This window comes from Mycobacterium sp. Dal123C01, assembly GCF_052566995.1.
Map to the genome: position 1 here is coordinate 5704516 of NZ_CP199580.1, position 55375 is coordinate 5759890.

The 55375-nt window shown below is 65.3% G+C and carries 58 protein-coding genes and 1 pseudogene (2 of these 59 running past the window's edge); 24 read left to right on the forward strand and 35 right to left on the reverse strand.

Features of this window, described 5'->3' with window-relative positions:
- Both ACTXG5_RS26660 and whiB1 read left to right on the forward strand, forming a co-directional pair.
- On the forward strand, positions 1-781 hold the 3' portion of the coding sequence (locus ACTXG5_RS26660; RefSeq protein WP_445161634.1) for a diacylglycerol/lipid kinase family protein. It extends 185 nt beyond the left edge of the window; 781 of the gene's 966 nt are visible here — the last part of the coding sequence; its start codon lies off the left edge, out of view; the stop codon is at positions 779-781.
- A gap of 285 nt (positions 782-1066) precedes the next feature.
- Positions 1067-1321, forward strand: coding sequence for a transcriptional regulator WhiB1 (gene whiB1, locus ACTXG5_RS26665; RefSeq protein ID WP_067205475.1), 255 nt, complete (start codon positions 1067-1069; stop codon positions 1319-1321).
- Positions 1322-1382: 61 nt separating this feature from the next.
- Here the strand turns inward: whiB1 and ACTXG5_RS26670 are convergent, their stop codons facing one another.
- Together ACTXG5_RS26670 and ACTXG5_RS26675 are read right to left on the reverse strand one after the other, a co-directional pair.
- Positions 1383-2885 carry a sensor histidine kinase gene (locus ACTXG5_RS26670; protein ID WP_445161635.1) on the reverse strand — a complete coding sequence of 501 codons (1503 nt, stop codon included), beginning with the start codon at positions 2883-2885 and terminating at the stop codon, positions 1383-1385.
- A 49-nt stretch (positions 2886-2934) separates the two neighbouring features.
- On the reverse strand, positions 2935-3150 hold the full coding sequence (locus ACTXG5_RS26675) for a biotin/lipoyl-binding carrier protein (protein WP_445164611.1): 216 nt from the start codon (positions 3148-3150) through the stop codon (positions 2935-2937).
- A 214-nt stretch (positions 3151-3364) separates the two neighbouring features.
- Between ACTXG5_RS26675 and ACTXG5_RS26680 the strand changes: the two genes are divergently transcribed.
- Positions 3365-3439: a 50S ribosomal protein bL37 gene (locus tag ACTXG5_RS26680; RefSeq protein ID WP_108637559.1), complete on the forward strand. Its 75-nt coding sequence runs from the start codon at positions 3365-3367 to the stop codon at positions 3437-3439.
- A gap of 31 nt (positions 3440-3470) precedes the next feature.
- On the opposite strand, the gene rsrA is transcribed toward ACTXG5_RS26680, so the two are convergent.
- Complete coding sequence (gene rsrA, locus ACTXG5_RS26685; protein WP_445161636.1) at positions 3471-3767, reverse strand: mycothiol system anti-sigma-R factor; 297 nt, start codon at positions 3765-3767, stop codon at positions 3471-3473.
- On the reverse strand, positions 3764-4426 hold the full coding sequence (locus tag ACTXG5_RS26690; RefSeq protein ID WP_445164612.1) for a sigma-70 family RNA polymerase sigma factor: 663 nt from the start codon (positions 4424-4426) through the stop codon (positions 3764-3766). Before ACTXG5_RS26690 ends, rsrA begins: the two co-directional genes overlap by 4 nt.
- A 305-nt stretch (positions 4427-4731) precedes the next feature.
- Between ACTXG5_RS26690 and ACTXG5_RS26695 the strand changes: the two genes are divergently transcribed.
- Together ACTXG5_RS26695 and ACTXG5_RS26700 are read left to right on the forward strand one after the other, a co-directional pair.
- The gene (locus tag ACTXG5_RS26695; RefSeq protein ID WP_445161637.1) at positions 4732-5580 is read left to right on the forward strand and encodes an SDR family oxidoreductase; all 849 of its coding nucleotides are present in this window, start codon (positions 4732-4734) and stop codon (positions 5578-5580) included.
- Between the two features lies 1 nt (position 5581).
- Complete coding sequence (locus ACTXG5_RS26700) at positions 5582-6070, forward strand: YbaK/EbsC family protein (protein WP_445161638.1); 489 nt, start codon at positions 5582-5584, stop codon at positions 6068-6070.
- Between the two features lie 6 nt (positions 6071-6076).
- Here ACTXG5_RS26700 and ACTXG5_RS26705 read toward each other — a convergent pair whose 3' ends face one another.
- The 4 genes from ACTXG5_RS26705 to ACTXG5_RS26720 are packed head-to-tail and all read right to left on the reverse strand — an operon-like array spanning position 6077 to position 11320.
- Positions 6077-7258 (reverse strand): acyl-CoA dehydrogenase family protein, encoded by a 1182-nt coding sequence (locus ACTXG5_RS26705; protein ID WP_445161639.1) that lies wholly within the window; start codon positions 7256-7258, stop codon positions 6077-6079.
- On the reverse strand, positions 7255-8091 hold the full coding sequence (phaZ, locus tag ACTXG5_RS26710) for a poly(3-hydroxyalkanoate) depolymerase (RefSeq protein WP_445161640.1): 837 nt from the start codon (positions 8089-8091) through the stop codon (positions 7255-7257). The genes ACTXG5_RS26705 and phaZ overlap by 4 nt, the downstream gene beginning before the upstream one ends.
- Before the next feature lie 5 nt (positions 8092-8096).
- Positions 8097-9806, reverse strand: a complete 1710-nt coding sequence (locus ACTXG5_RS26715) for a PHA/PHB synthase family protein (protein WP_445161641.1) — start codon at positions 9804-9806, stop codon at positions 8097-8099.
- A 2-nt stretch (positions 9807-9808) separates the two neighbouring features.
- Positions 9809-11320: a long-chain-fatty-acid--CoA ligase gene (locus tag ACTXG5_RS26720; protein ID WP_445161642.1), complete on the reverse strand. Its 1512-nt coding sequence runs from the start codon at positions 11318-11320 to the stop codon at positions 9809-9811.
- Between the two features lie 142 nt (positions 11321-11462).
- Between ACTXG5_RS26720 and ACTXG5_RS26725 the strand changes: the two genes are divergently transcribed.
- Positions 11463-12686: a PucR family transcriptional regulator gene (locus ACTXG5_RS26725; RefSeq protein ID WP_445161643.1), complete on the forward strand. Its 1224-nt coding sequence runs from the start codon at positions 11463-11465 to the stop codon at positions 12684-12686.
- Positions 12687-12688: 2 nt separating this feature from the next.
- On the opposite strand, the gene ACTXG5_RS26730 is transcribed toward ACTXG5_RS26725, so the two are convergent.
- The 3 genes from ACTXG5_RS26730 to ACTXG5_RS26740 form a co-directional block, all read right to left on the reverse strand.
- Entirely contained in the window at positions 12689-13579 is an 891-nt protein-coding gene (locus tag ACTXG5_RS26730) for a cyclopropane mycolic acid synthase family methyltransferase (protein WP_445161644.1), read from the reverse strand.
- Between the two features lie 359 nt (positions 13580-13938).
- Positions 13939-14514: an HdeD family acid-resistance protein gene (locus tag ACTXG5_RS26735; protein ID WP_445161645.1), complete on the reverse strand. Its 576-nt coding sequence runs from the start codon at positions 14512-14514 to the stop codon at positions 13939-13941.
- Positions 14515-14976: 462 nt separating this feature from the next.
- Positions 14977-16254 (reverse strand): helix-turn-helix domain-containing protein, encoded by a 1278-nt coding sequence (locus ACTXG5_RS26740; RefSeq protein ID WP_445161646.1) that lies wholly within the window; start codon positions 16252-16254, stop codon positions 14977-14979.
- Between the two features lie 183 nt (positions 16255-16437).
- Here ACTXG5_RS26740 and ACTXG5_RS26745 point away from each other — a divergent pair, with 183 nt between their 5' ends.
- Both ACTXG5_RS26745 and ACTXG5_RS26750 read left to right on the forward strand, forming a co-directional pair.
- Complete coding sequence (locus ACTXG5_RS26745; RefSeq protein ID WP_445161647.1) at positions 16438-18243, forward strand: DUF3556 domain-containing protein; 1806 nt, start codon at positions 16438-16440, stop codon at positions 18241-18243.
- Positions 18240-19661, forward strand: coding sequence for a phytoene desaturase family protein (locus tag ACTXG5_RS26750; protein ID WP_445161648.1), 1422 nt, complete (start codon positions 18240-18242; stop codon positions 19659-19661). Before ACTXG5_RS26745 ends, ACTXG5_RS26750 begins: the two co-directional genes overlap by 4 nt.
- On the opposite strand, the gene ACTXG5_RS26755 is transcribed toward ACTXG5_RS26750, so the two are convergent.
- From ACTXG5_RS26755 to ACTXG5_RS26770, 4 genes are read right to left on the reverse strand one after another with little or no spacing between them, the layout of a single operon-like run.
- Complete coding sequence (locus tag ACTXG5_RS26755; protein ID WP_445161649.1) at positions 19658-20668, reverse strand: zinc-dependent alcohol dehydrogenase; 1011 nt, start codon at positions 20666-20668, stop codon at positions 19658-19660. The genes ACTXG5_RS26750 and ACTXG5_RS26755 overlap by 4 nt on opposite strands.
- Entirely contained in the window at positions 20665-21849 is a 1185-nt protein-coding gene (locus tag ACTXG5_RS26760) for a sulfotransferase family protein (protein ID WP_445161650.1), read from the reverse strand. The genes ACTXG5_RS26755 and ACTXG5_RS26760 overlap by 4 nt, the downstream gene beginning before the upstream one ends.
- A gap of 3 nt (positions 21850-21852) precedes the next feature.
- Complete coding sequence (locus ACTXG5_RS26765) at positions 21853-22602, reverse strand: SDR family NAD(P)-dependent oxidoreductase (protein ID WP_445161651.1); 750 nt, start codon at positions 22600-22602, stop codon at positions 21853-21855.
- Complete coding sequence (locus ACTXG5_RS26770; protein ID WP_445161652.1) at positions 22599-23855, reverse strand: alkyl sulfatase dimerization domain-containing protein; 1257 nt, start codon at positions 23853-23855, stop codon at positions 22599-22601. The genes ACTXG5_RS26765 and ACTXG5_RS26770 overlap by 4 nt, the downstream gene beginning before the upstream one ends.
- Positions 23856-23918: 63 nt before the next feature.
- Here ACTXG5_RS26770 and ACTXG5_RS26775 point away from each other — a divergent pair, with 63 nt between their 5' ends.
- The 3 genes from ACTXG5_RS26775 to ACTXG5_RS26785 all read left to right on the forward strand — a co-directional run bounded on the left by ACTXG5_RS26775 (position 23919) and on the right by ACTXG5_RS26785 (position 25638).
- Positions 23919-24689, forward strand: coding sequence for an SDR family NAD(P)-dependent oxidoreductase (locus ACTXG5_RS26775; RefSeq protein WP_445161653.1), 771 nt, complete (start codon positions 23919-23921; stop codon positions 24687-24689).
- Positions 24690-24692: 3 nt separating this feature from the next.
- Positions 24693-25310, forward strand: a complete 618-nt coding sequence (locus tag ACTXG5_RS26780) for a TetR/AcrR family transcriptional regulator (RefSeq protein WP_445161654.1) — start codon at positions 24693-24695, stop codon at positions 25308-25310.
- A gap of 91 nt (positions 25311-25401) precedes the next feature.
- The gene (locus ACTXG5_RS26785) at positions 25402-25638 is read left to right on the forward strand and encodes a hypothetical protein (RefSeq protein WP_445161655.1); all 237 of its coding nucleotides are present in this window, start codon (positions 25402-25404) and stop codon (positions 25636-25638) included.
- Here ACTXG5_RS26785 and ACTXG5_RS26790 read toward each other — a convergent pair.
- Positions 25635-26501: a 3-hydroxyacyl-CoA dehydrogenase family protein gene (locus ACTXG5_RS26790; protein WP_445161656.1), complete on the reverse strand. Its 867-nt coding sequence runs from the start codon at positions 26499-26501 to the stop codon at positions 25635-25637. The genes ACTXG5_RS26785 and ACTXG5_RS26790 overlap by 4 nt on opposite strands.
- 249 nt (positions 26502-26750) lie before the next feature.
- On the opposite strand from ACTXG5_RS26790, the gene ACTXG5_RS26795 reads away from it, so the two are divergent.
- Entirely contained in the window at positions 26751-28124 is a 1374-nt protein-coding gene (locus tag ACTXG5_RS26795) for an HNH endonuclease signature motif containing protein (RefSeq protein WP_445161657.1), read from the forward strand.
- Positions 28125-28127: 3 nt separating this feature from the next.
- On the opposite strand, the gene ACTXG5_RS26800 is transcribed toward ACTXG5_RS26795, so the two are convergent.
- The gene (locus ACTXG5_RS26800) at positions 28128-28892 is read right to left on the reverse strand and encodes an SOS response-associated peptidase (RefSeq protein WP_445161658.1); all 765 of its coding nucleotides are present in this window, start codon (positions 28890-28892) and stop codon (positions 28128-28130) included.
- A 54-nt stretch (positions 28893-28946) separates the two neighbouring features.
- Between ACTXG5_RS26800 and aroA the strand changes: the two genes are divergently transcribed.
- Positions 28947-30245, forward strand: coding sequence for a 3-phosphoshikimate 1-carboxyvinyltransferase (gene aroA / locus ACTXG5_RS26805; protein ID WP_445161659.1), 1299 nt, complete (start codon positions 28947-28949; stop codon positions 30243-30245).
- Positions 30242-31234 carry a ribosome small subunit-dependent GTPase A gene (rsgA, locus tag ACTXG5_RS26810; RefSeq protein ID WP_445161660.1) on the forward strand — a complete coding sequence of 331 codons (993 nt, stop codon included), beginning with the start codon at positions 30242-30244 and terminating at the stop codon, positions 31232-31234. Before aroA ends, rsgA begins: the two co-directional genes overlap by 4 nt.
- Here rsgA and ACTXG5_RS26815 read toward each other — a convergent pair.
- Complete coding sequence (locus ACTXG5_RS26815) at positions 31221-31694, reverse strand: winged helix-turn-helix transcriptional regulator (protein WP_445161661.1); 474 nt, start codon at positions 31692-31694, stop codon at positions 31221-31223. The two genes, rsgA and ACTXG5_RS26815, sit on opposite strands and share 14 nt — an antisense overlap.
- Positions 31695-31782: 88 nt before the next feature.
- Between ACTXG5_RS26815 and ACTXG5_RS26820 the strand changes: the two genes are divergently transcribed.
- Genes ACTXG5_RS26820 through ACTXG5_RS26830 form a run of 3 tightly spaced genes read left to right on the forward strand, consistent with a single transcriptional unit; the run spans position 31783 to position 34486 of the window.
- Positions 31783-32982 carry a thiolase family protein gene (locus tag ACTXG5_RS26820; RefSeq protein ID WP_445161662.1) on the forward strand — a complete coding sequence of 400 codons (1200 nt, stop codon included), beginning with the start codon at positions 31783-31785 and terminating at the stop codon, positions 32980-32982.
- Positions 32983-33012: 30 nt separating this feature from the next.
- Complete coding sequence (locus tag ACTXG5_RS26825) at positions 33013-33993, forward strand: carbon-nitrogen hydrolase family protein (protein ID WP_445161663.1); 981 nt, start codon at positions 33013-33015, stop codon at positions 33991-33993.
- Positions 33980-34486, forward strand: a complete 507-nt coding sequence (locus ACTXG5_RS26830) for a DUF302 domain-containing protein (protein ID WP_445161664.1) — start codon at positions 33980-33982, stop codon at positions 34484-34486. Before ACTXG5_RS26825 ends, ACTXG5_RS26830 begins: the two co-directional genes overlap by 14 nt.
- 18 nt (positions 34487-34504) lie before the next feature.
- On the opposite strand, the gene ACTXG5_RS26835 is transcribed toward ACTXG5_RS26830, so the two are convergent.
- The gene (locus ACTXG5_RS26835) at positions 34505-35041 is read right to left on the reverse strand and encodes a hypothetical protein (RefSeq protein ID WP_445161665.1); all 537 of its coding nucleotides are present in this window, start codon (positions 35039-35041) and stop codon (positions 34505-34507) included.
- Between the two features lie 74 nt (positions 35042-35115).
- On the opposite strand from ACTXG5_RS26835, the gene ACTXG5_RS26840 reads away from it, so the two are divergent.
- Positions 35116-35265 carry a hypothetical protein gene (locus tag ACTXG5_RS26840; RefSeq protein ID WP_445161666.1) on the forward strand — a complete coding sequence of 50 codons (150 nt, stop codon included), beginning with the start codon at positions 35116-35118 and terminating at the stop codon, positions 35263-35265.
- A 4-nt stretch (positions 35266-35269) separates the two neighbouring features.
- On the opposite strand, the gene ACTXG5_RS26845 is transcribed toward ACTXG5_RS26840, so the two are convergent.
- The 5 genes from ACTXG5_RS26845 to ACTXG5_RS26865 all read right to left on the reverse strand — a co-directional run bounded on the left by ACTXG5_RS26845 (position 35270) and on the right by ACTXG5_RS26865 (position 40817).
- Complete coding sequence (locus ACTXG5_RS26845; RefSeq protein ID WP_445161667.1) at positions 35270-36565, reverse strand: fatty acid desaturase family protein; 1296 nt, start codon at positions 36563-36565, stop codon at positions 35270-35272.
- An 87-nt stretch (positions 36566-36652) separates the two neighbouring features.
- Positions 36653-37804, reverse strand: a complete 1152-nt coding sequence (locus ACTXG5_RS26850) for a ferredoxin reductase (RefSeq protein ID WP_445161668.1) — start codon at positions 37802-37804, stop codon at positions 36653-36655.
- Between the two features lie 167 nt (positions 37805-37971).
- On the reverse strand, positions 37972-38493 hold the full coding sequence (locus ACTXG5_RS26855) for a DUF6912 family protein (RefSeq protein ID WP_445161669.1): 522 nt from the start codon (positions 38491-38493) through the stop codon (positions 37972-37974).
- Between the two features lie 5 nt (positions 38494-38498).
- A complete protein-coding gene (gene ppk2 / locus ACTXG5_RS26860) occupies positions 38499-39362 on the reverse strand; it encodes a polyphosphate kinase 2 (protein ID WP_445161670.1) in 864 nt (287 codons plus the stop codon).
- 45 nt (positions 39363-39407) lie between these two features.
- Entirely contained in the window at positions 39408-40817 is a 1410-nt protein-coding gene (locus ACTXG5_RS26865; RefSeq protein WP_445164613.1) for a WS/DGAT/MGAT family O-acyltransferase, read from the reverse strand.
- 192 nt (positions 40818-41009) lie between these two features.
- On the opposite strand from ACTXG5_RS26865, the gene ACTXG5_RS26870 reads away from it, so the two are divergent.
- Positions 41010-41558: an Rv3235 family protein gene (locus ACTXG5_RS26870; RefSeq protein ID WP_445161671.1), complete on the forward strand. Its 549-nt coding sequence runs from the start codon at positions 41010-41012 to the stop codon at positions 41556-41558.
- Between the two features lie 11 nt (positions 41559-41569).
- Here the strand turns inward: ACTXG5_RS26870 and ACTXG5_RS26875 are convergent, their stop codons facing one another.
- A complete protein-coding gene (locus ACTXG5_RS26875; RefSeq protein ID WP_445161672.1) occupies positions 41570-42730 on the reverse strand; it encodes a cation:proton antiporter in 1161 nt (386 codons plus the stop codon).
- A 4-nt stretch (positions 42731-42734) separates the two neighbouring features.
- Positions 42735-43217 (reverse strand): cation:proton antiporter regulatory subunit, encoded by a 483-nt coding sequence (locus ACTXG5_RS26880; protein WP_445161673.1) that lies wholly within the window; start codon positions 43215-43217, stop codon positions 42735-42737.
- Between the two features lie 95 nt (positions 43218-43312).
- Here ACTXG5_RS26880 and ACTXG5_RS26885 point away from each other — a divergent pair, with 95 nt between their 5' ends.
- Positions 43313-43777, forward strand: a complete 465-nt coding sequence (locus tag ACTXG5_RS26885; RefSeq protein ID WP_445161674.1) for an SRPBCC family protein — start codon at positions 43313-43315, stop codon at positions 43775-43777.
- On the opposite strand, the gene mddA is transcribed toward ACTXG5_RS26885, so the two are convergent.
- The 6 genes from mddA to xsc all read right to left on the reverse strand — a co-directional run bounded on the left by mddA (position 43774) and on the right by xsc (position 49567).
- A complete protein-coding gene (gene mddA / locus ACTXG5_RS26890; protein WP_445161675.1) occupies positions 43774-44529 on the reverse strand; it encodes a methanethiol S-methyltransferase in 756 nt (251 codons plus the stop codon). The genes ACTXG5_RS26885 and mddA overlap by 4 nt on opposite strands.
- Positions 44530-44590: 61 nt before the next feature.
- The gene (locus ACTXG5_RS26895) at positions 44591-46162 is read right to left on the reverse strand and encodes an HD domain-containing phosphohydrolase (RefSeq protein ID WP_445161676.1); all 1572 of its coding nucleotides are present in this window, start codon (positions 46160-46162) and stop codon (positions 44591-44593) included.
- 4 nt (positions 46163-46166) lie between these two features.
- Positions 46167-46901 (reverse strand): hypothetical protein, encoded by a 735-nt coding sequence (locus ACTXG5_RS26900; protein WP_445161677.1) that lies wholly within the window; start codon positions 46899-46901, stop codon positions 46167-46169.
- Between the two features lie 81 nt (positions 46902-46982).
- On the reverse strand, positions 46983-47315 hold the full coding sequence (locus ACTXG5_RS26905) for a DUF202 domain-containing protein (RefSeq protein ID WP_445161678.1): 333 nt from the start codon (positions 47313-47315) through the stop codon (positions 46983-46985).
- Entirely contained in the window at positions 47312-47683 is a 372-nt protein-coding gene (locus ACTXG5_RS26910) for a YidH family protein (protein WP_445161679.1), read from the reverse strand. Before ACTXG5_RS26910 ends, ACTXG5_RS26905 begins: the two co-directional genes overlap by 4 nt.
- Before the next feature lie 84 nt (positions 47684-47767).
- Positions 47768-49567: a sulfoacetaldehyde acetyltransferase gene (gene xsc / locus ACTXG5_RS26915; RefSeq protein ID WP_445161680.1), complete on the reverse strand. Its 1800-nt coding sequence runs from the start codon at positions 49565-49567 to the stop codon at positions 47768-47770.
- A 190-nt stretch (positions 49568-49757) separates the two neighbouring features.
- Between xsc and ACTXG5_RS26920 the strand changes: the two genes are divergently transcribed.
- Genes ACTXG5_RS26920 through ACTXG5_RS26935 form a run of 4 tightly spaced genes read left to right on the forward strand, consistent with a single transcriptional unit; the run spans position 49758 to position 53882 of the window.
- Entirely contained in the window at positions 49758-50594 is an 837-nt protein-coding gene (locus ACTXG5_RS26920) for an IclR family transcriptional regulator (protein WP_445161681.1), read from the forward strand.
- On the forward strand, positions 50591-51526 hold the full coding sequence (locus ACTXG5_RS26925; RefSeq protein ID WP_445161682.1) for an AAA family ATPase: 936 nt from the start codon (positions 50591-50593) through the stop codon (positions 51524-51526). The genes ACTXG5_RS26920 and ACTXG5_RS26925 overlap by 4 nt, the downstream gene beginning before the upstream one ends.
- Positions 51523-53190 (forward strand): cobaltochelatase CobT-related protein, encoded by a 1668-nt coding sequence (locus ACTXG5_RS26930; protein ID WP_445161683.1) that lies wholly within the window; start codon positions 51523-51525, stop codon positions 53188-53190. The genes ACTXG5_RS26925 and ACTXG5_RS26930 overlap by 4 nt, the downstream gene beginning before the upstream one ends.
- The gene (locus ACTXG5_RS26935) at positions 53187-53882 is read left to right on the forward strand and encodes a phosphonatase-like hydrolase (RefSeq protein ID WP_445161684.1); all 696 of its coding nucleotides are present in this window, start codon (positions 53187-53189) and stop codon (positions 53880-53882) included. Before ACTXG5_RS26930 ends, ACTXG5_RS26935 begins: the two co-directional genes overlap by 4 nt.
- A gap of 50 nt (positions 53883-53932) precedes the next feature.
- Here the strand turns inward: ACTXG5_RS26935 and ACTXG5_RS26940 are convergent, their stop codons facing one another.
- The 3 genes and pseudogenes from ACTXG5_RS26940 to ACTXG5_RS26950 form a co-directional block, all read right to left on the reverse strand.
- The gene (locus ACTXG5_RS26940) at positions 53933-54211 is read right to left on the reverse strand and encodes a MoaD/ThiS family protein (protein ID WP_445164614.1); all 279 of its coding nucleotides are present in this window, start codon (positions 54209-54211) and stop codon (positions 53933-53935) included.
- 4 nt (positions 54212-54215) lie between these two features.
- Positions 54216-55292, reverse strand: coding sequence for a GTP 3',8-cyclase MoaA (gene moaA / locus ACTXG5_RS26945; protein WP_445164615.1), 1077 nt, complete (start codon positions 55290-55292; stop codon positions 54216-54218).
- Positions 55293-55340: 48 nt separating this feature from the next.
- Positions 55341-55375, reverse strand: a pseudogene (locus tag ACTXG5_RS26950) (MFS transporter); its annotated part runs 1258 nt beyond the window's last position; the annotation flags it as partial.

Genomic DNA, 55375 nt, shown 5'->3' on the forward strand with positions numbered 1-55375 from the left:
CGGCGACGGCACGGTGAGCGGGGTCGTCAACGGCTTGCTGGGCCGTCCTGGTTCGACGCGGTCGGGGCATGTCCCCGCGATCGCGGTGGTGCCCGGCGGTTCGGCGAATGTGCTGGCACGGTCGCTGGGTATCTCCCGCGATCCGGTCGCGGCGACCAACCAACTCATCCAGCTGATCGACGACTACCGCCGGCACCAGACCTGGCGCCGCATCAGCCTGATCGACTGCGGCGAGCAGTGGGCGGTGATCAACGCCGGTATGGGCGTCGATGCCGAAGTGGTGGCCGCGGTGGAAGCGCAACGCAACAAGGGCGTCAAAGTCACGCCGTTGCGCTATTGGCGGGTGGCCGTGCCCGCCACTTTGGGCTACCGCCGCCGCGCACCGGAGATGACGCTGGAATTACCCGGCCGCGATCCCGTTTCCGGCGTGCAATTCGCCTGGGTGTCCAACACAACTCCGTGGACCTACAGCAATAGCCGCCCGTTGGTGACCAACCCGGGTTGCAGCTTCGAGTCGGGCCTTGGGGTGTTCGCGGTCACCAGCATGAAGGTGTTTCCCACGCTCCGATTACTCAGCCAGATTCTCTCGAAGCGCCCGAACCCGGAAGCCAAACAGCTTGTGCGCGACGACGACACGCCTTGCCTGCGAATCACTTGCAGCGGCGAGCCGGTCGCCAGCCAGTACGACGGGGAGTACCTCGGGCTCCGCGATTCCATGACGTTCCGCGCCGTGCCCGATGCGCTCGCGGTGGCGGCGCCGCCTCAAAATAAACACGCCTGACCTGCGGAGACGCCGAGCCTCACAATCTGCCGGAAAAATATTCTCGGCAGAGTAACCGGCGAGTGTAGTACAACGGAGTTAGGGCTTGGCTACGGCTTTATCAAAGTGAGATAGCACACGCGCTAACTCACGCTATTGACATCTGTTGAGCCTGTGAAACGATCGAAAGGTTGCATGCAGAGATTGATGTGGGGGTACCGAACGGACCCTTGCCCATGCACGCGTTAAGAGCCGAAGAATAACGCCAGTGCGCGATGCTGCGCACATAGTGAGGAGTAGCTACTTATGGATTGGCGCCACAAGGCGGTCTGTCGTGACGAGGATCCGGAGCTGTTCTTCCCGGTAGGGAATAGCGGCCCGGCGCTCGCACAGATCGCTGACGCGAAACTGGTCTGCAATCGGTGTTCGGTGACCACCGATTGCCTCAGCTGGGCCCTGAACACAGGTCAGGATTCCGGCGTGTGGGGCGGTATGAGCGAAGACGAGCGGCGCGCACTGAAGCGCCGCAACGCCCGGACGAAGGCCCGCAGCGGAGTCTGACCCCAGTCAGTAGACAGCGCGGCCCCGACAATGTGTCGGGGCCGCGCTGTTGCGTGGGCATTTACAGCAGCAACCTGGACCGGCGGCCGATTGGAACCCGCAGCACCACATCGGTGCCGGTTTGGGGCGCTTGACGCATCCCCAGCGTGCCGTCCAGCTCCGCCGCCACCAAGGTCCGCACGATCTGTAGACCCAGGCTGTCGGATTTCTCCAGACTGAACCCTTCGGGCAGTCCGCGCCCGTCGTCGTGCACCACGACGTCCAGCCAGCGCGCCGAGCGTTCGGCGCGGATCGTCACGGACCCTTCCTGGGCCGCGGGGTCAAACGCATGCTCGATCGCGTTCTGCACCAGCTCGGTGATCACCATGATCAGTGCCGTCGCGCGGTCGGAGTCCAGCACGCCGAGGTCACCGACCCGGTTGATCCGAATGGGCCTGTCCACCGAGGCCACGTCGTTCATGATCGGCAGGATCCGGTCGATGACCTCGTCGAGGTTCACCTGCTCGTCGACCGACATCGACAACGCGTCGTGGATCAAGGCGATCGACGACACCCGGCGCACCGATTCGATCAGCGCCTCACGGCCTTCGGCGTTAGCCGTTCGTCGGGCCTGTAGGCGCAGCAGGGCCGCCACCGTTTGCAGATTGTTCTTCACCCGGTGGTGAATCTCCCGGATCGTGGCGTCCTTGGAGATCAGGGCCCGGTCCCGGCGCTTCACCTCGGTCACGTCACGAATCAGCAATGCCGCGCCCGCGCTGGCGCCGTGCACGACCAGCGGCAGCGTGCGCAGCAGCACCGTGGCACCGCCGGCATCGACCTCCATCCGCATGCTCTTGCCGCCGGCCAGCAAATCCTGCACATGCTCGGCCACCTCTTGTGCTTCAAACGAGTCCGAGATCAGCGGCCGGGTGATTCTGATGAGGTTGTGGCCCTCCAGCTCGCTCGTCAGGCCCATCCGGTGATACGCCGACAGGGCGTTGGGGCTGGCGTAGGCGACCACGCCGTCGACGTCGAGGCGGATGAATCCGTCGCCCACTCGGGGCGTGGAACGCGACATCGCGACGTCGCGTACGTCGGGAAAGGTGCCGTCGGCCAGCATGTGAACGAGATCGGCGGCGCATTCGCGGTACGCGGTCTCCAGGTGGCCTGAGTGTTCGTGTGCTGCCATCGTGGTTTGGTGCTGGGTGAGCACGGCCACCACCTGGTCGGCATAGCGCACCGGGGAGGCCGTGGCGTGCCGCCCGGGAAGTTGCCACGAATGTTCTTGGCTTGCATTGGTTTCCAGCTGAGGAGTGCCCGACGCGAAGGTTTCGGCGACCAGCGGTAGCCGCTCGGGCGCCACGACGCTACCCACCGAATCGGCCTGCAGAACCGTGGGCGCGGTGGTCGGCCGGCATTGCGCCACACATACCAGCACGCCGTCGTCGCGGCGAACCCACATCAGGTGGTCGGCGAACGACAGATCGGCCAGCAGCTGCCACTCCCCGACCACCGCATGCAGGTGGTCGACCGCGTTGCCGGGCAGCATGGTGTGTTCGGCCAATAGATCACCGAGAGTGGACATCAAATACTCCCGCGTCGTCCCACGGCCGGATGTACGAAGCGCTCGACGGCTAGCTGATCACGGCGATAAGGTCGCCCGCCTGGATGACATCGCCCACCGACACACTCACCTTGCTGACCGTGCCGTCGACTTCGGCTAAGACCGGAATCTCCATCTTCATCGACTCCAGCAGCACCACGATGTCGCCCTTGCCGATTTGGTCGCCCTCGCTGACAACGACTTCGAGCACGCTGGCCACGATCTCGGCTCGAACATCCTCGGCCATGTTCACCCCACTCGTTTCGGCCATTCCGCGTGCCGGCTGCTGATCCGGGCTTCCATCAAGCTCATGTATATCGAACCACAACATCATCGGGCACCGCGGCGCGCGGCCTCGCGCCGGTGGGGTGAAACACGGCGGGCGCAGCCATGAGAGACTGGTCAGCAACCTGACGGGTGCCCAGCGCCCGGATCATGAACGAACGACGGAGGTTCTCCCCATGGCTAAACGTGGCCGTAAGAAGCGTGACCGCAAGTACAACAAGGCCAACCACGGCAAGCGGCCCAACGCCTAACCCCTGGTAGCCGCGCTCGCGCGAGGCGTTGCTAGATGTCCCGAATGATCGTGGTGCGGCGGATCTCGATCCGCAGGCGCTCTCTCAAGCTTTCGGGAGCCTTCTCGCCGCTGCACTTGGTTGCAAACAGCGCCTTGAACTGCTCCTCGATCCCGAAGAGCTGCAGGCATGGCGGGCATTCGTCGAGATGCTTCTTGAGTTTTTGCCGAGTCTCGGCCGTGCATTCACCGTCGAGGAGCGTCCATACCTCGGCGATCAATTCGGCGCACTCAGCCTTTGTGCGCGGCTCGGCAGCTGCTGAGGGGTCACCGGGCGAAAACTCGCTCATGACGACACCTCCTCGTGCGTCTGGGGGCCCCGGATGAAGCCGCGCTCCTTGGCCACGTCGGCCAGCAGGGTGCGCAGCTGACGTCTGCCGCGATGCAGCCGGGACATTACCGTCCCGATGGGTGTGTCCATGATTTCGGCGATCTCCTTGTAAGGAAAACCCTCGACATCGGCGTAGTAGACCGCCATCCGGAACTCTTCCGGCAGCGCCTGCAGGGCCGCTTTGATCTCGGTGTCCGGCAGCGCCTCCAAAGCCTCGACCTCGGCCGAACGCAGCCCAGTTGAGGTATGTTCCGCGTTGGCGGCCAACTGCCAGTCGGTGATCTCTTCGGTCGGATATTCCGCAGGCTGGCGCTGCTTCTTGCGGTAGCTATTGATGTACGTGTTGGTCAGAATCCGGTACAGCCACGCCTTGAGGTTGGTGCCGGCCCGGAACGACCGAAATCCTGCGTAAGCCTTGACCATCGTTTCCTGGAGCAGGTCCTCGGCGTCGGCGGGATTGCGCGTCATGCGCAGCGCACCGCCGTAGAGCTGATCTAGCAGCGGAATCGCGTCGCGCTCGAAGCGCGCAGTCAACTCCGCATCGGTTTCTTGAACCGGCATGGGCTCGGCGTCGTCTGAACCGGTCACTCCGTCTGGGCCATCTTTGAGGTCGGCCATCTCGTTTAACACGGTCCCTTCCGTTGCAGCGTCGCTGGGCAACACCGCTAACGACGCCGGACTCGCAAAAAAGCGAGCCAACTGCTCGTCGCCTATTGAATTGCCTAACAGGCTCGTCGCCGTTGACACCAGATCCTCCTCCCAATCTAAAGGCTGCGACCGACAGGGTCCTGCCGGGCCGCTTACATGCGTTTCAGAGACCGACAGAATCAACAGCGTCAGCCGACGCGCTATTTCCTGTCCCGACGCTCGATCGGCGCGGTCCCGCAATCCAGCCGGAGCGAGCAGGGCGTTAATGTGACGCCATGTCCCTGAATGGCAAAACCATGTTTATCTCCGGCGCGAGTCGCGGTATCGGCCTGGCGATCGCCAAACGCGCCGCGCAAGACGGCGCCAACATCGCCCTGATCGCCAAGACCGCCGAGCCTCATCCGAAGCTGCCGGGAACCGTGTACACCGCCGCCAAGGAGCTCGAGGAAGCCGGCGGTCAGGCCCTGCCGATCGTTGGGGACGTCCGCGACCCGGAATCCGTGGAATCCGCGGTGGCCAAGACCGTCGAGCAGTACGGCGGCATCGACATCTGCGTCAACAATGCGTCGGCGATCAACCTGGGGTCCATCACCGAGGTGCCGATGAAGCGGTTCGACCTGATGAACGGCATCCAGGTGCGTGGCACGTATGCCGTCTCCCAGGCGTGTATCCCTCATATGAAGGGCCGGGAGAACCCGCACATCCTGACGCTGTCCCCACCGGTGCTGCTCGGCCAGGAGTGGCTGAAGCCCACGGCGTACATGATGGCCAAGTTCGGCATGACGCTGTGCGCGCTGGGAATCGCGGAGGAGATGCGCGAAGAGGGCATCGCCTCCAACACGTTGTGGCCGCGCACGCTGGTGGCCACCGCCGCGGTACAGAACCTGCTCGGCGGCGAAGAGGCGATGGGACGGGCCCGCAAGCCCGAGGTCTACTCCGACGCGGCCTACGTCGTCCTCAACAAGCCGTCCAAGGAGTACACCGGCAACACGCTGCTATGCGAGGACGTGCTGCTCGAGTCCGGCGTCACCGACCTGTCGGTCTACGACTGCATCCCCGGTTCCAAGCTCGGTGAGGACTTCTGGGTGGACGGCGTCAACCCGCCGGGGTACACCGGGTCATAACGTGGCCGGCGCAGCGACGCCGGCGCTCGCAGCGCTCACCAAGGCCGGCGTACCGCACGAGGTCGTGAAGTTCGACCACGATCCGCGGGAGCACTCGTTCGGTGTGGAAGCGGTCAACGCGCTGACCGGGGCCGGCGACATCGCGCCCGAGCAGATCTACAAGACGTTGGTTATCGCGGTGCCCCCGGGGCTGGCCGTCGCGATCGTGCAAGCGTCCGCCCGGCTTTCGCTGAAGGCGGCCGCCGCCGCGTTGGGGGTGGCCAAAGCGGCCATGGCCGAACCCGCGGTCGTACAGCGCGCCACCGGTTACCTGGTCGGTGCGGTATCGCCGTTCGGTCAGCGCAAGCCGCTGCCGACGGTCATCGATTCCAGTGCGCTCGCCTGCGGGCGAGTGTTCTGCAGCGCCGGTCGCCGTGGCTGGGATGTCGCGGTGGCCCCGCAGGACTTGATTCGCGTGACCGGTGCGGTCACCGCGGACATTCAGGCATAGCGGGCGTTAGACGAACGCACTGAGGCCGGTCAGCGAGCGCCCGACGATGAGCGTGTTCATCTCCCGGGTTCCTTCATAGGAGTAGATCGCTTCGGCATCGGCGACGAAGCGGCCCACGTTGTGCTCCAACAGGATTCCGTTTCCGCCGAGCAGTTCGCGCGCCCAGCCCACGGTTTCCCGCATCCGTACGGTGCAAAAGGCTTTCGCCAGCGAGGAGTGCCGGTCCTCGGCGTGCCCTTCATCCTGCAATTGCGACAGCCGCACGCACAGCCCATAGGACGCCGTGACGTTGCCGAGCATCCGGACCAGCAGGTCCTGGACCAGTTGGAATCCGCCGATCGGTCTGCCGAACTGGCGTCGGCTACACGCATAGGCCAGCGCGTTCTCATAGGCGCCCATGGCACAACCGACCGCCATCCACGCCACCCCGGCGCGGGTCATCCGCAGCACCTCGGCGGTGTCTTTGAAGGAATCGGCGCGCTGCAGCCGATCGGACTCGTCGACGCGCACGTTGTCCAGCGTGATCAGACCGTTCTGGACGATTCGCAGCGCGATCTTGTGCATCTGCTTCTCGACGGTGAACCCCGGCGACGAGTTTTCCACCACGAAGCCTTTCACCCGCCCGTCGGCGACGTCTTTGGCCCAAATGACAGTGAGGTCCCCGAAGGTCGAGTTGCCGATCCATTTCTTTTGACCGTTGAGGATCCAGGTGTCCCCGTTGCGCTGCGCCGTCGTCTGCAGCCCACCCGAGGCCCCCGAACCGACCTCCGGTTCGGTGAGCCCGAACGAGCCGATCTTGTCGTAGCGCGCCATCGCCGGCAGGAACCGCTCGCGTTGCTCGTCGGACCCACACAGATAGATCGACCCCATCGCCAATCCGCCGTGCACCCCGTTGAATGTGGCGATCGAGCAGTCCGTGCGGGCCAGCTCCATGGCAATCATGCCGTCGAGCAGATAGCGGCGCCCGCCGCAGCCGGCACCGTGGTACGGCAAGCCCGCAAGACCCAGCGCGCGCATCCCCGGCACCACCTCGAGCGGAAACGTCGCGCGAGACCAATGTTCGAGGAGGACGGGCGCCACGTCGGTCTTCATGAACTTGCGCACCGCATGCAACAGGTGGCGCTCGTCGTCGGTGAGCAGATACTCGTACGAGTAGAAATCCGACGTGTCGATGTCGTTGCGGCTCATGGTCTTTCTCCGGGCTCGTTCAGAAATTCCTCGATGACGGGCGCGAGTTCAGGCGCGTTGTGCACGAGGTCGATATGCCCGCCGGAATGCAGGTGCAGCCGTGCATGGGGCAGCAGTGCGCGCATGATGTGAGCGTTGATCACCGGGATGATCGGGTCATCGGTGCCCGCCACGATCAATGTCTCCTGTCGTACTGCCGGCAGCGCGAACAGGCTGGTCCAGACCGACCCCGCGAGCAGTTGGTGCAGGTAGCCCAGCTTGGAACCCGCGTGCAACTGCCGGACGAACAGTTGCGCGACATCTTCACCGTGCGCGCGGACGGTACCGCCGTACAGCTCGCCGGCAATCGACGCGGCATAGCCGGGTTCCGAGAACCTGCGCGGGGTAGCCATTTTCGCCAGCACCCGCGGGTGAGCGGGCACCATCAGCAGGCCGGTGCCCGTCGCCGCCAGCACCAGGCGCCGGCAGCGGCGCGGATTCTGGAAGGCGAACTGCTGGGCAAGGGCGCCGCCCCAGGACAGGCCGAGTACATCCACCACGCCGATTCCCAGCTTGGTCAGCACCCGACCCAGCACCCAGGCCAGGTAGGGAAACCCGTAGGGGGCAATGGATGTGGGCGATCCCCCGGTACCGGGAACGTCGAATCTGACCACCATCAAATCCGGATCCAACTGCTCCACCAGCGGATCGAGCACTTCCAGGCTGGCCCCGATGCCATTACAGAGCACCAGCGGCACGCCGATCCCGGGCCGCACGTTCACTCGGATCCGTTGACCGCCTGCGCTGATATATCGATGTTCGCCAATAGTGCTCACCGATGTCAGCCGGCCCATGGCTCTCACTTCTCCATCACATAACTACCCGGGGCCGGACCGAGGGGCGGAAGGTCCTCGCCACCAAGAGCTTTCGGCGCGTCAACCTCGGAGCCGCTGCGCTCGGCGAGCCAGGCCACGTAGTGCGGCCACCAGGAGTCGGCGGACTTCTGCGCCGATTCCAACCACTGTTCAGGATCTTCCACATCGACCGGGCCGGTCCGGTACGACGCCTTCGGGTTGCCGGGCGGGTTGACCAGCGCCGCGATATGACCACTGGTCGACAGCACGTAGTGGTTGTCCTTGCTGCCGAGCAGCCGGGCACTGCGATAGGTGGCTTGCCACGGCGAGATGTGGTCGGCGACGCCCCCGATGACATACGCGTCCGACGTGATCTTGCCCAGATCGACCGGGCTGCCAAGCATGCTGACGGCGCCGGGAGTGACCAGCGAGTTGTGCAGGCCCATCAGCACCATGTCGCGGTGCAGACCGGCGGCCATCCGGGTGGTGTCGGCGTTCCAGAACAACACGTCGAACGGCGCCGGCTTGCGGCCCTGCACATAGTTGTTCACCACGTACCGCCACACCAGGTCGGTGGGCCGCAACCACGCGAAGATCTCCGCCATGTCGCGCCCGTCGAGGTAGCCCTTGCGGCCCGACACTCGGATGGACGCCTGCGCGGCCCGGTCGCTCATCGCCGCGGCCGCGAAGCCGGCCTTGGTCTCGTCCAGCACGGTGACCGCCAGGTTGAGGCCGGCGACCCGATCGCCCTCGCCGATATCGGCGAGGTGGGCCGCGGTCATCGCCGCCAGGATGCCGCCCGAGCAGGTAGCCAGCAGGTGGGTGCTGTCGGTGCCGGCGATCTTCTGCACCGCATCCATTGCCTCGATGATCGCCGCGCCGTAGGCGTCGAATCCCCAATCCCGATGGCGGGCTTGCGGATTACGCCACGAGATGACGAACACCTGTTGGCCCTGCTGCACGAAGTACTCGATCATGCTGCGCCCAGGAGCGATGTCCATGACGTAGTACTTGTTGATCACCGGCGGCACCATCAGCAACGGAATGGTGCGCACCTTGGGCGTTTGCGGTGCGTACTGGATCAGTTCGAACATCGAGGTTTGCAACACCACCGCGCCCTTGGTGATGGCCACGTTCTCCCCGACCGCGAAGGCGTCGGGCTCGATCATCGCCGGTACGCGGGGCTTCGAAAGCATGTCCCGGGCAAAGGCTTTCGCGCCCCGAACCGCACTCAGGCCGCCGGTGTCGATCAGCGCCTTCCAGCCCAGCGGACTGATCAGCGGGTTGTTGGTGGGCGCGAGGCCCTCCACGAAGTTGTCCATGACAAACTGCATCTTCTCGCTGTCGCGCCAATCCAGCTGCGCGTCGTCGAGGAGGCCTTCTGCGGTCTCGGCGCCGGCCAGGTAGGCCTGCATGATTCGGTGCAGCAGCGGATTCTCTTGCCAGGCGGGGTCGCTGAAGCGCTTGTCGACCCGCGCCGGGGCGCGGTGGGACTTGCCCACTGCGATAGCGCCGAGTTCACGAGTGAGGGTGCCAACCCGGTCGGCCACCGCGCCCGGGTGCTGCGCGAGGTTGGCGCCGAAGCGGGCCCAGGTGGCATTCGGCATCATTCGGCTGGCGAATGGCTTGGTGGCGCTGGTCAGCAGCAGGTCGAGCGGTGCCGCCAGCTCGTCGGCTTTGGCAACGGCATTGGGGGGATTGGGCGATTTAGCCATGGTCACTTTTTGCTTTCACTTGTCGGAATGGTGATTTCGCGCTTGAGCAGCTTGCCGGTCGGCCCCTTGGGCAGGGCGTCGACGAGCCAAACCCGGCGCGGATACTTGTATGCGGCCACCCGGGCCTTGACGTACTCGCGCAGCTCGTCGGCTGTGGCCGCAGCCCCCTTCTTGAGGGAGACTGCTGCACCGACTTCCTCGCCGAGGGAGTCATGCGGCATGCCGATGACGGCGGCTTCGGCCACCGCCGGGTGCTCGTAGAGCACCTCCTCGATCTCGCGTGGGTAAACGTTGTAGCCGCCGCGAATGATCATGTCTTTGGTTCGGTCGACGATGTAGAAGTAGCCGTCTTCGTCGATGCGCCCGACGTCGCCGGTGTTCAACCAACCGTCCGGCGTGATCGTGGCCTCGGTGGCTTCGGGCAGGTTCCAGTAGCCCTTCATCACGTTGTGGCCGCGGATCTGAATCTCGCCGGTATCCCCTTGCGGTACCGCAACTCCGTCCATGTCGACCACCCGCATCTCGACACCCTCGATCGGGGTGCCGATGGAGCCCGCCTTGCGCGGCCGGTTCGGGTGGTTGAACGCGGCCACCGGGGAGCTCTCGGAGAGCCCGTAGCCCTCGAGAACGGTGCAACCAAAAGCCTTTTCGAAATCGTTAAGAACCTGGACGGGCAACGCCGCGCCACCGGAGACACAGGTCCGCAGACTCCGCGTCGCCTCGGGGGCGGCCTCTGCCGCCACGCTGAGCAGCGCCGAATACATCGTCGGCACCCCCTCGAACACCGTGACGCCGTCGCGCTCGATCACCTCGAGCGCCTTGCGCGGGTCGAACCGAGGGATGAGCGTCAGCGTGGCGCCCGACAGGACTGAGCCGTTGAGCCCGCAGGTCAGACCGAAGACGTGGAACAGCGGCAAGCAGCCCATCACCACGTCATCCGGCCCGGTCTGGACCAGGGTGTGGACGCTGACTTCGGCGTTGCGGCCCAGATTCTCGTGGGTGAGCATGGCGCCTTTGGGTTTACCGGTGGTTCCGGAGGTGTGCAGAATGACTGCGACATCGTCATCGTCGCGTTGCACCGGTGCGTCTTGGGCAGGCAGGTCGGCGGTCAGTTCGGCCAACTTTGCGTCGTCGACGACCCAGCATCTCGCCCGCACCTCGGCGGCACCGGCGGTGGCCTCGGCGGCGAAGGCGGGACTCGCGAACAACGCCTTGGCGCCGCTGTTGGACAGGTAGTAGGCCACCTCGCGGGCCTTGAGCAACGGGTTCATGGGAACCGCGACGGCACCTCGGTACATGATGCCGTAGAACGCGATCGCGAATGCCGGAGTGTTGGGCAACATGATCCCCACCCGGTCGCCCGGTTCTATGCCCGCTCGCTCCAGCAGCGTCGCCACTCGCGCGGCTGCGTCGTCGAGTTCCGCGAAGGTGAACTGCAAGTCGTCGCAGCGCAGTGCGACGCGATCGGGGTGGCGATCTTTCGATGCGATGAGATTGGTGCTAAGAGCGGTCATGAGGGGCCTTTCGAAAATGTGCGGTGTTGCTGTTTCTATCGTCGTTCCGGCGTCTACGCAGGACAATGTCGCTGAAAACAACACGTGGACCGATTCGGTGTGACCATTCACATCAGCAATTCCCGGGAATAGGGTTTCGGGTATGAGCCTCGCATCGGAAACTGACGGTGCCCGGCGGACCGCCGGCGGCGATCGGCACATCGTCGAGCTCGGCAAACTCATGCTGGCCCGCGCCCCGAAATTGGGAAAGGCGATGGCGGATCTACTCTGCCGAGAGATCGACGCCTACCGCGACGGCACCGTCGTCACGAAAGAGCAAGTCACCGAAAGTTGCGTGGCGAACGTGACGTTCATCTTCGACTCGCTCGCCGGCGATGCAGATGTCGACGTGTCCCCTGCCGAATACACGGGCACCGCCCGCGCCCTCGCCGGGGTGCCACTGCCGGCAGTCATGACTGCCTACCGGATCGGTTTCCGGTTCATGTGGGAGCAGACCATCGCAGCAGCGCGCGCCGCGGCAATACCCACCGACTCGATACTGGACGCCACCGCACGGGTCTTCCTCGCTCAAGAAACCTTTACCCAGGCGATGAGCAATGCCTACCGCCAACAACTGACAGCACAGATCCTCGAGCGGGAGGAAGAGCGGTCGGCGTTGGTGGAAGCGCTGCTGTCACACAGGATTACCGACAGCCAAAGCCTATGGGAGGCAGCAGATCTACTGCGACTACCCACCTCGGGGCCCTATGTCGTCGTGGCGGCGGAGCTGCCCGCGATCGGAAAGCTGGGATTGCCGACAATCGAAAATAAGCTCTCCGTACGCGACATCCGGTCAGCGTGGCGACTGCTGCCCGACTTACAGGTCGGCATCGTCCATCTGCGGGGCCACGCGACGCCAGCCGCCCTCGGCGAGGTTGTCGAGGTGCTCCGCCACGTCGCGACCGCGCGAGTCGGCATCAGTCCGCCGTTTCACGAGCTGGCCGAAACCAGCGACGCGCTGCGATTCGCCCGATTGGCGGTCACCGGAAAGCCGTTGGACGACTCACTGGTCGCCGTTTTCGACGACTCCCCCCTGGCAATCGCGGCGGTGAGCGCCCCGGAGGTCATGACCACGATCAGGTCGTCCGTACTAGGGTCGCTGAACGCGCTGCCCGCCGAGGAACGGATCGTCTTGCTCGATACCTTTCAGGCCTGGGTGGAGGCGGGCGGCTCGGCCAACGACACAGCAAAGAAGGTCTTTTGCCATCCCAATACCGTGCGGCACCGGCTGCACCGCATTGAGGAGTTGGCCGGCCGGTCGCTGTCCCGGCCCAAAGACGTCGCCGAGCTCTGCCTGGCCTTCGAGGTCGAGCGGCGACTGCCCTAGGCCTAGCGGTCACCTTTGGTGAGGGTGAACTGCGCAACCTCCGTGTAACCCTCGCGGAAAAGGTCCGCGCAACCGGTCAGGTACTTCATGTACCGGTCGTACACCTCTTGCGACTGAATCGCGATGGCCTCGTCGCGGTGCGCCTCGAGCGCCGCCGACCACAGGTCGAGAGTGCGGGCGTAGTGCAGACGCAGCTGCTGGACGAGCTTGACGCTAAAGCCGGTGCGCTCGGCGTGCTCCACGACGCCCTTGGCTTGTGGAAGGTCTCCACCAGGGAAGATCTCGTTCATCATGAACTTCATGAACCGCAATTTGGTCATGGTGATCGGCAGCCCGCGCTCGGCGAACTCCTCATCGCTGGGCTTCATGATCGTGTGCAGCATCATCACGCCGTCGGCCGGGAGCGCGTCGTAGGCGGCTTTGAAGAAGTCGTCGTAGCGGTCACGCCCGAAGTGCTCGAAAGCCCCGATCGACACGATACGGTCGACTTTTTCGTCGAACTCTTCCCAGCCCTGCAGCAGCACCCGCTTGCTTCGCGCGGACGGATGCCCGTCAAGACGCCGCTGGACGTGGGCCTGCTGGTTGCGGCTCAGCGTCAGGCCGACGACGTTGACGTCGTAACGCTCCAGCGCGCGAATGATGGTGGTGCCCCATCCGCATCCGATGTCGAGCAGCGTCATGCCGGGCTCCAGTCCGAGCTTGCCCAGCGAGAGGTCGACCTTGGCGATCTGCGCCTCTTCCAGGCTCATGTCATCGCGCTCGAAATAGGCGCAGCTGTAGGTCCGCGTCGGATCCAGGAAAAGCGCGAAGAAGTCGTCGGACAGGTCATAGTGCGCCTGTACGTCCTCGAAATGCGGCTTCAGGCCAGGAGTTTCGCTTTTCTTTGAGGACAAGGCACAACCTTTGAGATCGGGGATTAACTGGGCTTTACGGCACGCGATAGATTTCCGGCCTTCCAGTCTATATAGCCCGTTGCAGCGTCCCACCCAGTGCACGTGCAGCAAACTGGATTGACCGCGTCCACAACTGCGTCAGCGGCAGTCAACCATCACTCTCATCAGCCCGGACACCGTCGAAGACCGGCCACCGGCCCCGTGCATCCAGCAAACCGTCCGGGCACGCAGCGCAGGACACCCGTGACGACGACCGGGTTTGCTTTCCCACCCGGCACGCGTCGCCCGGGTTGGCTTCAATCACACAACGTCGGCCGCATCGCGACCGACGTTGTGTTCCAAAGGATTCCGTAGCTAGGTCAGGCAGCCTTCGCGCGGCTGCGAACTTGAAGGGCACTGATCACGTCAACGACGCCGATGGCGATCAGCCAGCAGCCGGCGACCAGCGTCAGGACGGCGATCGAGCGAAGCGGCGAGACGATCAGAACGGCGCCACCAACCACGATGACCAGCCCGGACAGCACCTGCCAGCCGCGGCCGGGCAGATGGTCGAAGGACAACGCCGCGGCAAGCAGCGTCATCCCGCGGAACAGCCAGCTGATGCCGATCCAGATCGCCAAAAGCGTGACTGCCTCGAATTCTTCGCGGAAGCAGAAGAATCCCAAAACCAGCGACACGATGCCGGTGATAAAAGTCAACACTCTCATCGCGGCGCCGGCGTGCGAGCCGAAGGAGGCGAAGACGTAGCCGACTCCGGAAACCACCAGGTAGATGCCGAACAGAACACCTGCCACAAACAGTGTCCGACCTGGCCAGGCCAGCACGATGACACCCAGCACAATCGCCAGGATGCCGGTGACGAGAAGCACTTGCCATGCACTGCGGGCAAGCCGCCCAAGAGGACCTTCGAAAACGGTGTCGTCGCGAATAGTCATCTCCATATCATTAGCCACAATTGATGAAAAGAAAATGTCCGTGGCAACACAATTCGGCATCGCCCACAGGTACAGCGAACAATGGGCGGCCGATATCGCTGAGGTATGGTGCGCGGCCGCCCGCTAAGAGCGCTCCCGCGTGACCCATTTGTCGCCCGAAGACAAAACCGCGCCGCAAGTTGGTCGATTCAGGACATGAGCGGACCCCAGTGGAGTCGGTACGTTTTGCGGTGAACCTGATGATTCAGTCCGTTGGATCGAATCACCAAGTATCACAACACATTCCGGCCACACCGCGTTGCGGAGAAAATTAGGTGAAACCATGTTCCTGCCCATACTCATCCTCCTGATCGTGCTCGCCCCCGTCCTTCTGCCGGCGATCATCACCACTGTCCACTGGCTCACCGGACCAAGCGCAGCCAGCCACCCAGGACCGCGTCGCGGCTAACTTCCCGAAACCCGTTATTTGCGCTGTAGAACGGTGATCCCATACCAATGGCAGATCAGCAACGCGAGTTCGACGTCGAGCCGATCGCTGTCGATCTCGCGGCCGCGCCGGGCCACCGCACGGCCGACGCGATACTTCACCGTGTTGAAGTGCAGATTGAGTTCCTCGGCCGCCGTCTTGTAGCTCGAGCCGCAACCCAGATATACGCGCAACGTATCCCGCAGCCGCGCGTCGTTCTCGTCGTCGCCCCCGAGGTCACCCAGCACCTTGGTGACCCATGCGCAGGTATCGCCGACGTCGCCGCTGAGCAGCGCCGCAATGGACACCCCGGGGTCGGTCGCCGCAATCACAGTCGGTTCCCGCTTGCCGACCACCGCGACGCGGCGGGCGCTTTCGGCCTCCCGGTACGACTGGCGAAAACCCTCGATGCCGCCGGCTACCGTACCGATCGCCACACTCGGGGAATCCGGTCTCGCGAGAGCGAATTGGCGAACCTTGGCCGCCGCATCAGCCGGCGCGGCACGGTAGGGCAGCCACCCCCATCCGCAGGTCCGATCGGCGGCGATGAAGAGCGCGCCGCCGGCCGCACCGGCGGCGTCGCCCAGTTCACGGAGAAACCTTTGCAGCCGGGCAAGTTCGTTGCCCTCGGCGCTCGCGTCGGGGTACCACATCACGAGCCCAAGGTGGTGCCACCGCAGCGGATAGCGGATCGACGTCGAGGTCGCATCCACGTCGATGGGCTTGGTTGCGGCAAGGATCTCCCGCACCCGCAGGGCACGAAGGCTGTTCTGGTTCTCCAGCCAGCGTTCACGTTCATCTTCGTAGGCCACGACGACTTGTTGGGAGATCCAGTCGATGTATTCGTACAGGGTGGCGCTAATCGCTTCGATGACCGTGTATCTCGTCTGTTCGGAGATATCGAGCGCCCGCACTTCGGCGAAGACCAGCTCATTCATCAGCCGCTGACCGAGCCGATAGGCGCGCACGAGCGCGTTGACGGGCACCCCGTGTTGTGCCAATCGCCGGGCGTACTCCAGCGCCGCGGTCGGCGCCTCGACCCGCTCCACCGCGATGTCGTAGCGCAGCGCACGCAGAACGGTATCCACATTTCCCTCAACGCTGGCCCCGAGCAGGTCCATTAACCGTTCGTCGTCGGGCAGTTCCGGGATCTGATCCTCCAGGAAGCGGTGCATGACCGACGACAGCTCTGCCAGCCGATTGTGCAATAGTTCGGCGGTCTTGGCGACGTGGCGGCTGACCTCAACGTCGCTGTCCAACTGCGTCTTCACCACGCTCCTGACGGTAGACCTCGCCGCCCACGATGGCGGGCAAATTGCCGGGTCAGCCTGCCAAGCAACATTGTCTTCCGGCGACAACACCCGCGCGGATCTTCGTCGGCCGGCGACTGTTTCCCGACGGGCCCGATTCCTAATGTTGCGACCAGCAGAAAACCCGCAAGCAAAGGAGTAACTCCGATGGGTTTCACCAAGCCGTACTTACCCGACGTTGATCCCGATACCTTCCTGACGAAGCCATTGATGGAACGGATGCGGATCCTCGCCACCGATTGGGCCGAAAACGGCTTCGGCTCACCGAAGATGATCCACACCATTTACCTCGTGAAGCTGGTCGTGTTCTTCGCAATTGGCGGTCTCACTGTCGCGACGGTGACGTCGGGACTGCCCGCCTTCTGGCAGGTGAGCCAATGGTGGAACCAGCCGATCGTCTACCAGAAGGTGATTCTGTGGACGGTGCTTCTCGAGGCCATCGGTGTGGCCGGCTCGTGGGGGCCGTTGGCGGGCAAGGTCAAGCCGATGACCGGCGGCATCCTGTTCTGGGCCCGGCCCGGAACCATCCGGCTGCGCCCATGGAAGTGGGTGCCGTTCACTAACGGCGACCACCGCACCTGGTTCGACATCGCGATCTACCTAGCACTGCTGGTGAGCTTGGCCGTCCCGCTGTTGTCACCGGGTGTGCACAGCGATTCACTCTCAAAGGCGGTGCCGGACAACATATCCGGCATGGTGAACCCCGTCCTGCTGGTCGCGCCGATCGTGCTGCTGGTGCTGATCGGCCTGCGGGACAAGACCATCTTTCTGGCCGCCCGCGGCGAGCAGTACCTGCCGGTCTTGGTGATCTTCACCGTGCTGCCGTTCATCAACATGATCATCGCGCTGAAAATGGTGATCGTGGTGGTGTGGGTCGGCGCCGGCTTCTCGAAGTTCGGTAAGCACTTCTCCAACGTCATTCCGCCGATGGTGAGCAATACGATATTCGCGCCCAAATGGGTGCGCCGGGCGCACTACCGCGAATTCCCGCGCGACATGCGGCCGTCGCGGCTGGCGGACTTCATGGCACACGTCAATGGCACCACTGTCGAAATCGCGGCCCCGCTGGTCTTGTTCTTCTCCACGAATAAGTGGGTGACGCTGTTCGCGGTGCTGTTGATGGTGGGCTTCCACCTGTTCATCGTCTCGACCTTCCCGCTCGCGGTGCCGCTGGAATGGAACGTGGTTTTCGCCTACACGACCGTCTTCTTGTTCCTCGGCTTCCCGAACTGGAAGGGATATGCCCCGTGGAATATGACACCGCCCTGGCTGGCCTTCGTCATCGCCGCCGCGCTGCTGTTCTACCCGGTGCTGGGCAACCTGCGTCCGGACAAGGTGTCCTTCCTGCCTTCGATGCGGCAGTACGCGGGCAACTGGGCTTCGGCGTTATGGACCTTTGCGCCCGGTTCCGAGCAGAAGCTCAACAACGTCACCCGCTCGGCCTCCAACCAGCTCGACCAGTTCGTGGCCGCCGGCTACGAACCGAAGTGGGCGGAGATCACCCTGCAGAAGACGACGGCGTGGCGGAGCATGCATAGCCAGGCACGCGGCCTGTACTCGCTGATGCTGACCCACCTGCCCGACATCGACGGCCGCACGGTGCGAGAGGGCGAGTTCGTCTGCAACTCGCTGATCGGCTTCAACTTCGGCGACGGCCACCTGCACAATGCGGACATGATCCGGGCCGTACAGCGCGAAGCCGCATTCGAGCCGGGCGAGTGCGTCGTCGCCTGGGTGGAGTCGGAGGCCTTCGGCAGCGGTGTGCAGCGCTACCAGCTGATCGACGCCGCGCTCGGTGTGGTCGAGCGTGGCACCTGGAAGGTGGCCGACGCGGTCGCCGAGCAGCCCTGGCTACCCAACGGCCCCATCCCGACTAACGTGGAATGGTCCCTGACCGGCACCACGCCGGCCGTCCGGGACGACCAAGAACACGGTCACGGAGCGCTGGCATGAGTACCGCACTGGTAGTAGGGGGCGGGCCCAACGGGCTCGCCGCCGCCATCGCCCTGGCCGCCGAAGGCGTACAGGTCACCGTGCTCGAGGCCGCCGACGAGGTCGGCGGCGGCACCCGCAGCAGCGAGGCCATCATCCCCGGCCTGCTGCACGACCACTGCTCGGCGATTCACCCGATGGCCGTCGGCTCGCAGTTCCTCGGCAGCTTCGACCTGCAGCGGTACGGATTGTCGTGGCGCTGGCCGGAGATCGATTGCGTCCACCCGCTCGACGGCGGCACCGCCGGCGTGCTGCACCGCTCGGTGCAGCAGACCGCGGCCGGTCTCGGTCGCGACGGGGCGCGCTGGCAGCTCGCATTCGACTACCCGGCCTCGCATTTCGACGCACTCAGTGACGACATCATGGGGCCGCTGCTGCGAGTCCCGCATCATCCGCTGATGTTGGCCCGATTCGGTGCGCCCACAGTGCTTCCCGCGTCCACGTTCGCCCGGGTGTTCCGCACGGAGGAAGGCCGGGCGTTGTTCGGAGGTGTTGCGGCCCACGCCTTCCGGCCGCTGCACTACCCGATGACCTCCGCGATCGGGATGGGCATCATCGCGGCCGGCCACCGGCACGGCTGGGCGGTGGCATCGGGTGGATCGCAGTCGATCAGCAACGCCATGGTCGCGCTGCTGGGCGACCTGGGCGCCAAGATCGAAACCGGTGTCCGGGTGCAGAACGTATCGCAGCTGCCACCGGCGGACGTCACGATGTTCGATCTGGCGCCGAGTGCCCTCGCCGGCATCCTCGGAGACCGTCTCCCGAGGCGAATCTCGGCTGCCTTCACCAGGTTCCGGCGTGGACCCGGCGCGTTCAAGGTCGACTTCGCCGTCGAGGGCGGCGTGCCCTGGACGAATCCGGACGCCCATCGGGCCGGCACGGTGCACCTGGCCGGGACCTACTCCGAACTCGCCGCGACCGAACGGGACATCCATGCCGGGCGCATGCCCGAGCGGCCGTTCGTGCTGGTTGGTCAGCAGTATCTGGCCGATCCACAACGTTCGGTGGGCAATACCCACCCGGTGTGGAGCTACGCACACGTCCCCAACGGCTACGCCGGCGACGCGACCGAGGCGATCATCGCTCAAATCGAGCGATTCGCGCCCGGTTTCCGGGACCGCATCATCGGCCAGGTCGTCCGCTCGGCGACGCAGATGGCCACCTACAACGCCAACTATGCCGGCGGCGACATCATGACCGGCGCCAAGGACATTCGCCAGCTGACATTCGGTCCGCGAATCACTCTGTCGCCCTACACCATTGGAGTTCCTGGCATGTACATCTGCTCGGCGGCCACCCCGCCCGGACCCGGCGCGCATGGCATGTGCGGCGCCAACGCGGCCCGCCTCGCCCTCGACTACCTGGCCCGGAAGGACTAAGGGAACGAGACGACGACCTTGTCGGCGGCGCCGGGTGTGCTGGCAAGTTCCAGCGCTTCGCCGATGTTGTCGAACGCGATGGTGTGGCTGACGATCAGCGCGTATTTCTCCCAGTTCGCGACGAGATCCTTGGTCACCTGGAAGATCTCGTCGGGGTACCCCATGGAACCCACGATGGTGATCTCGTTGCTCATCACGTTGATGAGCTCGACGGGAACCGGTTCTTTGTGCACGCCCACGATTCCCAGGGTGGCGCCCTTCTGGGCTGCGGCCAGCGCGGTGTTGACGACCGCGGGCACCCCGGCGGCGTCCAGGTAGATGTCGGTGCCGGCCTTGCCCGGGAACCTCGACTCACCCGCACCGTGCAGCTCGATGAGGCGCGGAATGACATCCTCCTCGGCGGAGTTGATCACCGCGTCGGCCCCGACCTGTAGCGCCTTGTCCAGACGGCTCGAGATGAGATCGACGACCACGACATGGCTCACACCAAGGGATTTGAAAGCCAGCGTCGCGCCCAGCCCGATCGGCCCGGCGCCGAAGATGACGACTTTGTCTGACGGCTTGGGTTTGCACTGATTGGCGCCATGCCGGGCGACGGCCATCGGTTCGTTGAGCGCGGCGACTTCCCACGGGATGTGGCTCGGGATGACTTCGAGACTGGTTCCGCGAACGGCGTTTTCGATCAACAGGTAATCCGCGAGGGCCCCGGCGGCTCCCCCGTTGCCGATGATGCCGCTCGGTGCTGCCATCGGATTGATGACAACGTGATCGCCGACGGCGATGCCGGACACCTGCTCGCCGACCTCGACCACTTCGCCGGCCGGTTCATGCCCCAGTGGTGTGTGTCCCTGACGCGGCGGGATACCGCCGATCGTGATGTAGAACGCGTCGGAGCCGCAGATGCCGCAGGCGCGCATTCGGACGAGGACGTCGTTCGGGCCGGCCTGCGGGCGATCAGCCTCGACGACCTCTGCCTTACCCGGGCCGGTGACCACTGACATTTTCATGACGCTGCCTCGAGTTCGATGTCGAAGGTGTCCAGGTATTCGGCGAAGACCGGCTTGAGTTGTTCGACGGTCAGGCCGTATTGGTCGAGGCTGTAGGTGTTGAGGGCGAACAGGTCCTGCGGATGCTCGGTGAGCCAATTGCGCATGCGTGCTTCGGTTTCAGCGGTCAACGGCTCGTCGGCCCACTCGTAGATGCGGCGCATCACGTCCATCGGGTCGCGCATCATCTCGTGGTAGTACATGTGGAAGAAGCGGTCGTCGCCGATGCGATCGCGCGCCCGTAGCGGCCGGTCGACGTGGTAGCGCATCTGCCACGTCGCGGCGCGCCCCATGTCCGTCTGATCGAGCAGCTCGGTATTCATCACCAAGCTCTGCGGTAGCCGCCACAGGTTGCACAGCGACCCGGTCGCCTTGTAGGGGTCGCGATGCGCCCAGATCAACCGCGCATCGGGGAACACCTTCAGCAGCGCGTCGATATGTACCGAATGCGACGGCATCTTCAGACTCCACGTGCCGGGTGCTTTCGATTGCAGCACTTGCAGATAGCGCTTTTGGTACTCGTAGGTGCTGCTCATGTCGGTCTCGTCGAAGAGCCACCGGGCATAGCGATCCGTCGGAAGGAAAGAATCCCAGGACAGGCCCTTGAAGTCCTGGTTGTGAATGAACATGTCCTCGGTCGGGCCGTCGGCGTCTTCCCAGTGCGGCAGCGGCATTTTCGCCTGCTTGACGAACTCCAGAATGTTGCGCTGCTCCTCCAGCAGCGCCAGACACCGGGGATCGGTGCGCAGCGTCTCGGTGCTGGCCGGCGGTACGGGGTGCACACACTGCCAATGCAGAAGCGATCGGTGTGCGGGGTCCTGGTCGAGCAGGTAGCTGATCACCGTGGTGCCGGTGCGGGGCATACCGAGCACGAACAGTGGCCGCTGCACGGGGGTGTCCAGCACTTCGGGGTGGGCCTCAATGTAGGCATGAACCTGCATGCGCCGCCCCAGGGCGTTGGTGGCGTCGTCGAGGACACGTTCTCGGCCGAACGGAGTGAAAGCCGGCAAGTTGTTGAGGTCCTCGAACATCACCGTCAGCCCGTCTCGCCAGGAGTCGGAGTCGATTTCGGTGAGACCGGTGCGTTGGGCGGCCAGTTTGAAGACGTCGTCGGCGCCGGCAACGTTGTCGTATTCGCTCACGGTTCAGACCGTCAGGTATCCGCCGTCGACAGCGATGGTGCTGCCGGTGATGTACGACGCGGCTTCGGTACACAAGAACAACGCCGCGCCGGCGCAGTCCTGCGGTGTTCCGGGTCTGCCCAGCGGGGTGTGGAAGCCGATCTCGACGTCCATCACCTCGGGAATACCCATGGCCGGGTGCGTCATTCGGGTGTCGATCAGCCCGGGCGCGATGGCGTTGACCCGGATGCCGTCGTTGGCCCACCGGCGGGAGAGGTTCATCGTCAACGAGAGCAAACCCATCTTCGACGAGCCGTAGCCCGGGACGAAGACCGCCGAGCGGAACGCGGACATCGAGACGATGGTGACAACGCTCGCACCGCCGGGGGCCTGGCTGGACTTGAGCCGCTGATGGCAGCGCATCGTTAACCGCATGGGGCCCAACATATTCTGCGTCACTGATGCGACGTAGCCGTCGGGGTCGTATTCGTCGCCCGCGGGATAGGGGCCGCCCGCGTTGTTGATCAAGATGTCGAGTTCACCCAGTGAGTCGGCCAGGGCGTCGACCGAGTCGGGATCCTGAATCTGGCACTGGCGATAGGTGAATGCGCTCAGGTCCGTCTCGGGATAGTCGCCGGCCGATCCGCGGGTGCCGGTCACCGTGACGGCAGCGCCGGCCTTGGCGAAATCGGCCGCGATCGCATTACCGATGCCGCTGGTGCCGCCGGTCACCAACACATTGGTGCCGGTGAAGTCGAAGCTGATGGTGTTCATGCGTCCGCCCTCAATTCGTTGATTGATTTGGTGAGCCAGGCCTTTTCCCAGAAGTTTTCGGAGTCTGCGAGCAGCGCCTCGTGGGCGTCGGCGGCAACCGCGCGGGCCGCGGCGTGTCCGGGTTGGGCGGTGAGGACAAGGTCGGTGAGGTGTATGGCCTGCACCGCTCGCCCGTCGCCGACGTGGCCGCGAGCCGCCTCGACCAGCGCGTCGGCTCCCGCGGCGTTAACCACGTCCGCGGCAATGGAATCCGGGGCCACCCCGTAGAGCTCGGTGGTGGACCGATGCCGGAACCATCCCGTGTACATCTCCCAGATGGCGCGCACGTTCCACGACGTCTTGCCGTAGCCTTCGCCGACGTCGAGCGCCGCGGGCACCTTGACTTCGCGCATCGCCGTGTGGATGTCGGCGCCGGAGTTCATCAGCTCCGCGGTGCGATCGTGGACGGCCTGCATGGCGTCGCGCATCGCGGTGACCTCCTCGGCGATCCGATCGGCACCCTCGATCGGAGCGAAATGGCCGGTGATCAGCCGCTCCGGTCCATAGGCCAGCACGGTGTTCAACGACTCGATGTAGAGGATCGGGTCGCGGTAGCGGTCGCCGCGGATGGTCATCAGGTTCGGCACGTGGCCGAACAGCGGACCGAACAGGTTGCCACTGAACAGGATTCGATCCTGAGGGAGCCACACCACCAGCGCGTCCGTGGTTTCGCCGCCCGGCGTCCAGGCCAGCTCGAAGGTGCGCCCACCGACCGTCATCTCATGGTGACGGTCGAACGTCGTGGTCGGCTCGGGAAAGGAGAAGTCGATCGTCGCGGGATCGAGGGTCTTGAAATGCTCGAGGACGGCCTCGGAGAACTTCTGGAAGGCGAACGACGTCTTGGGCACGCGGTAGCCCATCAGGAGATTGTTGTCGTCGCGCCAGTACCGGTAGTTGCGATGCATGACTATCTCGGTCTTGGGGTCGGTGCCGTCGTCGCGCAGCGTGTGCACCCCGCCCCAATGGTCGGCGTGCCCCTGGGTGACGACGATGGCCCGCGCCGGGCCCGGCACCTCGGCAAAAGCCTTGCGGTGCAACGGGCCCTCGAAGACCAGGCCGGTGTTGACCAGGACCCGGCCCGCGTCGGTGGCCACGGCGTAGGAATTGGAGACACCGGGCGACATCCAGATGTCGTTGCCCAGCGGCGTCGCAGGAGTGTCGGTCGCCGCCGCCAGATCGGCGGCTCCGGGACGCTCCCGGTGAATCCCAGCCATGACTGGCGATCCTCTACAGTTCTAGAGGTAAAGTCAATATCCTCGATACGGAGAGGGTGATCCATGGGACTGCGCGGTCTGGCCGAACGAAGTGCCGTCGTGGTCGGCGGCGCCACCGGCATCGGCGCCGCGACGGCTACCCGGCTCGGCGCCGAAGGCTGCCGGGTCGTCATCGGTGACGTCGTGGTCGACGCCGCCGAGCAGACAGCAGCGCGCATCGTCGCGGCCGGCGGCACCGCCGTTCATGTCGCCTTCGACCTCGCCGATCCCGGGTCGGTTTCTCACCTGATCGACTCTGCCGCAACGACTTACGGCGGAGTCGACCTGCTGTTCAACGTCGGCGCGGACATGAGCGCGATCCGCGCTGACACCGATGTGGTCGACATCGACTTCGACGTGTGGGATCGCGTGATGACGGTGAACCTGCGGGGCTATGTGGCCGCTATGAAATACGCCGTCCCGGAAATGCTCAAACGCGGCGGCGGCGCGATCGTCAACATGTCCTCGGCGGCGGCTTTCCAGGGCGAGCCTGCCCGACCGGCCTACGCCACCGCGAAAGCCGGGATCGGCGCGCTGACCCGCCATGTCGCAGCCAGGTGGGGCAAGGAAGGTATTCGCTGCAACGCGGTGGCGCCGGGATTTACCGCGACGGAGGCCATCCGTTCGGTTCCGCAATGGCCGGAGCTGCAGGCCGGCGCGCTGAAGCGCATTCGTGGAACTCGCGTCGGCGATCCCGAGGACATCGCCGCGCTGGTCGCCTTCCTGCTGTCCGAGGAAGGCGAGTGGATCAACGGTCAGGTCGTCAATATCGACGGCGGCACCGTCCTTCGGTGACCCATGGCAGCCAGCACGAGATCCCGGAAACGCAACGGCGACGAACGCCGGCGCGAACTGTGTGACGCCGCGATCCAAGTGCTGGCCGAGCACGGATCTCGCGGGCTCACACACGGACAAGTCGATCGCTGCGCGGGAGTGCCCGAGGGCACGACGTCGTACTACTACCGCACCCGAGCGGCGCTGTTGCGGGGCGTCGGCACTCGGATCGCCGAGATCGATGTCGCCAACCTGCAGTCGGTGATCGACGAGCCACTCGACGCGCTCTCTCCGTTCGCGCATCTGGCGGAGTTGACCATGATGCAGGCCGACGGGCCCGGGCTGATGCTGAATCGGGCGCGGCATGAATTGGTGCTGGGGGCGGTGCGGGATCCCGGTCTCGCCGAGACGTCGCAGACGTTCGTCGCCCGGATCAACGCGATGGCCCACGAGGCGATCGCGCACCTGCAGCCGGGTATCGACGATCCCGCGCTGCTCGATGCGCAGACGACGGCCGTCACGACATTCATCGCCGGTGTGTTCACCCGGCTCGTCGGCGGAGACCGCACCATCAGCAACGCCAGGCAACTCGCCGGGCTGCTGGAGGCTGTCGCGACCGCGGTGTCGCTGCAGCGGGCCTAAGCGTCGCGGCGAAAACCCCTGTGCAGTCGCGTGACAGGCCCTAACGTAGTTGCCGATTGGTGTTTCCACGCCGGAGCGCCGGGAGGATTGGATGGAAATGAAGCGACTTTTCGCCGCTGGTCTGCTGGCTTTCGCGGGGTTGATGACGGCTGGAGTGGGCGTCAGCAGCGCCGACACGATCCAGACCGAAGGTAACTACCCGACTCGGCAGGCCTGTCAGGACGCCGGCCCTGGTGTGAAGGCCACGACACCTGGGGGCTGGAACAACTTCTGGTGCGTCCCGGATCGCAACGTTGGCGGCAACTGGAAGTTAGTTCTCAGCAACTAGTAGGTGTAGAAGCCCTCGCCGGTCTTGATGCCGAGCTTGCCGGCGTCGATGTAGGACTGCAGCAGGTCGCGCACGCTCTGCGGTAGGTGTGGAAGCTCGGCGGCGTAGTGGTTTTCGATGTCGAGCACGACGTCCAGGCCGACTAGGTCCATCATCTGAAACGGGCCGACCGAGACGCCCAAGGCGAGCTTGAATATCCCGTCGATATCCTCGGGGCGAGCGACGCCCTCGGCAACGACGGCCAGCGACTCGCGCTTGATGGCCGCCCAGATGCGATTGAAGATGAAACCCGTGCTTTCCTTACGCGCTTCGAAGGGATGCACGCCGAATTCGGGCAGCACGGTCAGCAGCGTGTCGAGCAGGCCGCGATCAGTCTGGCCGTCCGACATCAACTCGATCGCGTTGATGTCTGGTGGCATGTAGAAGTGCATGTTGCACAAACGTGTTTTATCCCTGATGTTTTCCGCCATCAGCCGCGATGGGATGGACGACGAGTTGGTCCCGAAGATGGTGCCCGCCGGCGCGGCTTGGTCGATCTCGCCCCACAGCGGAATCTTGATTTCGAGCTTCTCCGGGACCGACTCGATGGCCAGCCATGCGTCGTCCAACGCCTCGTCGAGCGACCCGGTGGCCGTCACGACGCCGACTTCGCCAAATCCCCGGTCGGCCACCAGCTTCGGTAGCGCCTGGGTCACGAACTGTGTTGCTTCGTCGCGTTGTTCTTCGCGCCGCGCGTAGATTCGCACGGTTCCGCCGCGGGTGGCGAACATCAGGGCGACCCGGCGGCCCAAGGTGCCCGCCCCGATTATCGCGACCGGGCGGCTTTGGATGTCTTCGAACGTGTATGCATACGAATCAGTCACATACGCATGCTAAGTCCCGGCGGCGCGGCCGGATCCGTCGCTCACCGACAAAGAATCCCGCAGCGTTGTCTCGCGCCGACAATCGGAAGCTTCGCGGCCGCCGATGCCGGAGCTGAACCTGGGTGACTTCTTGCCCACCTCTGAGCGACAATCGATGCTCCCCCTGAATTTCCGAAACATCGTGTGTCACTTGTGTTTCAGTGGTCTCTGAGCGGGGTTTTTGTCGGTGGGTGGGTTTAGTTTCGAGGTATGAGTTCGGCCGTTCTTGATCGAGAAGTGTTCACCGCAAAGTGCGACGCGTTGGACACCGCACTCGAGGACGTCATCGGCCTGGATAGCGGGATGCTGCGCACCCAGGAGCGGCTCGCCTTGCTGGAACGCTACGAGAAGGTGCGACGGCGCCTGTGCGCCGGTGAACATCCCCTGATCAACCAACTCCAGCAGGAGGCCACCCCCGAAGAACTCGGCGGCAAACTCTCCCACGCGATCGCCGACTGGACGCTGACCAGCCGCGCCGAAGCCGCCCGGCGCGTCCGCGACGCCGCCGACCTCGGCGAACGGCACGGACTGACCGGCGAACCGTTGACGCCGGTGTTGGCGGCCACCGCGGCCGCGCAGCGCGCCGGGCGGCTCGGGACCGAGCATGTCGCGGTGATCCGCCGCTTCTACCACCAGCTACCCGGCTGGATCGATCAGGCCACCCGCGACCAGGCCGAATCCGATTTGGCCAGGTTGGCTTCGCAGTACCGCCCCGACCAACTCGCCGCCCTCGCTGATCGGCTCGCCGACTGCCTCAACCCCGACGGCAGCTACAGCGACGACGACCGCGCCCACCGGCGGGGAGTCACGCTGGGCAAGCAAGGGGCCGACGGCATGTCGGCGCTGAGCGGCTGGCTGACCCCCGAACTGCGCGCCACGCTCGAGGCGGTGTTGGCCAAACTCGCCGCCCCCGGCATGGGCAATCCCAACGACCACACCCCCTGCATCGACGGCGCACCCACCCAACAGGCCATCGACGGTGACCCCCGCAGCCCCGCACAGCGCAACCATGACGGGCTGAACGCCGCCCTGCGCGCGGTGCTCGCGTCCGGAGACCTCGGTCAACACAATGGGCTGCCGGCCTCCATCATCGTCACCACCACCCTGACCGAACTGGAAGCAGCAGCCGGGCACGGAATCACCGGCGGCGGCACCCGCCTACCCATGTCCGACGTGATCCGCCTGGCCCGCCATGCCCACCACTATCTGGCCGTCTTCGACAAGGCCAAACCCGTAAGCCTGTATCACACCAAACGACTCGCGTCGGCCGGCCAACGAATCGTCTTGTACGCCAAAGACCTTGGTTGCAGCGCACCCGGATGCGACGTCGGCGGCTACTACTGCGAAGTCCACCACGTCACCGACTACGCACAATGCCACACCACCGACATCGACAACCTCACCCTGACCTGCGGCACCCACCACCGACTCCTTCGACCCCGCGGCTGGACCACCCGAAAACGCGCCAACGGCGACACCCAATGGATCCCACCCCCGCACCTCGACCGCGGCCAACCCCGCACCAACACCTTCCACCACCCCGAAAAGCTCCTCCTCGACCAAGACGACGACGAGGTGGCGTAACAGCTATAGCAGCGTGATCTGTTCGGGCTCCGGCTCAGCCGGCTCGAGCAGTTGCGGCCCGTTGTTGCGGACGCTGTTCACCAATCGGGAGACCTCCCGCAACTCGATGCCGCGCACGTCCGGCACCTGCGCCAGCAACTCGGCGTCGAGCGGGTTGTCCGGATTCAGCCAGGCGTCCCAGTCGCGCTCGGCCAGCATCAACGGCATCCGATCGTGGACCTCGGCCAGCTCGCCGACGGCGTCGGTGGTGATGATGGTGCAACTCAGCAGCGGGTCCGCCTCCTTGGCGGGTTTCCAGACCGACCACAGGCCGGCCATGAACACCATGTCGCCGTCGTCGCGGTGCATGAAGAACGGCGTCTTGGCGGTTTTCTTGCCCGCGGCGTTGTCCGGATTGGGCCGCCATTCGTACCAGCCGTCCATCGGCACCAGGCAGCGCTTGCTTTTGGCCGAACCGCGGAACGCCGGCGAACTGGCCACCTTGTCGGCCCGGGCATTGATCAGCAGCGGACCCTTGTTATCCGGGGCACCGTCGGGACCGGCCTTGACCCACGGCGGAACCAGTCCCCAGCGCATCAACCGCACCCGGCGAGTCGGCTCGTCGTCCGGCTCGCTGTGGCGGGATACCACCGTCGCAACCGTGGCAGTAGGAGCCACGTTGTAGTTGGGCTCCCCCGCACGCTCCGAGGTACCGGTGGCTTCATCGATCGCTTTGATCTTCTCGGCCAGCAGGGCCGGATCCGTCGTGACCGCAAACCGTCCACACATAACCTCCATGGTGCCCGGTACCCACGACACCCGCCGACACGGCAGGATGAAACGGTGACCACCGAGCCCTGGACGGCCCCACTCGCGCCGACGCCGGTCCACGCGACCGTGACCATTCCGGGCTCGAAATCCCAGACCAACCGGGCGCTGATCCTCGCGGGACTCTCGAGCGCCCAGGGCCAAGGCCCCTCGACGCTGCGCGGAGCACTGCGCAGCCGCGACACCGACCTGATGATCGGCGCACTCAGGGCCCTGGGCTTGCAGGTGGACGGAACCGGCCCCGAACTGGAGGTCAGCGGCCGGATCGAACCGGCCGCCGGCGCGCGAGTGGACTGCGGCCTGGCCGGCACGGTGTTGCGCTTCGTTCCGCCGTTGGCGGCGCTGGCCGACGCGGGGGTGGAATTCGACGGCGACGAGCAGGCGCGAGTCCGGCCCATCGCACCTCTGCTGGATGCCCTGCGCGGTCTCGGCGTTCGGATCGACGGCACCGGTCTGCCGTTCCGGGTGCTGGGCAGCGGATCGGTCCCCGGCGGCACCGTGTCCATCGACGCGTCGGCGTCGTCGCAGTTCGTGTCGGGACTGTTGCTCTCCGGTGCGTCGTTCGCCGACGGCCTGACCGTCCAACACACCGGGTCGGCGGTACCGTCGGCGCCGCACATTGCGATGACGACCGTGATGCTGCGGCAGGCCGGCGTCGATATCGACGATTCGGAGGCCAACCGGTGGCAGGTGCGCTCCGGCGCGGTCGCGGCCAGGCACTGGGACGTCGAACCCGATCTGACGAACGCCGTTCCGTTCCTGGCAGCGGCCGTGGTCACCGGCGGAACAGTGCGCATCACCGATTGGCCGGCGAACAGCGTGCAACCCGCCGACGACATTCTCGGCGTCCTGGGCAAGCTGAATGCCGTTGTCAGCCATACAGATTCCGTTCTGGAGATACGGGGCTCAGCGGGCTACGACGGCTTCGATGTCGATCTGCGCGCCGTCGGCGAACTCACCCCGTCGGTGGCGGCGTTGGCGGCGCTGGCCACCCCGGGATCGGTGTCACGGTTGAGCGGTGTCGCTCATTTGCGGGGTCACGAGACGGATCGGCTCGCCGCGTTGAGCGCAGAGATCAACCGGCTGGGGGGCAACTGTCAGGAGACGGCCGACGGTCTGGTGATCACCTCGACACCGCTGCATTCCGGCATCTGGCGCGCGTACGCCGATCATCGGATGGCGATGGCCGGCGCGATCGTCGGGCTGCGCGTAGCCGATGTCCAGATCGACGACATCGGCGCCACCAGCAAGACACTGCCGGAATTCCCCCAACTGTGGGCGCGGATGCTGGCCGATCTGGAGTCCAGCGTTTGAGGCCGCGCGACTACGACGAATCCGACGTCAAAGTCCGATCCGGCCGGGGTTCACGACCCCGGACCAAAACCCGCCCAGAGCACGCCGATGCCGAAGCCGCCATGGTGGTCAGCGTCGACCGCGGCCGCTGGGGGTGTGTGCTGGGTGGCCGCCCCGATCGCCGGGTCACCGCCATGCGGGCCCGCGAACTGGGCCGCACGCCGATCGTCGTCGGCGACGACGTCGACATCGTAGGCGATCTGTCCGGACGCCATGACACCCTGGCCCGCATCGTGCGCCGGGGTCCGCGACGAACGGTGTTGCGGCGCACCGCCGATGACACCGATGACACCGAACGAGTGGTGGTCGCCAACGCCGATCAACTGCTGATGGTGGTCGCGCTGGCGGATCCGCCGCCCCGCACCGGATTGGTCGACCGCGCACTCATTGCCGCCTACGCCGGCGGTCTGACACCGATTCTGTGCCTGACCAAGACCGACCTCGCCCCGCCCGAACCGTTTGCCGAGCAGTTCGTCGACCTGGACCTGACGGTGGTCGCCGCTGGTGTCGACGATCCCCTGCTCGCGGTGGCAGAGTTGCTCCCCGGCAAGATCACCGTGCTGCTCGGGCATTCGGGGGTGGGTAAGTCGACTTTGGTGAATCGACTTGTGCCCGAGGCAGATCGGGCGGTAGGCGTGGTCACCGATATCGGCAGGGGGCGACACACCTCGACGCAATCGGTGGCGCTGCCGCTGGGCGACTCGCTGCCGGGTTCCGGCTGGGTGATCGACACCCCGGGAATTCGCTCGTTTGGGTTGGCCCACATCCGGCCCGACGACGTGCTCGCGGCCTTCGCCGATCTGGCTGAGAAAGTGCAGGATTGCCCGCGGGGCTGCGGCCACATGGGACCGCCCGCGGACCCGGAGTGTGTGCTCGACACGCTCTCCGGACCCGCCGTTCGCCGCGTCGAGGCGGCCCGGCGGCTGCTGGCGTTGCTCAGGGAGACTTAGCCAGCCGCATGCCGAGCTCGTCGGGCGGCACCAGATGGCCCTCGCTGCACCGAATTTCGACGCTCGCCTCGGCCCCACACCCCACATGAGTCAGCCGCAGCCGGTTACGGCCCGGCAGATGGTGTCGTCCCCACTCGAACAGGGCAAAGACCACCGGCATGAAGTCGATGCCGGCCTCGGTCAACACGTACTCCTCGCGGCTACGCTGGCCGGGCTCTTGGTAGGGCTGCCGCGCCAATAGCCCGAGGTCGACCAGCTCGGCCAGTCGCGCCGACGTGGCCGCTTTGGTGATGCCGACCCGTCGGGCGAAGTCGTCGAACCGGGTGGTGCCGTAGTACGCCTCGCGCATGATCAACATGGCGGACTTGGTGCCGACCACCGACATCGTCCTCTCGATCGCGCAGTGACCGATCGGCGACCATTTCTCCCGGTCGGCCAGGGTGCCTTGCAGAAATGTCATGTAAATCACCTCCTGTCTGGGTTGATTTTAGTATACCTAGGCGTTGTGCTGGGTATATCAGGCTGTACTCAGGACTCAAGGAGGAGTCATGACCGGTTCCCCGGCTAGTTTCCAAGGCCGCGATGCTGTCATCGTCGGCGCCGTCCGCACCCCCATCGGCAAAGGCAAGGCCAGCGGCGCGCTGCACGATGTGTTGCCCGTCGACCTGTTGGCGCACAGCCTGCGCGAACTGGTGGCTCGCACCGGTGTGGACCCGGCGCAGGTTGACGACGTCATCGCCGGTGCGGTCACCCAGGTCGGCGATCAAGCGGTCAACATCGCGCGCAACGCGTTGCTGGGGGCGGGCTTCCCGGAGTCGGTTCCGGGCGTCACAATCGATCGCCAGTGTGGCAGCAGCCAGCAGGCCATCAGCTTCGCCGCCCAGGGCGTTATCGCCGGCGCCTACGACCTGGTGATCGCCGCCGGCGTGGAGTCGATGAGCCGCGTGCCGATGGGCACCCAGGTGTTGCCGGGCAGCGACCCGTTTGGCGAGGGTATGGCCGCGCGCTACCCCGAAGGCCTTGTGCCGCAGGGCATCAGCGCCGAACTGATCGCCGCCAAGTGGGGCTTCTCGCGCACCCAACTCGACGAGTTCTCCGCCGGCAGCCACGACAAGGCCGCCCGCGCCACCAAGGACGGGCTGTTCGAGAACGAGCTGATCCCGATCGCCGGGCTGTACACCGACGAGATCATCCGCCCCGCCACCACGGTGGAGACGCTGGCCGCGCTCAAGCCGGCGTTCTATAGCGACAAGATGAAAGAGCGCTTCCCGCAGATCAATTGGGAGATCACACCAGGCAACTCGTCGCCGCTTTCGGACGGCAGCGCCGCGGTGTTGATCACCACCAGTGAGGTCGCCAAGAAGCTGGGCCTGCGCCCATTGGCGCGCATTCACACCACGACCGTGGTGGGCGACGACCCGCTTTACATGCTGACCGGCGTCATCCCGGCGACCGAGAAGGTGCTGCGGCGGGCCGGCCTGACACTGGCCGACATCGACCTGTTCGAGGTCAACGAGGCCTTCGCGCCCGTCGTGCTGGCCTGGGCTCATGACACCGGGGCGGATCTGGCCAAGACCAACGTCAACGGCGGTGCCATTGCGATCGGTCACCCGCTGGGCGCCAGTGGTGCCCGTATCATGACCACGATGGTCAACGCGCTCGAGCAGCGCGGCGGCCGGTATGGACTGCAGACGATGTGCGAGGGCGGCGGAATGGCCAATGCCACCATCATCGAGCGGCTCGGCTAGCCGGGCCCGGCAGGATGAAGGAGCACGGAAATGAGCGTAATCCGAGCCGCCGCAGTGCAACTCAGTCCGGTGCTCTACAGCCGGGAAGGCACTGTTGAGCGGGTAGTCGACAAAATCGAACAGCTGGGCCGTCAGGACGTGCAGTTCGCGGTTTTTCCGGAGACCGTGGTCCCCTACTACCCGTATTTCTCTTTCATCCAGCGTCCGTTCGAGATGCGGCCGACGGAACACCTCAGGCTGCTGGATCAGGCCGTGACGATACCGTCGCCGGCCGTGGACGCGATTGCCGCGGCGGCGCGAGCCGCCCACCTGGTGGTGTCCATCGGCGTCACCGAGCGTGACGGTGGCTCGATGTACAACACGCAGCTGTTGTTCGACGCCGACGGCACGCTGCTACAGCGCCGGCGCAAGATCATGCCGACCTACCACGAACGGATGATCTGGGGACAGGGCGACGGCAGCGGACTACGGGCCGTCGACAGCGCGGTCGGGCGCATCGGGCAGTTAGCGTGTTACGAGCACTTCAACCCGCTGGCGCGGTATGCGCTGATCGCCGACGGCGAGCAGATCCACGCCAGCATGTTTCCGGGATCCTTTGGCGGCGACCTGTTCGCGCGACAGATGGAAGTCAGCGTGCGCAATCACGCTCTCGAGTCCGGCGCCTTCGTCGTGAACGCCACCGCCTGGCTCAACGCCGATCAGCAGGCGCAGATCATGGCCGACACCGGTGGTCCGATTGGCCCGATCTCGAGTGGCCAGTTCACCGCGATCATCACGCCCCAGGGTGAGTACTTGGGCGAGCCGCTGCGTTCCGGCGAGGGCGAGGTGATCGCCGATCTCGACTTGTCGCTGATCGACGGCCGAAAGGTACTGATGGATGCCGTCGGCCACTACGGTCGACCTGATTTGCTCAGCCTGGTGGTCGATCGCACGCCCCGCCAGTACGTGCATGAGCACATTGAGCAATTCGCTGGCATCGCTACCGAGGAGGCCGAGCATGCCCACGTCTGATCCCCATGAAATCCCCTTTCAAGGCGTGCGGGTGCGCTACGACAGTGCCAAGAGCTACGACGAGTTGGTGGCCGCGTTGCTGGCCGATATCGGCGAGCGGCCGGTCCCGATCGACGAGATCCCGAAGGCGTTCAAGACCTGGGATTCGTACGAGGAGAAGGTCCAATCATATGTCGGGCCAAGCGGATTCATGCTATTCAACCTGTTCAACCATGGCGGCTGGATCACCAAGGCCGGTATCGACCGCAAAGTGTTGCGGGTTATCCTCGGTAACCCGCTGATCGCCGTCACGATGTTGCGTCATGACGTGACCGCAGGTTTGTTCGCCCCGGTCGAGTTGCTGATCGCCGACGAACCAGACAGCCGCAGCAGCCTGACCTACGTCAAGCCGTCCTCGCTGATGGTCATCGAGCCCAATCCGGAACTACTCAGTGCGGCAACCGAACTCGACACAAAGCTGGCAGCATTGGCCGCAAAGGTCACGGCAAACTAATCCCGGGCCGGCTGGAAATCAGAGCCAGCCGGTGCGGGCGGCGGCGACGGGCTCGGCGGGGGCCGGGGCCAATTTCCCGTCCCGCACGCCGTCGAGCATCCGCTTCACCGCGCCGACAATCTCCGGCGCGGCCGCGGCGAGTCCGGCCTTGTCGGCCTCGGGAACCTCATCGGCATCGACGCCCGCGCGGGCCAGCACGGCGGCCGGATCGGCAAGCTGTCCGGCCAGCCAGGACACCGGGTCGGCGGACAACTCGGGGACGAAGTTCCGGGGTCCGGGCTCCCAGCCGTTAAATCGAGGGTGGTGATGAGCCCGGTCCAGCGTCCCCGGCGGGCTCTCGGTCGACCCGAAAAGGTCTACCCGCCACACCGGGCGGTTGAAGGCAATCGGGATACCGGCGTATATCGAGCCCTGAGGCTCGGCCCGATCGACCACACGGAGTTCCAGCCTGACTCCCCGTTCCGGGGTTTCCTGACCTTCGTTCGGGGTCGGGTCGACGAAAAACATGTCCCCGACGACTACGCCTAGGGTTTCAAATCCAAACGCTGCGAGCATATTTCCAGAGTAGACCTAGCCGGGACCCTGCCTCGAGAAGAAGCGGACAGGGCGGCTCCCGATAGCCCGGTGAAGTGTTTCCAGTAGAGCCAGTCGGCGACAGCGCAGCGCTGCTCAACGGGGCCGGCTGCGATGCGCGCGTCGTTGCTGACGACGTATTGGGCGCGGCCGAGGTAGGCGTGGAAGGCCTGCAGGTGTGGCGCCTGGCCGGCTCGACCGGGTAGCTGCTTAGGCCGCCCGGTTATCGGTGTTGGCCGTCGCTTGCTCGGCCTGTTTGATGGCCCGCTTGTCGCGACGCCAACCCCGAACGGTGGCGATCGCGGTTTTGAGTCCGCGCCGCCGACCGGTCACCGGATCGGCACCCGCGAAACCGGGCTCCAGTTCGGCGAACATCCGCTCGCTGCGGGTTTCCGGTGCGTTGTCGGCGTTGTCGAGCAAGTACTTGTCGGGCAACGACAGCTTGGCGATCGTGCGCCAGGTCTTGCCGTACTGCATCAGGAACGAGCCTGTGGTGTAGGGCAAGTCGTACTTGTCGCACACCGCACGCACTCGCACCGAGATCTCGTGCAGCCGGTTGCTGGGCAGATCCGGGTACAGGTGGTGCTCGATCTGGTGGCACAGGTTGCCGCTCATGAATCGCAGCAGCCATCCGCCCTCGAAGTTGGCACTGCCCAGCATCTGGCGCAGGTACCACTGGCCCTTTGTTTCGCCGATCATGTCGGTCTTGGTGAATTTCTCTGCGCCATCAGGGAAGTGGCCGCAGAAGATGACGGCGTTGGCCCACACGTTGCGGATCACGTTGGCAACGGCATTGGCCTTCAGCGTGGATGTATAGGTCGCGCCGGGTGACAGCGAGGTCAGCGCCGGGAACGCGACATAGTCCTTGAGCACCTGGCGACCGGCCTTGGCGAAGAACTCTTCTGTCCGCTGCCGGAGATCATCGTGGTCCATCCGTTTCTTCATGATCTTGCCGATCTCCACGTGCTGCAGGCCGACGCCCCATTCGAAGCCAAGCGCGAGCATTGTGTTGAACAACAGGTTGAAGATGTTGAAGCGCTTCCAGCGCTGGTCACGGGTGACGCGCAGCAGGCCATAGCCGACGTCGTCGTCCATCCCGAGGATATTGGTGTACTTGTGGTGCACGAAGTTGTGGGTGTACCGCCAGTGCTTGGACGACCCGCTCATGTCCCACTCCCAGGTCGAGGAGTGAATCTCCGGGTCGTTCATCCAGTCCCACTGGCCGTGCATGACGTTGTGGCCGATCTCCATGTTCTCGACGATCTTGGCCACACCCAGCGTCACGGTGCCCGCCCACCACGCCGAACGCCGTGAGCTGGCGGCCAGCATCAGCCGGCCGGTTACCTCCAGCGCGCGCTGGGCTGCGATGGTGCGACGGATGTAGCGGGCGTCCTGCGCGCCGCGTGAGTCTTCAATGTCCTGGCGGATGGCATCTAGCTCAACGGCCAGGCCTTCGATGTCCGCGTCCGTCAGATGCGCGAATACGTCGACGTCTGTAATCGCCATCGTCTTCATCTCCTCTGCGGTCGATAGTCGGGTGACGTACCTACGCTATCGTAACCTACGAGTCCGTAGGTTACCTATGAGTAGCATTTAGATGTCGAGCACACAATCGCCTGATGCGGCAGAAATGCAGGTCTGCACGCGGCTTCCGGGTTCGCGTTCCTGGCCGGTTCGCAGATCACGGACGTGGCCCTCTAGTAGCGGAACGACACACGACTGGCAGATCCCCATCCGGCAGCCGAACGGCATCTGCACTCCGGCGCCCTCCCCCGCGTCCATCAGCGATGTCGCGGCATCGGCGGCCACCGTACGGCCGCTTCGCCCGAAGGTGACAGTTCCGCCGGCTCCGGCGGGTGCGGCCTTGGACACCGCGAATCGCTCCAGGTGCAACCGGTCACTGATGCCCGCGGACGTCCAGATCTTCTCGGCCTGGGTGAGCATGCCCTCGGGCCCGCAGGCCCAGGTTTGGCGTTCGCGCCAATCCGGCACCTCGTCGTCGAGCCGACCCAGGTCAAGCCGGCCCTGGACGCGGGTCTCGCGTACCTGCAGCCGGTACTCGGGGTGAACCGACGCCAGCGCGGACAACTCGGCGCCGAACATCACATCCGATTCGGTGGGCGCCGAATGCATGTGCTGGATGTCGCCAATTTGCTTGCGGCGCACTAATGTTCGCAACATCGACATCACCGGAGTGATTCCGGATCCCGCGGTGAGGAACAGAATCGACGGCGGGGCCGGGTCGGGCAGCACGAAGTTGCCCTGGGGCGCGGCGAGTCGCACGATCGTCCCCGGATCGACACCGGCCACCAAATGGGTGGACAGGAAGCCCTCCGGCATCGCTTTCACACTGATGGTCACCGTGCGCTCGGGGCCAACTCCGGATCGCGCGACCGGGCTCGAGGTCAGCGAATACGACCGCCAGCGCCAGCGCCCCTCCACCAGCAATCCGATCCCGATGTACTGCCCCGGCTCGTAGTCGAAGCTGAAGCCCCAGCCGGGTTTGATCACCAGGGTCGCGGAGTCTTCGGTCTCCCGCCGGACCTGCACGATGCGGCCCCGCAATTCCCGCGCCGACCACAGCGGGTTGGCCAGGTGCAGATAGTCGTCGGGCAGCAGCGGCGTCGTGATGCGCGCAGCGATTTTGCGCAGCGCATGCCAGCCGGGGTGCCGTTCCGCCCCAGCGATGGTGGGGCGGCTGGTTTCGCCGACATTGGCGGTAATCGATTGATATTTCTTGCCCATAGGAAGCTCCTGCTCACGATGCGGCGTGTAGCTTCCGCTCACGTTGGGGGACGAAGCCCGGAAGGTTCTCGGGCTCCTCCACTGCCGCCTAGTTTAACGTAACTTACGGTACCGTAGCTAGGCGTGACGGCCTGGATTGCATCACAGCGTGGGGTGTGTCGCGGCGGTCACAACAGGTCGAGCAGGAACGGCAGCTCCTGGTTCGCGTACCAGGCCAAATCGTAGTCCTGCGCATCGCCGACAATCAGGTCTGCATCCTCATCCCCCAGGTCAGCGGCATCGATAGCCTCGATCGCGTTCACGACGGCCGGCTCGGCGTCGGCGTTGTCGACATAGGCGGCGACCACCCGGTCGATTGCTACCGGCCCAGCGAGTCTGACGACGGCGTCGTCGAGATCGGGACGGAAGGTGGCCCCGGATTCACCAAGGTCGACTTCGGCGGCCAGCACCGCGCGCCGCGGCCGCGCCGCCCCGTCGGCCCCCTCGGCCTCATGGGCCGCCAGCAGGCGCAGCGAGGCCAACGCGGCCTCACGCAACGCCACGTCGGCAAGCTCATCGTCATCGCCCTGCGCATAGGCCTCGCGCAATGTCGGCGTCACCGCGAAGGCGGTGCCGTTGACTGGTCTCAGCGAGCCATCGGCGACAAGCCGCTGCAACATCGGCACCGTGGCCGGAATGTAGACCTGCATCGCGGCTAGTTCTCGATCAAGGTGGCCGCGTAGTCGTCGACATACCTCGACAGCTCACGCGGCGGGCGCTGGTAGCTGCCGGTCTCAATGGGGTGTTCCGGCAACTCAACCTTCGGCTCTTCGACCTCGTGGTACTCGATGCTGGATAGCAGATGGTGCATCATGTTCAGCCGTGCGTGTTTCTTGATATCGGATTCCACGACATACCAAGGGCTTACCGGAGTATCGGTGTGCACCATCATCTCGTCCTTGGCGCGCGAATAGTCCTCCCAGCGATACACCGACTCCAGGTCCATCGTGGACAGTTTCCAACGCCGCACGGGGTCGTTGCGGCGCGCGCGGAAACGGCGCAGCTGTTCGGCCTCGGAAACTGAAAACCAATACTTGCGCAGCAGAATCCCGTCGTCGATCAGCATCTGCTCGAAGATCGGCGTCTGCCGCAAAAACAGCGCTAGTTCCTGCGGTGTGCAGAATCCCATGACCTTCTCGATACCGGCGCGGTTGTACCACGACCGATCGAGCAGCACGATTTCGCCTTTGGTGGGCAGATGGGCGATATACCGCTGGTAGTACCACTGGCCGCGCTCGCGATCGGTAGGCACCGGCAACGCGGCGATGTGGGCGGTACGGGGGCTGAGGTATTCGGTGATCCGTTTGATGGCACCACCCTTGCCCGCGGCGTCCCGGCCTTCGAACAGGACCACGATTCGTGCGCCGGAATGCCGCACCCACTCCTGCAGCTTCACGAATTCTGTTTGTAGCCGGAATAATTCGGCCTCATAGACGGCATCGGAGATCTTGGGTGCATCCCGCGCTGCCGATTTCTTTTTCTTCGCTTTCGCCGGCGTGCCGTCATTCGAGGTACCCACAACAACGAATGCTATCTGCACACACCAATTTTCACCGCCGAACAACTAGCGGGAAGCTTCGAGGAGTTCCTCAAGTGATTGCTTCAACAAGGCCGGCAGCAGCTCGACGTCGCTCATCGCCTCGCGGTCGGCGTTGATTCCGAAATAAATCGTGCCCTTGTAGGACGTCACACCGATGGCCAGCGCCTGATTATGCAGCAGTGGCGGCACGGCATAGGTCTCCAGCAGTTTGGTGCCGGCGATGTACATCTGCGACTGAGCCCCCGGAGCATTGGTGATCAGCAAGTTGAACAACCGCGCCGAGAAGTTGGTGGCGACCCGGATACCCATGGCGTGCAGGGTGGGTGGCGCAAAGCCCGACAACGTGACGATGGTCCTGGCGTCGACCAGGCGGGCGGCGGATGGATTCGATTCGGTGGCGTGCGCGATCTGCGACAGCCGCACCACCGCGTTGCCCTCACCCACCGGCAGGTCAACCAGGAACGGCGTGACCTGACTGATCATCTGGCCGGGACCGGTCGAGTCGTGTTGGTCCTCGGCATAGACCGAAAGCGGTGCCATCGCCCGGATCGTCGCGCTCGATGACACTCCTTCCCCGCGGGACATCAACCAGTTGCTTAATGCGCCGGTCACGACCGCCAGCACCACGTCGTTGATGTCGCAGTCGTAGCGGGCTCGCACCGCGCGAAAGTCTTCGAGGTTTCCGCGGGCGACGGTGAACCGCCGATGACGCGAGACGGTCGCGTTGAGCGGGCTGCTCGGCGCGGTGCCACGCGCGACCGTGCGCGCGATGTCGACGACCCGGCGGCCCACGTTGAGCAGTTCGCCATAGTTTGTTGCTGCCCCGGCCAGCGCGGAGCTGACCGCCTGCAGCTGGGTGCCCGGCCCCATCACCCAGTCGCCAATCGCGCCGACCAGTAACCGGGTCGAGCCGGGCTCCCGTTCCGGAATCCAGATGTCTTCCGGGAACGGCGGCGGATGCCGCGTCCGGTCGGCGATCACGTGGTTGATCTCCAGCGCGGTCATCCCGTTGATCAACGCCTGGTGCGACTTGGTGTACAGGGCGACTCGACTTTTGGCCAGCCCCTCAACCAGGTACATCTCCCACAGCGGCCGCGACTTGTCCAGCGGCCGCGCGGCCAGCCGGGCTATCAGCTCGTGCAGCTGCTCATCGCTGCCCGGCGACGGCAGCGCCGAGCGCCGCACGTGATAGGTGATGTCGAAGTCGGCGTCGTCGATCCACACCGGCCTGGCCATCCCGACCCCTATTTCGCGGACCTTCTGGCGGTAGCGCGGTATCTGCGGGAGCCGGCGTTCGACGGCGGCGAGCAGAGTCTCGTAGCTCAGCCCGGCGCGCGGACGCTGCAGGATGGACAGCGATCCGACGTACATCGGGGTGGCGCTGTTCTCCAGCCGATAGAAGGACGCGTCCGATGTGGACAACCGGGTCACCATTGCGGGCCTGGCCTCCTTGGTCAATCCTTGGTGTTCCCCGATATTCTCGCCCACCGTAATCGTCCGCGAGCGCCAAACACGGCGCGGGTACGCGCGATGTCGAATTGTGCGATGATGACCGGCAATTGAAAGACCTATTGTCTGCCACTCTCCTGCAGGCCGCTCGTTCACAGCCGATTTGGAGAGTGCGCGTTGACCATCAGCCCCGTAAGCCCGGCTCACCGTGACGCTTTCGCGGTCGTGCCCGTCGTCGAGTACGAACCACCGCCGCAAGACATGTCGCGCAACGACGCCCCGTGCCGCCAGTCACCCTTGCCGCGCCGGACCGGCAGCGGTCCCCGCCGGCCTTACCGCGGGCGAGCCGTCAGGCAACCGGAGCCGACGGCGGCGGCGTGGCCCGCGGCCATGCGCCAGGCCGCGATTTTCGCCGACGCCGCACTGCGCCGGGTACTGGAAGTCATCGACCACCGCCGTCCGGTGACCCAGCTCCGGGGGCTGCTGGTGCCCGGCCTGGTCGACTCCGTGCTGTCGGTCAGCCAGTCGGCCGCCGGACACCAGGGCGCCGCGGTCTTGCGCCGGATGCGACTGCAGCCCTCCGGGTACCGGGATCCGGAAGCCGCCGCCGAGGTGTTCGGCTCCTACAGTCGCGGGGACCGGATCCATGCCATCGCCGCTCGGGTGGAGAAGCTGCCCGCCAGCGGCGGAGCCCGGTGGCAAGTGGTGGCCCTGCACATCGGCTGACGCGCGCGGCGTCAGGCCGGCGTCGCGGCACCACCCTCGGGCGGCGGGCCGCCGGAGAATCGCGCCAGCACCGGACCCGCGATCGCCATGATGAACACATACGCGGTCGCCAGCCCGGCCACGACCGGGATCCCCGCGCCGACCAGTCCGATGATGATGAGCGAGAACTCGCCCCTCGCGACGAGCGCGGTGCCGGCACGCAACTGCCCGCGCCGGGCCACCCCGTCGCGCCCAGCGGCGAAGATCCCGGTGGCCACCTTCGTCGCCGCGGTGACGACGGCCAGGATCAGCGCCACCGGAAGCATCGGAACCAGCTCCTTCGGGTCCACCGACAGACCGATCGCCACGAAGAAAATCGCGGCGAAAAGGTCACGCAGCGGACCCAGCACCTTGCGCGCCCGCTGTGCGGTGTCGCCGGTCAGGGTGAGCCCGACCAGGAATGCGCCGACGGCTGCCGAGGCGTGCAGCGACTCGGCCAATGCCGCCACCATCAGCGTGACCCCAAGGACCCTCAGTAACAACTGCTCGGAGTCGGCGTTCGCCACCAGCCGGCCTACGTGATGGCCCCAGTAATAGGACGCGGCGAACGCCGCGAAGAGAGCACCGATCGCGATCGTCATTCCCGCGACAGCCTCCAACCAGGTGCCGCCGGACGCGAGCACCGCGAACAGCGGCAAGTAGGCGGCCATCGCGAAGTCCTCGAGTACCAGCACCGACAACACGGCTGGCGTTTCGCGATTACCGAGCCGGCGCAAGTCCTCCAGCAGGCGCGCGATCACACCCGAGGAGGAGATGTAGGTGACGCCGGCCAGGGCCAGGATCGCGACACCGTCGAACCCGAGCAGCCATCCCGCCACCGCCCCGGGTGTCGCGTTGAGAACCACATCGACACCGGCCGACGGCAGATGGTGCCGCAAGCTGGCGGCGAATTCCGTCGCGGAGAACTCCAGACCCAGGGTCAGCAGCAGCAGGACGATGCCGATGGGCGCGCCCGTCACGATGAACTCGCCGGCGGCGGCCAGCGGCCAGATACCGCCTTTGCCCAGCGAAAGACCCGCCATCAAGTACACCGGTATTGGAGAAAGCGCGAATCGCCGCGAGACGGCGCCCAACACCGCGAGCGCAGTCAGGAGGGCGCCGAGCTGAAACAGCAGGGCCTCCGAAACCTGCACTGGCTCAGCCCTTGTCGACGATCTGCTCGACCGCGGCGATGCCCTCTTCGGTGCCGATGACGATCAAAACGTCTCTCGCGCGCAGCATCTCATCCGGACCCGGCGAGGCGAGCACAACTTCGTCGCGCACGATCGCGACTATGGACGCCCCGGTGCGGGTGCGGGCGTGGGTATCACCCAATGGGTGGTCGACGAATGGGCTGCCCGGCTCGATATGGACCTGACCCGCCTCGAGGCCGGGCACCTCGCGGGTCAGTTCGGTGAACCGCTCGGCAATGCGGGGAGCGCCCAGAATCTGGGCCACCGTGTCGGCCTCTTCGTCGGTGAGGTGGAACACCGGCCGGGCCTGGTCCGGATCGTCGGACCCATACAGCACGACGTCGAAGTCGCCGCCACGCCGCGCGATAATGCCGATCCGGTCGCCCTTGTGGCTGATGAACTCGTATCGCAGACCGACGCCCGGCAGCAACACCTCCTTGACATCCATATCCGCAACATACCGGGAATCCACAACGAAATTCAGCACAGATTGCCCCCATACAGAGCGATCTCATATCCACGCAACGGCGCTAGTGTTACCGAATGGACGGAAACACAGTCAGCGTCGAGCGGGTCATCAAAGCACCGCCGAACACGATCTTCGCGCTGCTGGCCGACGCCGGCAAACACGCCAGCTTCGACGGGTCGGAGTCGGTGGATCACGCTACGCAGAATTCGGTTCCCCTGACGATGGGTTCGAAATTCGGGATGGCGATGCGCGGCCGCAAGGAGACGCTGTTCATCCCCTACCGCACCACCAACACCGTCATCGAGTACGAGCCGGACCAGCGCATCGCATGGCAGACCACCGCGATCGGCGGTCTGGTCGGTGGCCGCATCTGGCGCTACGAGCTGAGTCCGGTCGACGGCGGCACACGTGTCCGCGAAACCTGGGACGTGTCGCAGGAGAAGAACAAGCGAATGGTCATCAGCGGCTCGATGCCCCAACGAACCGAGCAAGGCATGGCCGCCACCCTGGACCGGATCGCGACGCTTCTCGAGGGCTAGTGCTGGCGCGCCGTGGCGTGCGGATGCGGGCGTGGCCACGGCAGCAGCGCCGGCACCTCGCGGCGGTAAGCGCAGTACTGGTCGCCCAGCGCCGCGACCAGGTCGTGCTCCTCCAGCTGCACAGCGACCAGGATGTAACCCGTTGTGGCGACAGTGAACAGCAGGTGCCCGGCCGTCATCGTCGGTGTCGACCAGAACGCGACGAGGAAGCCCAACATAAGCGGGTGTCGCACCAGCCGGTAGAGGAGTCGGACACGAAAGTCCAAGTCGCGGTACGGTTTTCCACGCCAGGCCAGATATACCTGACGCAGGCCGAATAAGTCGAAGTGGTTGACCATGAAGGACGAGAAGAATACCGTCGCCCAACCGAGCCAGAACAACGCCCACAGCGCCACCCGTGCCGCCGGCAGATTCACGTCCCAAACGAGGTCCGGCAGCGTCCGCCACTGCCAGTAGAGCAGCAACAGCGCGCCGCTCGCCAGGACCACGTAGGTGCTGCGCTCAATCGACGTGGGCACAAATCGCGTCCACCACCTCTTGAACGCGGGCCGCGCCATCACGCTGTGCTGGACCGCGAAAACACCAAGCAGCAGTACGTCGATCAGCACCGCCTGGCCCACGGGGGCCGAGAGCGCGTGGTCGACACTGCGTGGCACCCCGATGTTGCCCACGAATCCGATCGCGTACACGAACGACACCAGGAACAACAAGTAAGCCACCGCGCCGTAACAGATTGCGAAATATCGACTCATGAACCCATTGTCCGCCGAATCCCGCCTCAAGGAATGGGGCGATTGCCTCAATTTCCGTCGGTCACGGGATTGACAACCCCTGTTGTAACGCATACATGCTGGCGCCGATGCGATTTGAGACGCCGATCTTCGCGTAGGTGCGCTCGACGTGGTTGCGGACCGTCTTCTCGCTGATCACCAACGCCGCCGCGATTTCCTTGTTGGAGGCGCCGCGGGCGACGAGGCAGAGCACTTCAACCTCGCGCGGGGTGAGCCTGCCCGGACGCGACTTGGGGCGCTGGGCGGACTGTCCCGCCGCATGCAGCACCGCTTCGACGGCGACGGGGTCGAGCTCGCCGGCACGCACCCGCTCCTGCAGCCGCCGCGTGGCCGCTCCGGGTGACAGCTCGTCGCGGTATGGCCTTGGCTCGCAAGCGGATTGGTAGCTGACCGCGGCCGCCAGGATACGATCGGGCAGGCCCAACGCGGTCCCGGCAAGCCCGCGTGGGTATCCCGATCCGTCCAGGCATTCATGGTGGTTGCCGGCGACCTCGGCCAGCCGCCGGAGCCCGCGGACCTGGTTGAGAATCCGCACGGTCAGATAGGGATGCAGTCGAACCCGCTCGAATTCGCCGGCGGTCAACGACCCTGGCTTGGACCATATTTGATTCGACACTCCGATGCGGCCCAGGTCGTGAACGTGGCCCGCACGTCGTGTCAGGGCTGCCGCGCCGGCGTCGACACCGACCGCGAGAGCCGCGTCGCCGGCGAGCCCGGCCACCGCGCGCGAATGCCCAAAGGTGAACGGGCACTTGAGGTCGACGAAGTCTCCGAATGCGACAAGAAGTGCGTCGAGCGCCTTGTCGTCAAGCCGGTGGTGGCGATCGGGCGCCTCACGCAGTGCCGCGCCCCACACATCGCCGGGGGCCGGGCCGGCCAAGATCGCGTCGGCGTGCCGGGTAAACGTGTCGACGACCTTGGGGTCGAACTGGCCACCGCGGCGGCTGCGAGCCATGGCCACGGCGCCCTCGACACCGTACGCGCGGTGATGCACCTCGGCCATCTCGGCGAGCTGAGCGACCCGCATCGGTATCGGAATCCCGTCACCGTGCACACCGGCGGGCAGGCCGCCGCCGTCGTAACGCTCGAAAGCGAACGCGAGCGACGCCTGCACGTCGGGACCCAGTCCGATTCGATCGGCCAGCACCGCGGCGGAGGTGCAATGCGAATGGATCAACCGGGACAACTGACCGCGCGCATTGGCGAACAGGGTTGCCATGATGGCCACCCGGTGCGTCAACGACTGACCCCGACCGACGTTGCCCATCAGGAACCGCAAGTACGGCAGTCCCGACCAGTCGACCAGGTACGAATCATGCCGTACGGCAATGTCGTCGCCGAACCATCGCGCGTATTCATGGGAGTCGGCATGGCACCCGATCCACATGATCAACGTCGTGTAGTAGACGCAATCCCGTTGCGCGTCAGTGAACCCCAGTCGTTCCGCGAGCCGGGTCGCGATCAGTGCAGCGCGCAGCATGTGCTCGGCGGGTTGTCCCAAGCCGAGGTCGATTGCCACCGACAGCGCCGCCAGCAGCTCCGCCCGGCTGGGTGCCTCACCCGCCGGTGCCGGCTCGGCTGTGTGCGGCGCCATCGGCTCATTGTCCTCTTCGCTCGACGGCGCGGTGCCGGCTCGGGTCGAACGTCTCGAAATGCCCCGAGCCCACTACGAACAAACCCCGCTGCGGTGGCCGAAAGCTCTCCAGCCGGGCTTGCTCGCGCAGCGGTCCGACCGGTCCGAGGTCCACGCCGCGCAACACCGCACGCGACCGGTCCACAGCCCACACCCGCTTGGGCGCGATCGTGAACCGCTGGCCGTTCGGCGCGGTCCCGGACAAGCGGACCTGTCCCGCGCCCAACGTCGGTCCGGCCGCTCGGCCGATTGCGCCCAGCGCCAGCCGGTTGGTCCACGCTCCGCCCGGCATCCGGCGGCCGATCGCGCTCATCAGCCGCGTCGACGAGGTTGCGCGCAGCTCTATCTCCCATTCGAGCAGTCCCGAGATGCCGACGAATAGCGACCACGGGGTGACCCACGCGATGTCGATATCGCACTGCACCGGGTCCCGCGGAGTCGCCGAACTGAAGTAGCGGGCGCAGCTCTGCGGACCCGGCGTTGTCGCATAGAACGTCCAGATGCCGTCGGGATCGCGGTGCCATACCGATCGGTACCCGGGCGAGAAGGTCGTTGCCGGAAAGTGACGCAAGGCCAGGTAATGCCCGCCGGCGAAGGGCAGGCCCATCACACCGAACCCGACAAATCGTTCGTCATCTCCGTCCGGCAGGACGGGGTTTTGCAGAACGGCCGTGGCGGCGTCGGCAGGAGTCGTGGTCATGCACCGATGCTGTGCGGCGCCGATGGATCGGCGCATGAGGCTTATGCCTCAAATCGTTTAGCGGTCGGCGTCCGAGGACAGTCAAGCCGCCAGGCGTGCGGCGAGTTCGGCACCGACGCCCAGGATCACAACGACCAGCGCGAGCGTCGCGGCCGGTACCATCCCGCGAGACAGTGGGCTGTGGCCGGACCGCATGGCGCGCAACGTCCCGCGATAGCGATTCGATCCAAAGAACACAACAGTGGCGCCGCCCGCCACGGTGAGAACGATCCCGGGCCAGGACGGCAGGTGGTCGGTGAAGTCCCAGCGCAGGAGCAACGCGCCGGCGGTCATCGCACCCACTCCGGTGCGCTGCCAGGCCAGTGCCGTGCGCTCGGCCTGCGCGCCGACGTCTAACAGCTCTCGATCCGTCATTTGGCGGTCTCGGCGACGATGATCAGAAGCGCGGCGGCGGCGGCGATGATCGTCACGCCCACCACCACGAGCCGTGGCAACGGATCCGTCGGCAGCGAACGGTTCTCGCGCAGCGCACGCTCAGCACGATCCCACCGTCCGTACGCGCCGACCGTGACGATCAGGGCGAGGATCAACAGAAGCACCGTGATCGCGATACGGAATGACCGCGGACCGAAGTCGTGCACGAGGCTGGCCAGTGCTACCGCTCCGGCCAGCAGTGCCAGCCCGGTGCGAACCCACGCCAGAAACGTTCGCTCGTTGGCGAAGGTGAACCGATAATCCGGATCGGTTCCGATTGATCTCAAGGGTGGCTTGCGCGGGAACATCGGAAACTCCTGCTATTGGCTGGCTCCCAGTGGAACGAAGCGGTGCCGCCGAGATTGGCTGCGGCGGCACCGCTTCGCTGGTGCTTAGACGTAGTCTTTGTACTTGTCGAGTAACCGGACAGGCTTGGACAGCGCGTCGCGACGGAACGGGTCACCCAGCTCCCGGGTGCACATGATCTCGATGACCGTCGTCTTGCCCTCGTTCATCTGAGCAGCCACCGCGCGCTGCAGCGCCGGCCCTACCTGATCGAGCTTCTCGACGACAATTCCTTCGGCACCCATGGCCTCGGCAATGCCGGCGAATGACTCGCTTTCCAGCTCGGCAGCGACGAACCGTCGGTTGTAGAAGTCCACCTGGTTCTTCTTCTCGGCGCCCCATTGCCGGTTGTGGAACACGACGCCGGTGACGGGGATGTCGTGGCGAACCGCGGTCATGATCTCCCCCATGCTCATGGCCCACGCGCCATCGCCGGCGTAGGCGATGGCCGGCCGTTCGGGAGCAGCGGCCTTCGCGCCGATAATCGTCGGCAGGGCATAGCCGCAGTTGCCAAAGCTCATCGGGGCCAGGAAGCTGCGTGGCTTCTCGAACCGCAGGTAACTGTTGGCAACCGAGTTGATGTTGCCGATGTCGGTGGACACCATGACGTCCTCAGGCATCGCCTTCTCGAGTTCGCGCAGCACCTGGCGAGGGTGCAGCCAGTTGCCTTCCTCTTCTTCTTGTTCGGCAATCATGTCGAGGCTGAACGCGTCGCGCTCGTGGATCCATTCGCTCAGTTCGGTTTCCCACGCGTCCTTTTCGGCCTGGATGGTGGCTCCGCGCTGCTCCCGGGTGGCGTCGCTGGCCAGTGTCCGGTTCTGGATCCGCTCCACCAGCGCGACGGCAGCGGCCTTGGCGTCGCCGCAGATGCCCACGCTGATCTTCTTGACCAGACCCAGCATCTTCTGGTCGGCATCGATCTGGATGATCTTGGCGTTCTTCGGCCAGTAGTCCATCCCGTGCTGCGGCAGGGTGCCGAACGGACCGAGCCGGGTACCCAGCGCGATCACCACATCCGCGCGGGAAATCAGCTTCATCGCCGCCTTGGAGCCTTGGTAGCCGAGCGGACCGGTCCACAACGGGTGGCTGGCGGGGAAGGAGTCATTGTGCAAGTAGCTGTTCACCACCGGGGCGCCTAGGCGTTCGGCGAGTGTCTTGCATTCCTCGATACCGTCGCCCATGACCACGCCGCCGCCCGAGATGATCACGGGGAACTCGGCTTCCGCGATCAACGCGGCGGCCTCGTCGAGGCTCTGCATACCGCCCGGCCCGCGGTCGAGCCGGCACGGTTGCGGGATCTCGGCTTCGATTTCGCCATAGAAATGGTCGCGGGGGATGTTCAGTTGCGTCGGACCCATCTCGGTGGTGGCGCGGTCGAAACAGCGTCCGGTCAGCTCGGCCATGCGACGCGGATTATTCACGTGCCCTTGATATTTCGTGAACTCCTGGAACATCGGCAGCTGGTGCGCCTCCTGGAAACCGCCGAGACCAATCCCCATCGTGCCAGTCTCTGGGGTGACTATGACGACGGGGCTGTGTGCCCAGAAGGCGGCCGCGATCGCGGTCACGCAGTTGCTGATTCCCGGGCCGTTCTGGCCGATGACGACACCATGTCGCCCGCTGACGCGGGCATACCCATCGGCCATATGCGCTGCGCCCTGCTCGTGTACCACCGGGATGAGCCGGATTCCGGCCGGCGCGAAGATGTCCATTGCATCCATGAAAGCCGACCCCATGATGCCGAAAATCTCAGTGACGCCATTGGCCACCATCGTTTCGACGAATGCCTCGGACGGGGTCATGCGCCGCACCCCCGATACGGCGGCGCGGGTGGTTGTCTGGGTCATCCGGTCGTCCTCCTCAGTCCACGTTATCCGAAAAAGCGGAACATTTTGTTCCTAATTTTGGATCCTAGATGGACAATAGAGCGCATCAGGGGATGGAGTCAATCAGGATTCGTAGATCCGGAACATCTCGTCTTGTTTTTTCGCACAGTTCGCGGTTTCATGGAAACGTACTCACGACGAGGAGGGGTTTATGGGCGAGATCCGTCGGCTCGACGACGCCGCACCGTTCGCCGGGACGGAACTGTCCGGCGATACCCCGACGCTGCGGTTGTTCTCGCTGCTCGAGCTCATCGCCTCGAAGGACCAGTTGTTCACCCTGCAGGGTTTAGTGGAGACGACCGGAATGGCCAAGCCGACTCTGCATCGCATGCTGCAACAGCTCGAGAGTGCCGGGCTGCTGATTCGCGAGAACAACGGCCGCCACTACGGCGTCGGGGCCCGGATGCGTCGCATGGCGGAAAGCCTGTTGCTCAACGACACTCACCACGGGGCGCGTCACTCCGTATTGCGCAGCCTGGTGGAGGAACTCGGTGAGAGCTGCAACCTGACCACGCTGTCGGGCAACGAGATCGTCTATCTCGATCGTGTGGAAACGATTGAGCCGCTGCGCTTTACGTTGCACCCGGGATCGCGCGTGCCGGCGCATTGTTCGGCGAGCGGAAAGATCATCATGTCTCAGCTGGCCCCTGCTCAGCGGCGCCGGCTACTGGAGGCGGCGCCGCTCAAGAAGTACACCCCCAACACCGTCACCGATGTGGACCAGATTGAGGAGGAGCTCAAGCAGGTTCGCCGGGATGGTTACGCAATCGACGACCAGGAGTTCCTGCCCGGCCTCGTCTGCGCGGCGGTTCTGGTCCCGTCGAGTTCGGGAATCTCCAACCTGGGCATTGCCGTTCAGGCACCGGTCATGCGGCTGACGCCCGATAAGGCGTTGCGGGTGTTGCCCGCGTTGCGCCGAGCCGCGGATGCCATCGGCGAGGTCGAGGCCGAGGTCGCCGATGGCGAGTCGTCGCGAGAGAGTTCATGACTCACCTGGTGTCGGCGCGAGACCTCTTCGGCATCGATTCGGACCTGCAAGTGCCGGCTCTCTGCGAAACGAACGAGCATGTGCCGGAGGTCGACCCGGCCTACCGGTTCGACGAATCCGTCACACTGGCACTGCTCGCCGGCTTTGCGCACAATCGGCGCGTCCTATTACAAGGCCTGCATGGCACGGGCAAATCCACGCACGTCGAGCAGGTCGCCGCACGGCTCAACTGGCCGTGCGTGCGGGTTAATCTCGACGGCCAGCTCAGCCGGATGGATTTCATCGGGCGCGATTCAGTGACGTTGCGAGATGGCCAACAGGTCACAGAGTTTCAAGAAGGCATCCTGCCGTGGGCGATCCAGCGACCGGTCGCGTTGGTCCTCGACGAATACGATGCGGGCCGGCCGGACGTCATGTTTGTGATCCAGCGCATCCTCGAGCACGACGGGAAGCTGACGCTGCTGGACCAGAACCGGGTGATCACCCCGCATCCGTGCTTCCGGCTCTTCGCGACGGCGAACACCGTCGGGCTCGGCAACCTCAATGGGCTCTACCACGGCGCCCAGCGGCTCAACCACGCGCAGATCGATCGATGGAACATCGTCGCATCACTTAATCACCCACCGCCGCAGGCGGAGATCGACATCGTCGTAGCGAGGGTGCCCGATGTCGACATTGGTCTTATCGCCTCAATGGTCGCCGTGGCGAACCTGACCCGCAGCGGTTTTCGCGTCGGCGACCTTTCGACCTTGATGTCCCCGCGCACCGTGATCACGTGGGCGGAGAACGTCACGATCTTCAACGATGTCGATCTCGCCTTCCGGTTGTCGTTCGTCAACAAATGCGACGACGCCGAACGGCCAATCGTCGCCGAGTACTTCCAGCGCTGCTTCGATCGCGAGCTCGATGAGCCCGCGGCGCGCGTCGCATGAACAACTTCCACCACGAGCAGCACGTCCGCGAACTTCGCGCCGCATCAATACGTGCGTTGAGCGACCAGCGCGACTTACACTTCCGCGGAACCGCTCTGTACCGGAGGCGGCGGCGGGTGCCGATGCCGGCGCCGCACCTGCATCCGCCTGCCGATCGCGGCGCCGCCGACGGGATCGCACTTCGGTTGCGGCACCACAATCCTCACGTGCATGCCGCGTTTTTACCCGAGCGCACGGCGAGTCGGCTGGTCTTCGAGATGCTCGAACAGTTCCGGGTGGAGTCGCTGATCCCGGCATCGTGGCCGGGTGTGCGGCGCAACGTCGGCGAGCGGTTTCGCAGTTGGTCGCAGGAGTTCGAGGCATCGCGTTCGGCCGAGACATCGTCGGGCTTACTGCTATACACGGTCGCGCAGGTCTGCCGCTCCTGGATTATGGCGGAGCCGATCGCCGAACGGACTGAGGATCTGATCGAACAGACCAGGCTCGGACTGGCCCCCACGATAGGCCATGAACTTGTGTCTCTTCGCCGAGAGCGGCACTGCCAGAGTGCATTCGGGCAACACGCCCGGGCCATCGCGGACCAGGTCGCGGAGCTGCCGCAGTTACAAACCCAGCCCGGGGAGCAGGAAACGCAACTCGACGCGTTCGAGTGGCTGTTCGACTCCGAGTCCGACGACCACGCCACGCCGCCCGGGCCGGGCGGTCCCGGCCGTGCGCTCGACGACGAAAGCGCCGAGTACCGGGTATTCACCCGGGCCTACGACGAAACACGCGGCGTCAGATCGCTCGCGCGGCCGGCTCAACTGCGCGAGTACCGTGAGCGCCTCGATCGGGCGATCGAGGCCACCGGGATCAGCGCACGACCGCTCAGCCGTCGGCTTGCCGATCTACTGGCCGAACCGTGCGCCGACGGCTGGGAAGGAGGCCGCGATTTTGGTTACGTCGACGGGCGCCGGCTCGCCCAACTGGTGGCCAAGCCGAACGAGCGCAATATCTTCCGAGCCGAAGCTGTTGCGCCCCGAACCGAGGCACTTGTCTGCTTTCTCGTCGACTGCTCGGGGTCAATGAAAGCCTTCAGCGAGCCGGTGGCGGTGTTGGTCGATGTGTTCGCGCGTGCGCTGGAACTCGCCGGAGTCGGCTGCGAGGTACTCGGCTTCACGACCGCCTCGTGGAACGGCGGGCGGGTCCGGCGCGACTGGGTCCGCTCCGGGCGTCCCCGTAATCCTGGACGCCTGAACGAAATACGCCACCTCGTGATCAAAGACGCGGACACGTCCTACCGATCTGCCCGCACCGCGATTGCCGGGCTTCTCAAGGTCGACCTCTACCGCGAAGGTGTGGACGGTGAGGCGGTCGAATGGGCCCGTCGTCGGCTGGAGGCCCGTGACGAACAGCGACGCATAGTCGTCGTGATCTCCGATGGCAGCCCGATGGATGGCGCCACCTGCCTCGCAAACAATCGGAACTACCTAGACCAACATCTGGCCGATGTCCTCGCCACAAGATCGGATGTCGCGGTCTGTGCGATCGGCATGGGGTTGGACCTGAGCACCTACTACAACCGTTGCGCGGCACTGGACCTCACCGGAGGGGTAACCCACCGGGTGCTGTCCGACGTACTGCAGACGATTGCATTGGCATCTAGAGGAGGGCAGTACCGTTGACAGAACCACGAATCGCGCTGGTTGCGTTGGACATCGCCGGCACCAGCATCGACGAGGGCGGGGCCGTTTACGTGGCGCTGCGTCGAGCGGTTGAGTCCCACACCGGCAAGCCGATTCCCGACGACGTGTTCGACCGGTGGAAGGGTACCGGTAAGCGCGAGGCGATCACAGGACTGCTTGGGCCGGCGACGGTGGACGAGATCGATGCCGTCGAGGCCGAGTTCACCGAGTGGCTGCTCGACGCATACCGATCGGTGCCGCCGGTGCCGCTGCCCGGCGTCGTGGACGCTTTCGCCCTTTTGCACGCTAACGACGTCAAGATCGTTCTGCAGACCGGCTATTCGCGTGCGATCGCTGGTCCGCTGCTAGATCAGGTCGGTTGGCGGATCGGGCGCGACATTGACGCGGTAATCACCAGTGACCAGGTGCCGGCAAGCCGTCCCGCGCCGTACCTGATCTTCCGCGCGATGGAGGCGGTTGGTGTGCAGAGCGTGTCGGAGGTGCTCGTCGCCGGTGACACGCCAAATGACCTGCGAGCAGGGGTAAATGCCGGCGCCAAGTATGTGGCCGGAGTCCTCACTGGTGCCCACGACGCGGCTAGTCTGCGGGCCGCGCCGCATACCCACATCCTTGCCAGCGCTGCCACCATTCCCGAGGTCCTCAGGCTGCGCGAGGTAGTGACCTCGTTCTGATCGGGCCCGTCGCGGTCGAAGGACGCGCGCGCCGAGCCAACGGAAGAGAGTTATCCGCCGGCGAACGGCGGTAGAACGTCGATCGTGTCGCCGCATTGCAGCGCTTTGGATCTGTCGCGGACGGCGATTCCGTCGCATAGATACGAGGATCGATTCAGCACCGTTGCCAGGCGGATACCCGAACGGGCAAGTCGTTGAACCAATTCGGCGACGGTGGTTCCTGGGCTGAGGATCACGATCTCGGACTCGGTTCCCGCGGCGGCTCGCGCGGCCGCGAAGTAGCGCACCGTCACGTGGAGGCCGTCTTGCTCGATGGCGGCCTGTCTCATCGGGTCAGCCACCGATCGCGCTCATCGGGCGGGCGGGCTGGATGAACTCGGGGTTATTGATGCCGTGGCCGGCGGGTTTGTTCCACATGGCGGTGCGCCACGCGAGCTCGATCGTGTCGTCGTCGGCACCGCCGCGCACCAGGCCGCGAAGGTCGGTTTCTTCGGCGGCGAACAGGCAGCTGCGGATTTGGCCGTCGGCGGTCAGGCGGGTGCGGTCGCAGGTTGAGCAGAAGGCGTGCGATACCGAGGCGATGACACCGAATTTCCCGCCTGATGTCGTGGGGCCCGGGTCGACCAGCCAGAGCTCGGCCGGAGCCGAACCGCGCGGTGCCGGGTCGGGCCGCAACCCGAAGTGTGGCCGCAGCGCTGTCAGCACGTCGTCTGCGGTCAGCGCGGCCTCGCGGCGCCATTGGTGGCCGGCGTCCAGTGGCATCTGCTCGATGACCCGCAGCTGGTAGTCGTGCTGCAGGCAGAACCGCAACAACTCGACGACATCGGTGCGTCCGGTGGTGGAGTCGAGCACGGCGTTCACCTTGACCGGCGTCAGTCCGGCCGCCGCGGCGGCGGCCAAGCCCGCCAGCACGTCATCGAGGCGATCGCGACGGGTGATCGCCGCAAAGCGGGCCGGGTCGACGCTGTCCAATGAGACGTTGACCCGGTTCAGGCCCGCGTGGGCGAGCGCGGTGGCCCGGCGGGCCAGTCCCACGCCGTTGGTGGTCAACGAGATCTCCGGGCGGGGCCGCAGGGCGGCCGCCGCGGCCACCACCTCCTCGAGGTGACGGGACAACAGCGGTTCCCCGCCGGTGAAGCGCACGCTGGTGACGCCCAGCCGAGTGACGGCGATACCCATCAGCCTGGCCACCTCGTCAGGCCGTAAGAGCTGGTCGCCGGGCAGCCAGTCCAGACCCTGCGCCGGCATGCAATAACTGCACCGCAGGTTGCAACGGTCGGTCAGCGACACCCGTAAATCCGTGGCGACCCTGCCATAGCTATCCGTCAACGGGCCTGAAGTGGGTGTGTCCGCAAGCGCCGCGTCGCCGGACCGGCGCACCGTAGGTACCCCCAGCGCGGTCAGCGTCACCCGCTCGGTCTCAGCAGGCTCGGGGTTGTCGACGATGTCCTCGCGGGTATCGCGGCGACGACGAATGGCCATGGTTGACACGG

Coding starts and splice junctions, on each gene's coding strand:
- whiB1 (WP_067205475.1), top strand. CDS start 1,067: ATGGATTGGCGCCACAAGGCGGTCTGTCGTGACGAGGATCCGGAGCTG.
- ACTXG5_RS26670 (WP_445161635.1), bottom strand. CDS start 2,885: ATGTCCACTCTCGGTGATCTATTGGCCGAACACACCATGCTGCCCGGC.
- ACTXG5_RS26675 (WP_445164611.1), bottom strand. CDS start 3,150: ATGGCCGAGGATGTTCGAGCCGAGATCGTGGCCAGCGTGCTCGAAGTC.
- rsrA (WP_445161636.1), bottom strand. CDS start 3,767: ATGAGCGAGTTTTCGCCCGGTGACCCCTCAGCAGCTGCCGAGCCGCGC.
- ACTXG5_RS26690 (WP_445164612.1), bottom strand. CDS start 4,426: ATGGCCGACCTCAAAGATGGCCCAGACGGAGTGACCGGTTCAGACGAC.
- ACTXG5_RS26695 (WP_445161637.1), top strand. CDS start 4,732: ATGTCCCTGAATGGCAAAACCATGTTTATCTCCGGCGCGAGTCGCGGT.
- ACTXG5_RS26705 (WP_445161639.1), bottom strand. CDS start 7,258: ATGAGCCGCAACGACATCGACACGTCGGATTTCTACTCGTACGAGTAT.
- phaZ (WP_445161640.1), bottom strand. CDS start 8,091: ATGGGCCGGCTGACATCGGTGAGCACTATTGGCGAACATCGATATATC.
- ACTXG5_RS26715 (WP_445161641.1), bottom strand. CDS start 9,806: ATGGCTAAATCGCCCAATCCCCCCAATGCCGTTGCCAAAGCCGACGAG.
- ACTXG5_RS26720 (WP_445161642.1), bottom strand. CDS start 11,320: ATGACCGCTCTTAGCACCAATCTCATCGCATCGAAAGATCGCCACCCC.
- ACTXG5_RS26725 (WP_445161643.1), top strand. CDS start 11,463: ATGAGCCTCGCATCGGAAACTGACGGTGCCCGGCGGACCGCCGGCGGC.
- ACTXG5_RS26735 (WP_445161645.1), bottom strand. CDS start 14,514: ATGACTATTCGCGACGACACCGTTTTCGAAGGTCCTCTTGGGCGGCTT.
- ACTXG5_RS26745 (WP_445161647.1), top strand. CDS start 16,438: ATGGGTTTCACCAAGCCGTACTTACCCGACGTTGATCCCGATACCTTC.
- ACTXG5_RS26750 (WP_445161648.1), top strand. CDS start 18,240: ATGAGTACCGCACTGGTAGTAGGGGGCGGGCCCAACGGGCTCGCCGCC.
- ACTXG5_RS26755 (WP_445161649.1), bottom strand. CDS start 20,668: ATGAAAATGTCAGTGGTCACCGGCCCGGGTAAGGCAGAGGTCGTCGAG.
- ACTXG5_RS26765 (WP_445161651.1), bottom strand. CDS start 22,602: ATGAACACCATCAGCTTCGACTTCACCGGCACCAATGTGTTGGTGACC.
- ACTXG5_RS26770 (WP_445161652.1), bottom strand. CDS start 23,855: ATGGCTGGGATTCACCGGGAGCGTCCCGGAGCCGCCGATCTGGCGGCG.
- ACTXG5_RS26775 (WP_445161653.1), top strand. CDS start 23,919: ATGGGACTGCGCGGTCTGGCCGAACGAAGTGCCGTCGTGGTCGGCGGC.
- ACTXG5_RS26780 (WP_445161654.1), top strand. CDS start 24,693: ATGGCAGCCAGCACGAGATCCCGGAAACGCAACGGCGACGAACGCCGG.
- ACTXG5_RS26785 (WP_445161655.1), top strand. CDS start 25,402: ATGGAAATGAAGCGACTTTTCGCCGCTGGTCTGCTGGCTTTCGCGGGG.
- ACTXG5_RS26795 (WP_445161657.1), top strand. CDS start 26,751: ATGAGTTCGGCCGTTCTTGATCGAGAAGTGTTCACCGCAAAGTGCGAC.
- ACTXG5_RS26800 (WP_445161658.1), bottom strand. CDS start 28,892: ATGTGTGGACGGTTTGCGGTCACGACGGATCCGGCCCTGCTGGCCGAG.
- ACTXG5_RS26815 (WP_445161661.1), bottom strand. CDS start 31,694: ATGACATTTCTGCAAGGCACCCTGGCCGACCGGGAGAAATGGTCGCCG.
- ACTXG5_RS26820 (WP_445161662.1), top strand. CDS start 31,783: ATGACCGGTTCCCCGGCTAGTTTCCAAGGCCGCGATGCTGTCATCGTC.
- ACTXG5_RS26825 (WP_445161663.1), top strand. CDS start 33,013: ATGAGCGTAATCCGAGCCGCCGCAGTGCAACTCAGTCCGGTGCTCTAC.
- ACTXG5_RS26830 (WP_445161664.1), top strand. CDS start 33,980: ATGCCCACGTCTGATCCCCATGAAATCCCCTTTCAAGGCGTGCGGGTG.
- ACTXG5_RS26835 (WP_445161665.1), bottom strand. CDS start 35,041: ATGCTCGCAGCGTTTGGATTTGAAACCCTAGGCGTAGTCGTCGGGGAC.
- ACTXG5_RS26845 (WP_445161667.1), bottom strand. CDS start 36,565: ATGGCGATTACAGACGTCGACGTATTCGCGCATCTGACGGACGCGGAC.
- ACTXG5_RS26850 (WP_445161668.1), bottom strand. CDS start 37,804: ATGGGCAAGAAATATCAATCGATTACCGCCAATGTCGGCGAAACCAGC.
- ACTXG5_RS26855 (WP_445161669.1), bottom strand. CDS start 38,493: ATGCAGGTCTACATTCCGGCCACGGTGCCGATGTTGCAGCGGCTTGTC.
- ACTXG5_RS26865 (WP_445164613.1), bottom strand. CDS start 40,817: ATGGTGACCCGGTTGTCCACATCGGACGCGTCCTTCTATCGGCTGGAG.
- ACTXG5_RS26880 (WP_445161673.1), bottom strand. CDS start 43,217: ATGGATGTCAAGGAGGTGTTGCTGCCGGGCGTCGGTCTGCGATACGAG.
- ACTXG5_RS26885 (WP_445161674.1), top strand. CDS start 43,313: ATGGACGGAAACACAGTCAGCGTCGAGCGGGTCATCAAAGCACCGCCG.
- mddA (WP_445161675.1), bottom strand. CDS start 44,529: ATGAGTCGATATTTCGCAATCTGTTACGGCGCGGTGGCTTACTTGTTG.
- ACTXG5_RS26895 (WP_445161676.1), bottom strand. CDS start 46,162: ATGGCGCCGCACACAGCCGAGCCGGCACCGGCGGGTGAGGCACCCAGC.
- ACTXG5_RS26900 (WP_445161677.1), bottom strand. CDS start 46,901: ATGACCACGACTCCTGCCGACGCCGCCACGGCCGTTCTGCAAAACCCC.
- ACTXG5_RS26905 (WP_445161678.1), bottom strand. CDS start 47,315: ATGACGGATCGAGAGCTGTTAGACGTCGGCGCGCAGGCCGAGCGCACG.
- ACTXG5_RS26910 (WP_445161679.1), bottom strand. CDS start 47,683: ATGTTCCCGCGCAAGCCACCCTTGAGATCAATCGGAACCGATCCGGAT.
- xsc (WP_445161680.1), bottom strand. CDS start 49,567: ATGACCCAGACAACCACCCGCGCCGCCGTATCGGGGGTGCGGCGCATG.
- ACTXG5_RS26920 (WP_445161681.1), top strand. CDS start 49,758: ATGGGCGAGATCCGTCGGCTCGACGACGCCGCACCGTTCGCCGGGACG.
- ACTXG5_RS26925 (WP_445161682.1), top strand. CDS start 50,591: ATGACTCACCTGGTGTCGGCGCGAGACCTCTTCGGCATCGATTCGGAC.
- ACTXG5_RS26930 (WP_445161683.1), top strand. CDS start 51,523: ATGAACAACTTCCACCACGAGCAGCACGTCCGCGAACTTCGCGCCGCA.
- ACTXG5_RS26940 (WP_445164614.1), bottom strand. CDS start 54,211: ATGAGACAGGCCGCCATCGAGCAAGACGGCCTCCACGTGACGGTGCGC.